This is a genomic window from Pseudomonas kitaguniensis, from assembly GCF_049199985.1.
In the GTDB taxonomy this organism is placed as follows: domain Bacteria; phylum Pseudomonadota; class Gammaproteobacteria; order Pseudomonadales; family Pseudomonadaceae; genus Aquipseudomonas; species Aquipseudomonas kitaguniensis.
The window spans coordinates 228716-279810 of the sequence record NZ_JBLZPT010000005.1 but is presented as its reverse complement, the minus strand read 5'-3'; the positions used below and the strand labels follow the sequence as shown (position 1 = coordinate 279810).

Below are 51095 nucleotides of genomic sequence, written 5' to 3'. Positions count from 1 at the left end.
CGATTGCGGTGTGTCAGTTGAAAAATCTTTATCTGACACACCGCAATCGCGAGCAAGCCCGCTCCCACAGTTGACCGAGTTCGGCTTGTGATTTTGATCTGGCTTTTGATTGTGATCTTGATCTGGGAAGCGCCCCGTTAAACCACGATGGCCGCACGCAGGCTTGAAGCCGTGGGTAAACCGGCAGGACGCCGGGTTAGCCGCGCTGGGCCAGGGATGGCCCATCGCGGCGGCCCACGGATTCAAGCCTGTGTGCGGGCATGCCGAGCCTAAGCGAGGCACCGAGTGGTGGGGCGAGAGCGTTTTGGTTACTTTTGCGCTGTTCAAAAGTGACTCGCTGTAAGAGCGAAACCGATATAAGCCATAACGCAAATACGGGATATGTACGAAAATCCAAAGAACACATCGAACCCGCTTTACCGGTCTTTGAACTCAGGCGGCCGCTTGGCCACAAACGCCGCCATGCCTTCCTTCTGATCCAGCGTCGCAAACGCCGCATGGAACACCCGGCGCTCAAAGCGCACGCCTTCAGACAAGCTCACCTCAAACGCGCGGTTCACGCTTTCCTTGACCATCATGCTGATCGGCACCGATTTGCTTGCAATCACGGCGGCCACTTTCAGCGCTTCTTCAAGCAATTCATCAGCCGCGAAGATGCGCGCCACTATCCCGCTGCGCTCGGCCTCCACCGCATCGATAAACCGCCCGGTCAGGCACATTTCCATGGCCTTGGCCTTACCCACCGCACGCGTCAGCCGTTGGGTGCCGCCCATGCCCGGCAACACGCCGAGATTGATTTCGGGCTGGCCGAACTTGGCCGTGTCACCGGCCAGGATGAAGTCGCACATCAACGCCAGTTCACAGCCGCCGCCCAAGGCGAAGCCGTTGACCGCCGCGATGATCGGTTTACGGCGGTTGGCCACGCGGTCGCTGTCGCTGAACAAGTCGTCCAGGTAGATCTGCGGGTAGGTCAGCTCGGCCATTTCCTTGATGTCGGCTCCGGCGGCGAAGGCTTTTTTCGAGCCGGTCAACACAATGCAGCCGATTTCAGGGTTGGCTTCCAGGCCGTCCAGCGCCTGGTTCAGCTCGCTGACCAGTTGCGCATTCAAGGCATTCAGGGCTTGCGGGCGATTGAGCGTAATCAGACCGACGCGGCCCTGTACGTCGAGCAAAATAGTTTCGTAAGTCATGTTCCGGCTCCTTAAAGATTGCGTGAGATGACCATGCGCTGAATATCGCTGGTGCCTTCGTAAATCTGACAGACCCGCACATCGCGGTAGATCCGCTCCAAGGGGAAGTCGCTCAGGTAACCGTAACCGCCCAAGGTTTGCAAGGCAGCCGAGCAGACTTTTTCGGCCATTTCCGAAGCGAACAGCTTGGCCATCGACGCTTCCACCAAGGCTGGCTTGCCGCTGTCACGCAGTGCGGCGGCGTAATGCACCATTTGCCGGGCGACGGCAATTTGCGTGGCCATGTCGGCCAGGCGGAACGCCACGGCCTGGTGTTCGATCAGGGGTTTGCCGAAGCTTTCACGCTCGCGCGCATAGTCACGCGCCGCTTCAAACGCTGCGCGCGCCATGCCCACCGCTTGCGCGGCAATGCCCACGCGCCCACCTTCAAGGTTGGCCAGGGCGATCTTGTAACCTTCGCCCTCCTCGCCCAAACGGTTGGCCAGCGGCACTCTCAGTTCCTCAAACAGAATCTGACAGGTGTCCGATGCGTGCTGGCCCAACTTGTCTTCTACCCGCGCGACCGTGTAGCCCGGCGAATCGGTGGGCACGATAAACGCGCTGATCCCGCGTTTGCCGGCTGCCGGGTCCGTCACCGCAAACACAATCACCGCCCCGGCGTTCTGCCCCGAGGTGATGAACTGCTTGCAGCCGTTGAGCACGTAATGCTCGCCGTCACGGCGCGCGCGCGTCTTCAGGCTGCTGGCGTCGGAGCCGGCTTGCGGTTCGGTCAACGCAAAAGCACCGAGCATCGCGCCACTCGCCAGCGGCGTGAGGAACTGCTGTTTCTGCTGCTCGTTGCCGAAGGTCAGAATCGGCACGCAGCCCACCGAGTTGTGCACGCTCATGATGGTCGAGCAGGCGCCGTCGCCCGCGGCGATTTCTTCCAGCGCCATGGCGTAAGCCAGGTAACCGGTGTCGCAACCGCCCCACTGTTCCGGCACCAGCATGCCGAAAAAGCCCAGTTCGGCCATTTCAGCGATGGCCTCTTTGGGAAAGCGGTGCTCGCGGTCCCATTGCGCAGCGAACGGCTTGAGGCGCTCTTGCGCGAATTGCCGGGCGGCTTCGCGGATTTGCAGGTGTTCGTCAGTCGGCAGCATTGTGATGAGTCCTTAATACAGGCATTCAACGGCCATGGCAGTGGCTTCACCGCCGCCGATGCAGATGGCGGCAACCCCGCGCTTGAGGCCTTGCTGGCGCAACGCCGAGAGCAAGGTCACGAGGATTCGTGCGCCCGAGGCACCGATCGGGTGGCCCAGCGCGCAGGCGCCGCCGTGAATGTTGACTTTGCTGTGGGGTATTTCCAGCGTGCTCATGGTCACCAGGCTGACCACGGCGAACGCTTCGTTGATCTCAAACAGGTCGACTTCATCGAGTTGCCAGCCGGTCTTGTTCATCAGCTTGCGAATCGCCCCCACCGGCGCCACCGGGAACAGCCCCGGCTCATCAGCGAAGGCGGCGTGCGCATGAATCACGGCTAACGGCTTGAGCCCACGCGCGTGCGCTTGGCTCTGGCGCATCAGCAGCAACGCTGCGGCGCCGTCGGAAATCGAACTGGAGTTGGCCGCCGTCACCGTACCGCCTTCGCGGAACGCCGGTTTAAGGCTGGCAATCTTGTCCAGGCGGGCTTTGGGCGGTTGCTCGTCATGTACGATCGTTGTTGGCTGTTTGCCGAGCATGACCTGCACCGGCACGATCTCGGCGGCAAAGCTGCCGTGGGTAATCGCTTCCTGCGCACGGGTCAGCGAGGCAATCGCGAAGGCATCCTGAGTCTCGCGGGTAAAGCCGTGGTGCTCGGCGCAGTCCTCGGCGAAGGTGCCCATCAGGCGGCCCTTTTCATAGGCGTCTTCGAGGCCGTCAAGGAACATATGGTCGAGCACCTTGCCGTGCCCCATGCGGTAGCCGCTGCGCGCACGGTCGAGCAGGTAGGGCGCGTTGGACATGCTTTCCATGCCGCCAGCGATGATCACCTCGGCACTCCCGGCCAGCAGCGCGTCGTGGGCCAGAATCGTCGCCTGCATGCCCGAGCCGCACATTTTGTTGAGCGTGGTGCAGCGCGTGCCCTTGTCCAGCCCGGCACCCAATGCGGCCTGGCGTGCGGGCGCCTGGCCGAGCCCCGCGGGCAGCACGCAACCAAACAGCACTTCATCCACCGCATCGGCGGCAACGCCGGCACGCTCCACGGCGGCGCGAATCGCCGCCGCGCCAAGTTGCGGCGCGCTCAGCCCTTTGAGGTCGCCTTGAAAACCGCCCATCGGCGTGCGTACGGCGCTGACGATAACGATCGGATCATTCATGAGTTGTCCTCCTTACTTGGCGGCCATGCGCAAGGCGCCGTCGAGACGGATCACCTCGCCATTGAGCATGCTGTTTTCGATGATGTGCCGCACCAGCGCGGCGTATTCGGCGGGTTTGCCCAAACGTGGCGGGAATGGCACGCCGGCGGCCAGCGAATCGCGCACCTGCGGCGTCATGCCGGCCATCATCGGCGTTTCAAAAATGCCGGGCGCAATGGTCATCACCCGAATACCGAAGCGCGCCAGATCACGTGCAGCGGGCAGCGTCAGGCTGGCAATCGCGCCTTTGGAGGCCGCATATGCCGCCTGGCCAACCTGCCCGTCAAAGGCTGCCACCGAGGCGGTGTTGATGATCACGCCGCGCTCGCCATCGGCATTCGCCTCGGTTTCGGCGATTGCCGCCGCTGCCAGGCGCAGCAAGTTGAAGCTGCCGATGAGGTTGATGTTGATCACCTGGGCAAAGCTTGCCAACGCATGTGGGCCGTTTTTGCCGAGGATTTTTTCGCCGCGCACCACACCGGCGCAGTTGACCAGGCCATGCAAACCGCCAAACGCCGTAACGGCGGCTTGCACGGCAGCTTCGGCGGCGGCTTCCTGGCTGATGTCTGCCACCGCGCTGCGCGCGTTATCGCCGAGTTGTTGGGCCTTGGCGGCCACCGCTTCAGCGTTCAGGTCGACCAGCATGACTTTGGCACCGGCCGCGATCAGCATCTCGGCGGTGGCCGCGCCGAGGCCCGAAGCACCGCCGCTGACCAGAAATACCTTGTTTTCAATCTGCATTGTTGTGTCCTTAGAGGTGGGTTACGCCTGTGCGGCCTGAGCCTTGGCGATTTCCTGATTGCGCAAAATAAAGCGTTGCAGCTTGCCGCTCGGGGTCTTCGGCAAGTCGCTGACAAATTCGATTTCTCGGGGGTAAGCGTGAGCGGCCAGGCGCTTGCGCACGTGCAGGCGCAGTTCTTCGGCCAGTTGTGGGCTTGCGCTGTATTGCGGGCTGATCACCACAAAGGCTTTGACCACTTCGGTGCGCTGCGGGCAGGGTTTGCCGACCACCGCGGCCTCGACCACGGCCGGGTGTTCGACCAGCGCGCTTTCCACGTCGAATGGGCCGACACGGTAGCCGGAGGTGGTGATCACATCGTCACTGCGCCCGACAAAGCTGATGCTGCCATCGGGGTTCAGCTCCACGGTGTCGCCGCTCAGGTAGTACGCGCCGACAAAGGCCTTGGTGGCCACGCCGTCATAACCTGCGAACCAGCACATGGGCGAGTGTTCGCGGTCGATGGCGAGAATGCCCGGCTGGCCCGCGGGCAACTCCTGATAGTTGTCATCAAGCACCACGATGCGGTGCCCCGGTGAGGCAAACCCGGCCGAGCCCACATGCACCGGGTGCGCCAGGCCATGGTGGTTGCACAGCACCATGCCCAACTCGGTCTGGCCATAGTGGTCATGGATGGTCACGCCCAGGTGGCTGGCGAACCAGCGAATCACTTCCGGGTTCAGCGGCTCGCCGGCACTGCTGACGATGCGCAGCTTGCCCTTGATCGACTCGGCGAACTGTTCGCCGCCGGCAATCAACAGGCGATACGCCGTGGGCGAACCGGTGAGGTTGGTTATCGCGTATTTGTTGATCACCCGGCAGGTGCTTTCCAGCGTGAACGGGCCATCGTAGAAGGTAATCGGGTGGCCCATCGACAGCGGCCCGGTCACGCCGAAATAGATGCCGTAGGCCCAGCCTGGGTCGGCGACGTTCCAGAACGCATCGTCGGGGCGCAAATCCACCGCGTCGCGGGTGTAGCTCTGGAAGGCGACAATTGCCTTGAGCGGCACCGACAGGGCTTTTGCCGGGCCGGTGGTGCCCGAGGTGAACATCAGCAGGAACGGATCATCCGCGCTCAATAACAGCGGCTCGCAGACGTTTGAGTAGCGCGCCACTTCGGCCCAAAAACTGCAGTCGCCGCGCACGATGCCTTCACCTTTGGCGCCGGCGACCGTGACGATGGTTGGGCAACCTTGCACCTCGGCCAGTTTGGGGCGGTTCACTGCATCGGTGACCACCAAGGCTGCGCCAGCCGCGCTCAGGCGGTGCTCGATGGCCTTGGGGCCAAACGCGGTAAAGAGCGGCTGGTACACCGCGCCGATGCGCCAAGTGGCCAGTACCACCACCAGTAATTCAGCAGTGCGTGGCAACAGCCCCGCGACTTTATCGCCGCGCCTGATGCCTTGGGCCAACAGGAAGTTGGCGAAGCGCGCCGCGTGGTGCTGCAATTGGCTGAAGGTCACGGTGGCACTGGCGCCGTCCTTGCCCTCCCAGAGCAACGCGATGCGCCCTGGCAGCGCGTGGCGGTCGCAGCACTCTACACAGGCATTCAGGGCTTGCAGGTTGCCGGCCAGTGCGGCGTCTGCGGTGTGCTGGTAATCAAACTCGGCGGTGGCAGCCAAATACTCACGCATCGCTTCAAATCCTTGTGTGTTTTTATTTTCAGGACGCTTTGCAGGACAAGATTCCCCGAAATAGTCGCTGCAGAGCGCAACCCGCAGCAATAGTCAAAGCCATCAACATGGCTGACTGCTTTGGCCAATCATTGAGCCGGCTGATCAGCCGGTCAGCCGCAGTGATTGGACGCACCTGCCGCAAGCTTCTACTCTGCAGGCCTGCGCCCGCAAAGAAGCCGCCGATGATCGTTCGCCCCAAACCCAATCTTTTAGGCATCCTGTTTTCGCTCAAGGGCTCGATTGCCAAGCGCATCGCCTTGCGCAGCTTGCTGGTGACCTTGCTGGCGTCAGTGATAGTGCTGATAGAAACCCTGCACCCTGCCTACTTTTCCAAGGTCAACGCCACGCCCTTCACCTTGCTTGGGTTGTCGTTGTCGATCTTCATGAGTTTTCGCAACAACGCCTGCTACGACCGCTGGTGGGAGGGTCGCAAGCAATTGGGGCAAATGCTGATTGAGGTGCGCTCGTTGATCCGCGAAACCCAAGTACTCGGCGACGGCGCAGAGCGCACGCAACTGTTGCGTGGCCTGTGCGGCTTTGCCCACGGGTTGATCGCGCAGTTGCGCCTGGAACACCCCGCGCGGGCTATACAGCCCTGGATGACGGTGAACGCTGCTCACCCGAATCTACCCGACCATGTGCTGCAACAGCTCGGCGCGGGTTTTTCGGCGCTGGCAGAACGTGGCGTGATCAGTGAATGGCGCTACACCCAGCTGGAAACCCGGCTGGTCAGCTTGAGCCAGGTTCAGGCCGCGTGCGAGCGGATCAAACACACACCGCTGCCCTTCCCCTACACGTTGCTGCTGCACCGCACCATTTACCTGTTCTGCATACTTCTGCCGTTTGCCATGGCCGAGCCATTAGGTTGGTTGACGCCGGTGTTTACTGCCATCGTCAGCTACACATTCTTTGGCCTGGATGAAATTGGCGACGACCTTGAAGACCCGTTCGGGTTTGACGAAAACGACCTGCCATGCAATGCGCTTGTGCGCACGTTGGAGCGCGAAATCCTCGCCGCCACCGGCGAAAGCAACCTGCCGCCTGCGCTGGAGCCGGTTGATTACGTGCTGACCTGATACGGGTTTGACACTCGTCGTGGTCTGACCGAAGCTTGTGACTTTGCGATAGCTGCCCCCAGCTTTTGGACGCCTGCATGTCAAAGTCACGCCGTTATTCCATCGTCGGCCTGTGCGCCCTGTTGTTGATTGTGTTGCTCACCTGGTATTTCTCGCGCAGCGCGCCAGTGGCTGTGCCGCCTGCCATTGCGCAGAGTTATTCGAAAGCCTTGAAGCAGGCGCATAACGGTGAACCGGGCGCGGCGCGTGTGCTGTATCAACAGCTCGGCCGACCGGACCTGTCGCCGGAGCGGCGCGTGGCATTGCATGCCGAACTGCCGAATTACCCCAGTCCGCAAGCACTCAAACTCACCGATAAAGACTTGGCCGATACCTCGCCGTTGGTGCGTGAAGCGGCGATCCGCAGCATCGTCGGCCTGGTGCCCACCGGCCAGCGCACCTTGTTATTAGGGCCGGTGCTGGAAGACCCGGAGCAAGAGGTGCGTTTCGCCGCGGCCAACGCCTTGCTTGGGCTGTCACCGGACACTCTGGGCCTGTACTTCGGGCCGTTGCAGCAAGTGCTGGATGAGTTCGTCAAAACGCTTAAAAGCCAGCCCGAAACCGCCGAAGGCTGGATTCAACTGGCGCGCCTGTACATCCACAGTGCCCTGCTGCCGGACGCGCAGCATGCGCTGGAACAGGCCATGCGTTTGCAGCCCGACAACCTGCAGGCGGTAGTCGCGCAAATCGAGCTGCTGGATAAACAGGGCAAGACCGACGAGTCGCGCCAACTGCTGGCGCGCCAGTTGGCGGCGCACCCTGAATCGGCGTACCTGCAACACGCGCTGGGCCTGTGGTTGTTACACCATGGCGAACGCCCTTATGCGCTGCTCGGCCTGTCGAAAGCGGTGGAGCTTGCGCCCGACAATCAGGATTACCGCTACGACCTGGCCACCACGCTGCACGACCAACAAGAGTTGGAAGCGGCGCAGCGCCAGTTGGAGGAAATCATCCAGCGTCATCCGGCCAATCGCAAAGCCCGGGTGTTGTTGGTCAACTACTGGAAAGAGACGGGTCAGTTGCAGAACGTGCAAGTGTTGCTGGCACAGCTTGAGCAACAGAACCCCGACGATCCGGCGTTGCAGCAAGGCCTGTGATCGCGCCGCAAAAACGCGTAAGCCATTAACGCAGCATACAAATATCAGCAAACTTTGAACGGCTACGGGCCACTACGGTCAAGTGAATATGGCGCGCCAGAGGCGGTGCGCCACCTCTACTTGCACGTGACTTGAGGAAACTTCTTGTCTACATCCAATGCGCAGCTCAGTGAAAAGGCGGCCACCGGTATTGAAGGTCTTGACGACATTCTTTCCGGGGGGCTATCGCGTCGCCACCTGTTCCTGTTGGAAGGCGAACCCGGTACCGGTAAAACCACCGTCGCGCTGCATTTTTTGCAAGCGGGCGCAAAAGCCGGCGAAACATCGCTGTACATCACCTTGTCCGAGACCGAGCGCGAACTGCGCCAAGGTGCCAAGTCGCATGGCTGGGACCTGGACGACAATATCCATATCTTCGAGCTGACCCCGCCCGAAAGCCTGCTCAATGCGGACCACCAGCAAAGCCTGCTGTACTCCTCCGACCTGGAGCTGGGTGAAGCCACGCGGCAGATTTTTGAAGTGGTCGAACGCATCAAGCCAACCCGCGTGGTGCTCGACAGCCTCTCCGAAATTCGCCTGTTGGCGCAAAGCTCGCTGCGCTATCGCCGGCAAATCCTCGCGATCAAGCACTACTTTGTGCGCTACGACGCCACGGTGCTGTTGCTCGATGACCTGACCACCGAGTCCCTCGACAAAACCGTGCACAGCGTGGCCCACGGGGTTATCCGCCTGGAAGAGCTGACGCCCAGCTACGGTGCCGAACGCCGCAGAGTGCGGATCGTCAAATACCGTGGCCAGAAATACCGTGGCGGTTTTCACGACTTCACCATCATGGGCGATGGCATCCATGTGTTCCCGCGCCTGGTCGCGGCCGAGCATCGCGGCGGCTATGTACGCCAGACCTTGAGCAGTGGCATTCGCGCACTGGATGCGTTGATGGGCGGCGGTGTCGAAACCGGCTCCAGCAGCTTGATCCTCGGCCCCGCGGGCACCGGTAAATCATTGATCTCGATGATCTTCGCGGCAGCGGCAGTGGCGCGTGGCGAAAAAGCCGCGCTGTTCATCTTTGATGAAGAACTCGGCTTGTTGTTCGAGCGTATGAAAAACATGGGCATCGACCTCGCCGCGCTGCAAGAGACCGGCAACCTGCTGATCGAACAAGTGGATGCCGCCGAATTGTCGCCTGGCGAATTTTCGCACCGGGTGCGCCGTTGCGTTGATGAGCGCGGCATCAAAACCGTGGTGATCGACAGTATCAACGGCTACCAGGCCGCGATGCCGGAAGAAAACGCACTGATCCTGCACATGCACGAACTGCTCCTGTACTTGAACCGCCGTGGTGCGGCGACGTTCATGACGGTTGCCCAGCATGGGCTGGTCGGTGACATGCAGGCGCCGGTCGACATCACCTATTTGGCCGACACCGTGATTTTGCTGCGTTATTTCGAGGCGCTGGGCAAAGTGCGCCGTGCGATCTCGATCATCAAAAAGCGCACCGGCGCGCATGAATCGACTATTCGTGAATACCGCATCAGTGGCCAGGGCATGACCGTCGGCGAACCACTGGATAATTTCCAGGGTGTGTTGCGCGGCATCCCGACCTACATGGGCGCTGGTTCACCTTTGCTCAAGGATGAGGGCTAGTGGCAAGCATCGCTCCCCTCTCCGAGCGCGCGATCGTATTGGCGCCGATGGGCCGCGACGGCTCATTGGCGCTGATGATGCTCAACGAGGCTGGCTACGGCGGCATCATCGCGACGAACCTGACGATGCTTTGCGAAGCGCTTGAGCAAGGCGCCGGCTTGCTGATTATTGCCGCCGAAGCCCTGCGTGGCGTGGATTTGGAACCGCTGCTGGAGCTTTTGCATCAGCAGCCGGCCTGGTCCGACTTGCCGATTGTATTGATGACCCATCATGGCGGCAGCGAACAGAACGGCTCCTCTCACCTGAGCGGTTTGCTCGGTAACGTGACGTTTCTGGAGCGGCCCTTCCATCCTGTCACCCTGATCAGCCTGGTAAGTACCGCCTTGCGCGGCAGGCGCAGGCAATATGAAGCACGCGACCGCTTGATTGACTTGGGCCAGAGCGAACTGCGCCTGCAGCGTACGCTCGAAACCCTTGAGCAACAGGTGGAGGAACGCACCGCGCAACTGCGCAGCAATGAAGAAGCACTGCGCCAGTCGCAAAAAATGGAAGCCGTTGGCCAATTGACTGGCGGCATCGCGCATGACTTCAACAACATGCTCACCGGCATCATCGGCAGCCTGGAGCTGTTACGCCGGCGCATTTCGCGCGGCAAGCTGGATGACCTCGACGGCCTCATCGATCTGGGGGTGACCTCGGCCAACCGTGCGGCGGGCCTGACCCACCGTCTGCTGGCGTTTTCGCGCCGGCAATCGCTCGACTCCAAGCCTGTAGAGCTCAACCAACTGGTGAGTTCCATGGGTGAGCTGCTGCAGCGCAGCATCAATGAAAGTATCCAGCTCGACATGCGCCTCGCCGCGCAGTTATGGACTGCCGAGGCCGACCCGAACCAGTTGGAAAGCGCCCTGCTCAACCTGGTGATCAATGCTCGGGATGCCATGCCCAATGGCGGCCAGTTAGTGGTTGAAACCACCAACCGCCACCTCGACAGCGTCTTCACCGCCGCTTACGGCACCCTGGAGCCCGGTGATTACGTAGAGTTGAGTGTCAGCGACAACGGCTGCGGCATTCCCGAAAACCTGATGGCCAGGGTGTTTGATCCGTTCTTTACTACCAAACCGATTGGCCAGGGCACCGGGCTTGGGCTGTCAATGATTTACGGGTTTGCCCGGCAATCTCACGGCCATGTGACGATTCACAGCGAAGTCGACAAAGGCACCACCGTCAGCCTGTTTTTGCCGCGTTTTATCGGCGAAATGCAGGTCGTAGAATCGATTAATCCCGAGTTGCTGCCCTTCGCCAATGCAGGCGAGACCGTGTTGATCGTCGAGGACGACCCGGCGGTCAGAGTGCTGGTCAGCGCGGTGCTGAAAGAACTGGGTTACGCTTTCGTCGAAGCCGGCGACGCCAGCGGCGCTTTGCCGATCATCGAGTCCGAGCAACGCATTGATCTGTTGATCAGCGACGTCGGCCTGCCCGGCATGAACGGCCGGCAACTGGCGGAAATCGGCCGGCAGATACGGCCCGGGCTCAAGGTGCTGTTCATCACCGGTTACGCCGAGCACGCTGCGGTGCGCGGTGGTTTTCTGGACCCCGGAATGCAACTGATCACCAAGCCGTTCACGTTTGATTTGCTGACCGCCAAAGTGCGCGAAATGATCCACATAGACCGCACTGATTAAGCTGCCTGTTGGGCACCCGACTGAAACACACAGCCTAAAGCAGCCAATGAAAGGGTTTCATTGGCTGCTTTAGGCTGTGGTTTGGTGGAGCGGGTTACGGTTGAGGCGCGCCTTACGCCAGCAGGCGCTGGATATGCTCTTGCAGCGTATCCAGGTCAAACGGCTTGGCCAAAATCGGCGCGTTGCGTGTGATCGGGCTGTTGCAGTCGAGAATCTCCTGCGGGTAACCGCTGATAAAGATCACTTTCAGTTCCGGACGCAACTTGATCGCGGGCTCGGCGATCTGCACCCCGGAAATCCCGCCCGGCAGGCGGTAGTCGGTGACCATCAGGTCCAAGTGCGGCTTGGTGGCGAGAATTTCAAACGCCTGCTCCCCATCGATCGCCTTCAAGACCCGATAGCCCAAGCCTGCCAGGTATTCACCCAACACAAACATAATGGATTCATCGTCCTCGACGATCAAAACGACATCTTGTGCATCTTCACTCATGGGAAGCCTTTGTCCGGTCAATAGCTGCAATTACGACCATGGGGTCACGCAGAGGTTGCGTTGAGGTGACGACTGATTTCATGTCGACGCCTCAAGCGGCAAACACACCCGGAACAACGCGCCTTCGCCTATGCGGCTGTGCACTTCGATGGTTCCGCCATGGGCCTCGACAATCTGCTCGGAAATGAACAACCCCAACCCCAGACCGGCTGCGACGTGACTGGCGGACACGCGCTCGAACTGCTGAAAAATACGCTTCTGGTTGTCTTCGCTGATGCCGATGCCATGGTCGCGCACTTCCACGCGCGCCTCGCCATGCTCAATGTAGACGCGCACCTCCACCGGGCTTTTGGCGCCGTAGCGCAAGGCGTTGGTCAGCAGATTGGAGACGACCTGCTCAATGCGGAACTCATCCCAAAAGCCTTCTACCGGCCCTTCGGCGTCCAACTGCATGGACGACTCGGCAGCCGCCACTTGTGGCGCAAAGTTTTCCACCAGGTTGCGCACCAACTGGGCCAGGTCAAAGTGCGCCGGGCGAATCGACAGTTTGCCGGTGCGGATACGCGACACGTCGAGCATGTCTTCGATCAGCCGGATCAGGCTACGGATCTGGCGTTCATCGCGGTCGACCATCGCGTGCATTTTGTCGAGGGTGAACGCGTCGGCGTTGTCCCGGGCCAAGTGCATTTTGCGCAGTTGGGTCTCCAGGATCAGGCCGTTAAGCGGCGTACGTACTTCATGGGCGACGATCGACATGAAGTCATCGCGCATGCGCACCGCCTGCTCCAGCTCGGTCTGGGTGGTCTGCAAGCGGGTCAGCAGCAGCTCCTGCTCGCGGCGGCTACGCTCCAGCGCTTCAACCTGCTGCTTCATCGCCTTGCTCTGGCGATACAGGTCGACGAACACATTGACCTTGCTCTTGACCGCGTGAATGTCCAGCGGCTTGTGCAGGAAGTCCACGGCACCGCTTTCATAACCCTTGAACGCATAATTGAGTTCGCGGCCGGCGGCGCTGACGAACACAATCGGAATGTTTTTGGTTTTTTCAGTGCCGCGCATCATTTCGGCCAGCTCGAAACCGTTCATGCCGGGCATTTGCACGTCGAGAATCGCCATGGCGAACTCGTGCTCCAGCAACAGTGACAAGGCCTCGTCGGCGTTCAGTGCCTTGAAAACCTGTCGGTCCTCGCGCTTGATCAGCGCTTCGAGGGCCAGCAGGTTTTCCGGCAAATCGTCGACGATCAGCAGTTTGGCCTGGACAGTACTTAACATGGGGAAGATTCCAGGGAAGCCAGCAATGAGCCAATCTCGCTCAAGGTTAGAATATGATCAGGTGTTTGCAACGCCAGGGCTGCCAGGGGCATGACGGCAATCCTTGCTTCTTTGGGGTCTTGTACCACGGTGGTGCCGCCGGACTGTTTGACATAGGCCAGCCCATGCGCGCCGTCCTGGTTGGCACCGGTCATTAAAATGGCCAGCAAGCCCTCGCCATAGGCATCGGCGGCCGACGCGAACAAGTAATCAATGGCCGGCCGCGAATGGTGCACGCGGTCCTCCTGGCTTAACGACAAGCTGCGGTCATGCTCTACCGACAGGTGATAGCCCGGCCCGGCGAAATACACGGTGCCCGCGTCGATCACTTCTTTGTCCCGCGCTTCCTTCACCGGGATCCGCAGGCGCCGTGCAAACACTTCAGCCAACTGGCTGCGGCGCTCATCCGGCAGGTGCAGTACGGTAATGATCGGCAAGCCAAAGTCGTCAGGCAGGTCGCCGAAAATTTTCAGCAGCGCCTCGACGCCACCGGCAGACGCGCCGACGACGATGGCTTCAATCGCGCGATACGGGTTGGCTGCGGCGTCGTTCATGATTTTCGGTAGATCCGTTCCTGCTTGACCAAGGGTTCGAATTGCTTGCTGTAGGCGGAAAAGTCCAGGGTTTCCTTGCTGCCCAGCACCAAAAAGCCACGATGACACAGCGACTCATGAAACAATCCAAACGCTCGGTCCTGCAAATTTTTATTAAAGTAAATCAACACGTTACGACACGAAATTAACTGAGTTTCGGAGAATACGCTATCGGTCGCCAGGCTGTGGTCGGCAAACGTGACGTTCTCGCGCAGGGTCTTGTCGAAAATCGCGTAATCGTACGCGGCGGTGTAGTAGTCGGCAAATGAACGCTGGCCACCGGCCTGCTGGTAATTGGCGGTGTAGGCACGCACGTTCTCAAGCGAAAAAATCCCCTGCTTGGCTTTGTCCAGCGAGGCCGGGTTGATGTCCGTCGCGTAAATAATCGTGCGCTCCAGCAAGCCCTCTTCACGCAGCAGGATCGCCATGGAGTAGACCTCCTCCCCGGTGCTGCACCCAGCTATCCAGATCTTGATCGACGGATAGGTCTTGAGCAGCGGCACCACTTCCTGGCGAATCGCGAGGAAGTGCGACGGGTCGCGGAACATCTCGCTCACCGGAATCGTTAGAAATTGCAGCAACTGCATGAACGCGGCCGGGTCATGCAACACCCGCTCCTGCAGCGCAGAAATGGTTGCGCAGTCGAACTGGCGCAGCGCATGGGCCACGCGCCGCTTGACCGACGCACCGGAGTAGTCGCGAAAATCGTAGCTGTACTTGAGGTAAATCGCCTCGATTAACAGGCGCAGCTCAATGTCACTGCTTTTTTCCAAGAAACTTCGCTCCACTTAAATGCGTTCCATCTTGGGCAGCCATACACGAATCAGTGAGAACAAACGGTCCAGGTCAATCGGCTTGGCCAGGTAATCGTTGGAACCGGCCGCGAGGCAGCGCTCCTGATCGTCCTTCATGGCCTTGGCCGTCACTGCGATGATCGGCAACTTCTTCCAGCGCGGGTCCTGACGAATCAACGCGGTGGCCTCGTAACCGTCCATCTCCGGCATCATCACGTCCATCAGCACCAAGTCGATGTCGTCTACTTCATTGAGCCTGTCGATGGCCTCGCGGCCGTTACGCCCGATCACCACCACCGCACCTTTGTGCTCCAGCGCGCTGGTCAGGGCGAAAATATTGCGCACGTCGTCGTCGACCAACAATATTTTGCGCCCTTCGAAGACTTTGTCACGACTGCGCGCGGTCTTGAGCATCTTCTGGCGGTCATGGGACAGCTGCGATTCGACTTTGTGCAAAAAGAGTGTCACTTCGTCCAGCAGGCGTTCAGGTGAGCGCGCGCCCTTGATGATGATCGAGCGCGAATACTTGCGCAGCTCGGCTTCTTCGTCGCGGGTCAGGTTGCGCCCGGTGTACACGATCACCGGCGGGAACGAGCAAATGTCCTCGGTGGCCATGCGCTTGAGCAGCTCGTTGCCGAGCATGTCGGGTAGCTTGAGGTCGATGATCATGCAGTCATAGACGTTGGTGCGCAGCAGGTCGAGCGCCGCCTGGGCGTAGCCGACATCCGTGATTTCGATGTCGTCGTCGCCGATCAAGCGGGCAATGCTGTCGCGTTGCAAGTCATCGTCTTCCACCAGCAGCACGCGCTTGACCTTTTGCGTCAGTTTGGCTTCGAGCCGCGCAAACACGTCTTTGAGCTCTTCGCGGGTGGTGGGTTTTACCGCATAACCAATGGCGCCCATGTGCATGGCGGCTTCGACGCGGTCTTCCACGGAAATCACATGCACGGGGATGTGGCGGGTACTCGCGTGTTCCTTGAGGCGTTGCAGCACGGTCAGCCCGGAGTGGTCCGGCAAACGCATGTCGAGCAGAATCGCATCAGGGATGAACTCTTCAGCCAGGCTGTAACCTTCATCCGCGCCGTGGGCGACCAGGCAGTTGTAGCCCAGCTCGTGCGCCAGGTCGAAGAGGATGCGCGCAAAGTTCGGCTCATCCTCCACCACCAGGATGCAGCGGGTGGTGAATGGCGCCTTGTCACGGTCGTCGGCAAAGCGCGGAATCTGCTGGGCGTCGGCCACCGGCAGCGGCGAAACCGCAATCGGCTTGGGTGCCGGGGCCGCCACGACCTGGCGTGGCGCCTCGACCGGTGCCGCGCCTTCTTCGCGCTCCACATACTGTTCGGGCAACACCAGGGTAAACACGCTGCCGTTGCCCGGTTCGCTGGTCACGCTGATATAGCCGCCGAGCAACGCCGCCAGATCGCGCGAAATTGACAAGCCCAGGCCGGTGCCGCCGTAGCGGCGGTTAGTGGTGCCATCGGCCTGGCGGAAGGCCTCAAAAATGCTTTCTTGCTGGTCCGGCGCAATGCCGATGCCGGAGTCGCGCACCGTAAAGGCAATGCCCTCACCCAGCGCCCGCGAAACAGACAGGCTGACTTCACCTTGCTCGGTGAATTTGACCGCGTTGGACAGCAGGTTCTTGAGGATTTGCTCCAGGCGCTGGCGGTCGGTAAACAGCAAGGTCGGCGCGCCTTCCTGGATGTCCACCTGGAAACCCAGCTTGCGGTCGGCTGCCAGCGGCTCGAACATGCCGCGCAGGCCGTCCACCAGCCGTGCCACGCTGGAATTTTCCGGGCGCATGTCGAGCTTGCCGGCTTCGACCTTGGAAATATCCAGAATGTCGTTGATCAGGTTGAGCAAGTCATTGCCGGCCGAGTAGATCGACTCGGCAAACTTGACCTGTTCAGCACTGAGGTTGTCCTGAGGGTTTTCGGCCAACAGCTTGGCCAGAATCAACGAGCTGTTCAGCGGTGTGCGCAGCTCGTGGGACATGTTCGCGAGGAATTCGGATTTGTACTTGCTGGAGCGCTGCAATTCGTCAGCACGTTCTTCAAGCTCCAGTTGAACGCGGTTGAGCTCGACGTTCTTGCGGTCCATTGCGTCGCGCTGGTCGGCCAGGGTCTGGGCCTGCTCGGCCAATTGCTCGTTGGTCTGCTCAAGTTCAGCCTGCTGGGTTTCCAAGTGGGCCTGCGATTCCTTGAGAATGCGCGACTGCTCTTCGAGTTCTTCGTTGGCGGTCCTGAGTTCTTCCTGCTGCACCTGCAGCTCTTCGTTAAGTTGCTGGCTCTCGGCGAGCACTTCCTGCAAGCGCTGGCGATACCGCGCGGCTTCAATGGAGGTGCCGATATTACCGGCGATCAGCTCCAGCAGCTCCACATCACGCTCTTCCAGCGGGCGCAGAAAACCCAGTTCAAACACGCCGTTGACGCGGTCATCATCGCTGGTCGGCATCACCAGTACGCTACGGGTAGTGCCCTCGCCCAAGCCGGAACTGACCTTGAAATAATCCACCGGCACATCGTCCAGGCGAATCAGTCGATCAAGCTGAGCGGCTTGGCCAACGATGCCTTCGTCACTGTAAATCGACTGCGCCTGCTGCTCCTGCTCACGCGAGAAGCCATACGTGGCCACGCGTTTGAGGCCGCCGTGTTCTTCGCGCACATACAGCGCGCCCACGGCGGAGCCCATGTACTGGGCAAAAAACTGCAGGATGTTGCGACCGAGCATATTCAGGGTCAGTTGGCCGAGCACCTGTTCAGCCAGCTCGGTCTGGCCATTACGCAGCCAGGCCTGCTGTTCCAGGCGTCGCGCAATCTTTTCTTGTGACGCGAGGTTTGCGCTGTAACTATCTGAAAGAGTTACTAAATTCTTTCGACCGAAATACGCCAGGAAGCCGCTCAGGCCGAGCACAAAGACCAGGTACAGGGTGACGCTGAACACCGTGGTCCTCGTCACCTCTTGATTGCGGTTAATACGCAGCTGCTGCTCCATCGACACAGCGTCCTGGTATTCCTTGCGAATTTCGTCAGTCAGGCGCTTGCCACGGCCAGCTTTGACCGCACCACGGAAGTCACCACTTTCGCGCTGCAAATCAATCATTGACTGCGCGTATTTGTTCCACTCGGCTTGCAGCGCCTCCAGACGTTTGAGGCGGTCCACCTGTTGGGTGTTGTCCGCGACCAACTCCTGCAAATTACGCAACTCCGCAATGATCCTCGGCTTCGCCACCTCGTAGGGGTCCAGAAAATGCTCATCGCCGGTGATCAGGAAACCGCGCATGCCGGTTTCCAGGTCGACCGACAGCTTGGACGATTCATTGAGGTTGTTGATGACACGGTCGGTGTGCTCGACCCACTGAATCACCGACAGCAAATAGGTGATCAGCACCACGAAAAACACCGCGCTGAGCACGCCCACGCTCAACGGCAGCGCAACGTTGCGGCTCAGGAGTTTACGAAAGCTGTGTTCATCGACAGACGACGCGCGAGTCATGGGCATGCCTTGGCCAAGTATGGAAAAACCGGGAGTTTGCCCGAACAACGAGGGCCAAGGCTATGGTTCTTAATTGATTTGGCGCAATCACCTGCGCAGTCGGCGTCAATTTCAGGTTGATTCAGGCCGGGTTCACCGGGATATTCACCGGCCTTAAAACCGTTGCCTGCCACGCGACATTTGCGCCCAACCCCTTCACAATATCGACGCCAACGGAACTTGCCGAGATGGACGCCACTCATTAGAGAATGGTCTTTCATGCGCTAAAGCCCCGTCCCTCCATTATTCCGAGAGTTTTGATTATGTCCGCTAACACCTCCACCATCCTTGTAGTCGAAGACGACGCCATTGTGCGCATGCTGATCGTCGATGTACTCGAAGAACTGGAGTTCGCGGTAGTTGAAGCTGCGGACGCTGAAGAAGCGTTGAAGGTGGTCGAAAAAACCGGCCAGGTGATCGACCTGATGATGACCGATGTCGGCCTGCCCGATATGGACGGCAAGCAGTTGGCAGCCAAAGTGCGTGAGTTGCGCCCTGCTCTGCCAATCCTGTTTGCCAGCGGTTATGCCGACAACATCGACGTGCCCGCCGGCATGCAGGTGATTGCCAAGCCGTTCTCCATTGACCAACTGCGCGACAAGGTTAAGTCGATGTTGCCCGCCGCATAACTCGCGAGCGTGCGAGGCCGCCCGACAAGGGCGGCCGTTTGCCTGCCTCTAAACTCACTCACCTCCCCGCCACGCCTCTCCCTGAGCGTTTTTTACGCGCGCCATTGAACAAAAAACCGTGATCGATCGAACGATCTTTACGTTACTGCGCACGCGCTAAAAGACTTCCAGCGCAACTGCGTGCAAACTCTGCCCGGCAACTACGGCTTCAGCTATTTGCGACGGTATGCGCCGACTGCGCCCTACGTCTATAACCGCTGGAAATTCGACGACATCACTCCAGTTTCTTAAGAGACGCAACAACATGATCAGAAAACCGACGCGCCTGCTGTTGGCGAGCCTCTCGATACTCATGAGTACCGGCGCCTGGGCCGATTTTACCGCAACGCCCAGCGAAGCCCGAGCCATTGCCAGGGAAGCCTACTTGTATGGCTACCCGGTGGTGGAGATGTACAAGACGCTCTACACCCAGGCCGTCGATAAGGGCGGTGCCAACTTCAAGGCGCCGTTCAACCACATCGGCAACACTGCCCAGGTTGTCACCCCCAAGGACACCGCGCTCGTCAACCCGAACCCGGACACACCCTACTCTTTCGTGTGGATGGACTTGCGTAAAGAGCCGTTGGTGCTGACCTTGCCCAAGATCGAAGACAACCGTTATTACTCGGTACAGTTGATCGACCTCTACAGGCAGAACTTCGCCTACTTGGGCACGCGCAGTACCGGCAACAATGGCGGCCACTACATGATCGCCGGGCCAGACTGGAAAGGTCAGCAGCCGGTCGACATCGACCGCGTGGTCTACAGCGAAAGCAATATTGCCTACGCGCTGTACCGCACGCAGTTGTTTGATGATAAAGACTTGAGCAAGGTCAAGCAGATTCAGAGCGGCTACAAAGTGCAGCCGCTGAGCAGCTATGTAAAACAAGCCGCGCCGCCGCCGGTGCCGAAGATCGAATGGCCCAAGCCGATGGCCACGATGACCGAAGGCCCGCAGTTGTTTCGCTACTTGAACTTCATGCTGGCGTTCGCTGCCCCTCAGGACAGCGAGAAAGACCTGCTGGCGCGCTTTGCCAAGATCGGCATTGCGCCGGGGGCGCCGTTCAAAGTCAAACAACTGACCGCCGAACAACGCAAAGCCCTGGAAGACGGCATCTCCGATGCCCGCGCTGAATTTGCGGCGTTCAAGAAAGACAAGCTCGATACGCACCAAGTACCCACGAGTGATCTGTTCGGCAGTCGCGACCACCTGAACAACAACTATCTGTACCGCTATGCCGGTGCCGACATGGGTACGTTTGGTAACTCGGGCGATGAAGCCGTTTACCTGCGCTATGTTGTCGACAGCGAAGGCAAACCCGCCAACGGCGCACGTCACAGCTACACCCTGCACTTTGCCAAGGGCCAACTGCCGCCGGCCGATGCGTTCTGGTCGCTGACCATGTACGACGCCAAGACCAAGCTGCTGGTGCCGAACCTGAAAAAACGCTACTCGATCAACTCGCAGATGCTGCCCAGCCTCAAACTGGACGCGGACGGCGGCTTGACCCTGGCGTTGCAGCACCACGAGCCGCCCAAAGCTGAACAGAGCAATTGGTTGCCCGCCCCGCCCCGCCCGTTTTACGCGGTACTGCGGATTTACCTGCCCAAGCCTGAGGTGGTTAACGGCCAATGGACGTTGCCGCCGTTGACGCCGCTCAAGTAACACGATGTGCCCGGCCACCCGCTTTTGGTCGGGCACTTAACGCGCTTCGCAGCCCGCACTACTGCCGTCGGTTTACGACCCGCTTAGCCGCGTTCGCGAGGGATCAGGCTTTGCAATTGCGACGCCAGGAAGTTCGCGTCGAAAGCGAAGGTGTCCGGGTCTTTCAGGCCGTTGGTCTTCTTCCACAGCCAGTCGTTTTTATCCGCCGGCAGTACCAGCGACACACTGCCGTGGCGCGCGGCCGTCAGGCCCATCACCGACACGGAAATGGAACCGCCCGCGCCCATTACATCCGGCACGAACTCCACGGTCTTGCCGGTGATTTGCACGGTCAGTTTTTCGGTCTTGAAGGTCGATGTTTCGACCGGCAGGCTTGGGCCATGGGCCACGTACGCCTCACGATGGACATCCAGTAAACCCACGGTTTTCACCGGTTCCAGCCATTGCTCAATCTGCCCGAACAACTCGCCGAGCTTTTGCGCCCAGCGCGCCGACTGCACATCGAATTGCTGTTTTTTATGCGCTTCGCTGTCGGCGTAATGACGAAGCATCTCGCCCAGTTGTTGTACATCGTCCATTGCGGATCTCCTCGGGTGAGCCAGGTTGCGAGCGCTGATCATGGCAGATGCGGCGGCTGACCGTGCGGCTTAAAACTGCACGGGTCATTTTGCAGGTAACTGCGTATGACTAATCTGCCGCCACTGGGTAAGGTGAGCCTCTATGCCTTTTCAGGAGCATCGCATGCGTACCATCGGCCTTATCGGCGGCATGAGCTGGGAGTCCAGCGCCGAGTACTACCGCCTTATCAACCAACGTGTACGCGACCAGCTGGGCCCACTGCGTTCGGCGCAACTGTTGATGTACAGCGTCGATTTTGGCCCCGTCGAACGCGCCCAGCATGCGGGCCGCTGGGATGACGCCGCGCTGATTCTCGAAGATGCCGCACGCCGCCTGGAGGCCGGCGGCGCGGACTGCGTGGTGCTGTGTACCAACACCATGCACTTGGTGGCGCCGCGTATTGAGGCGGCGGTGTCGATTGCGTTTTTGCACATTGCCGATGCAGCCGGTGCCGCTGCGGTAGCGCGCGGCACACTGACGGTCGGCTTGCTCGGCACGGCGTTCACCATGGAGCAGGACTTTCTAACCTCGCGCCTGGCTGCCCAGGGTTTAACCGTATTGGTGCCGGACGCAGATGAGCGCCAGGCCGTGCACCGGATTATTTATGAGGAATTGTGTGTCGGCGTGATCAGCGATGCATCGCGCCAAGTGTACCAACGTGTGATCGAGTCGCTGGCCGCGCGTGGCGCCCAGGCGATCATCCTCGGTTGCACGGAAATCGGCCTGCTGATCAAGCCGCAGCACAGTGACCTGCCGCTGCTGGACACCACCGAGCTGCATGCGCAGGCTGCGGTGGCGTTTGCTTTGCAGGCTTAAGCCGAATTGCGCAGGCGCGCCATGCTCAAGGTGTCGACAAATACCCCGTCACGCAGCGCGTAATCGCGCAGCCGGCCTTCGACTTCGAAGCCGAACTTGCGGTAGAGGTTATGCGCCGCCTCGTTGTCGGCGTAAACGGTGAGTTCCACGCGGTGCAGGTTCATCCAGTTGTCGGCCACGTCCAGCGCGGCGGTCAATAAGCGCGAGCCCACGCCTCTGCCCTGCCAGGCCGTCGCCACGCCCATGCCGAACGAACCAACATGGCTCTGGCGCACGCGCAGGTACTGTTCCAGGCCCAGTTGGCCGATCACTTCACCCGCTTGCACGGCGACCAGTTGTAGTCTGCGCTCGTTGTCCATGACCAAGCGTTTACGCCAGGCTTCGACTGACTGAAAAGGCATTTGCAGCACCTGACGGCACACCGCCGGTTCGTTGTAGAGCGCAGTGACGCCCTCAAGGTGCGCCTCGGTGAAGCGCTGGATCACGATAGTGGGTTCAGGTGTGGGCATTGTGCTTCGTCCTTTGAAAGACACGTGGCCCGTCAGTTTAGGCGGCGCACGCGCGCGATGGCTAGCGTGGGGACGATCATTCAACCGACCCCAAACCTTGCAAACCGATGCACCCAACTGTGGGAGCGGGCTTGCTCGCGATTACGGTGTGTCAGATAAGTATTTTCAACGGATACACCGCAATCGCGAGCAAGCCCGCTCCCACAGAAAGCAAACCTGCGGTGTATGCCAGACCTGCGCTTGATCTAACCACTTAGCCACACGTTCTACAGCTGGACGCAGAGCGTGGGAACGATCATTCAGCCGACCTACTCTCGCAAACCTAATGCACTCAACTGTGGGAGCGGGCTTGCTCGCGATTACGGTGTGTCAGATCAGTATTTTCAACGGATACACCGCAATCGCGAGCAAGCCCGCTCCACAGAAAGCAAATCTGCGGTGTTTTAACGACTCAGGACGCTGCGGTTCGCCACAGTCGCGCAATATCCGCAGCGCGCTCACGCAGCAAGCGCGGTGCTTCAGTGCATGCCTGTTGCAGGCTCATCGGGCCGGAGGGCAAGGCAAATGCGGCGTGCACACCGTGCGCGTACATCTGTTCGTAGCCATCGCCCAAGGTGCCGGCAATCACAATCACCGGTACAGCGTGGCGTTGAGCAATGCACGCCACACCAAACGGCGTCTTGCCGCGCAGCGTTTGAGCGTCGAAACGCCCTTCACCGGTGATCACCAGGTCTGCACCGCGTATGGCCTGATCCAGCCCAACCAGTTCGGCAACCACCTCCACACCGGCGCGAAACTGCGCGCCAAGAAATGCCTTGGCAGCAAACCCCAACCCGCCGGCGGCACCACTGCCTGGCTCATCGCGTACCTCTTTGCAGAGCACTTCAGCGCAGTGATCGGCGAAGTGGCCGAGGGCTGCGTCGAGTTGCTCAACCTGCTGCGGATTAGCGCCTTTTTGCGGGCCGAAAATCGCCGATGCACCGTGCGGGCCGCACAGCGGGTTGTTCACATCGGCGGCGATTTCAAAGCGCACGTGGGCCAGGCGTGGGTCCATGTGTTCAAGGCTGATGCGCGCCAAGCCGGTCAACGCCAGCCCGCCGGGTGCCAGACTCTGGTCGTCGGCATCCAATAATTGCACGCCAAGCGCCTGCATCGCCCCCGCGCCGGCGTCATTGGTCGCACTGCCGCCAATCGCCAGGATGATACGTTGAGCGCCAACATCGAGGGCGGCGCGAATCAATTCACCCGTGCCATAGGTGCTACTGGAGCAGGCGTCGCGCTTACCCGGCGCGACCCGTTGCAAGCCACTGGCCTCGGCCATCTCGATGATCGCCGTATGGCTCTCGGCCAACCAGCCCCAGCGCGCCTCCAGCGTGCCGCCCAACGGGCCTTGAACTGTATGGCTCCGCCATTCGCCCTGGCAGGCGGCGAGCACCGATTCCACCGTACCTTCACCGCCGTCCGCCATCGGGCACTCGATCAATTGTGCATCCGGCCACACCTGCGCCAACCCTTCGGCGATAGCCTGGGCGACGCCTTCGGCACTCAGGCTGTCCTTGAACGAGTCGGGGGCGATGATGATTTTCATGGGCTTTCTCCGGTTTTTATAACGCCCATGCTGCCAGTTGGTAGCGGCAATAACGCCGGTCCAATGCACAAGTGCCAGCAAGGTTTGTTGTTCATTCCGACAAAACCTGCGGCAGCAACTGCACACCGAGGTACAGCGCGAGCATGCCGTCGAGGGTCAACGGGTCGACGCCACTCAGCTCGGCAATCCTTTCCATGCGGTAACGCAGGCTGTTGCGGTGGATGCCCAACGCGTCCGCACACGCTTGGCTTTGGCCGTCGTGTTCGCACCAACTGCGCAGCGTCGCTTGCAATTGCCCATTGCTGTCCTTGGCCAACACCTTGCGCAACGGGCTGAGCAACTCATCCAGGGCATCGTCGTTGCGATGACGCCAAAGCATGACGGGCAAGCGGTAGCGAGTGAGCGTGAGCAGGCGTGAGTGGGGCAACACATCGCGCCCGTAGGCCAGCAAGTCGCCGACACGCCGGTAACAGCGGCGTAAGCCTGCCAGGCCGTCGGCCTGCCCACCGACGGCCACGCGCAAGATGTTCCAGCCCAGCCCCTGGAGTTTTTCCAGCAGTTTGGGGTTGTCCACCGCTACCGCAGCGGGCCGGCACCACAACAGCGAGAATTGCGCGGAGCTGACGCACCAGCTGTCCGGGTAACGGCTGGTCAGCCACGCGCTCAACGCCTCTGCCGACTGGCCCACGCCCAGTTCAAACAGATACGGTGTACGCGGCATTTGCGGTTTAAGCCCGAGTTGCTGGGCCTCATCGACCAGGCGCGGTGAATCACCGGTTTCCGCCAGCAACAAGGCCAGCAGGTCATCGCAACGCTGGCGCCGCCATTGTTGTTCGGCTTGCTGATGGCGATGGCTGACGAGCATTTCGGCGGTCATGCGCACCAGCTCAGCGTACGTGCGCAACAGCTCGGGTTCGCCGGTAATGCCGAGCACGCCGATCAGGCGTTGATCGTGCATCAGCGGCAGGTTGATGCCCGGTTGCACACCTTTAAGGTGCTTGGCGGTTTGCCCGTCAATCTCCACCACGCGCCCGTTGGCCAGCACCAATTGCGCGCCTTCATGGCGGGTGTTGATGCGCTCCGGCTCGCCACTGCCGAGAATCAGCCCCTGACTGTCCATGACGTTGACGTTATAGGGCAGGATGGCCATGGTGCGATCGACAATATCCTGCGCCAGGTCATGATCCAGCTCGAACATGGGGCTAACTTCCTTGAAAGGCGTGGTTGGTCATAGGCACAGCGCAAAGCCTGCTTGACTGTGCGCAAGCACAAAGACAGCAGCCCGCCAGGTGGCCGAGACTCGTTAGGCGATCAACGTTACCCCCGCGTCGCAAAAAATCATAATAAAGAGAGAATGCCATGTCACAGAGCGCCGCTGCCCCACTGGCCACCGATGACGATAAAAACGCCATCTACAAGCGCGTTACCCTGCGCCTGATCCCCTTCATTTTCATCTGCTACCTGTTCAACTACCTCGACCGGGTGAACGTTGGCTTCGCCAAGTTGCAGATGCTCGATGCGCTGAAATTCAGTGAAACGGTGTACGGCCTCGGCGCCGGGATCTTCTTTATCGGCTACGTGCTGTGCGGCGTGCCGAGCAACCTGGCGCTGACAAAATTCGGCCCGCGGCGCTGGATCGCGTTGATGATGATCGTGTGGGGCACGCTGTCGACCTGCCTGCTGTTCGTCACCACGCCGACGCATTTCTACACCCTGCGTTTGTTCACCGGTGCCGCTGAAGCCGGCTTCTTCCCTGGCGTGGTGCTGTACCTTTCGCAATGGTTCCCGACCTTTCGCCGTGGGCGGATCATGGCGTTGTTCATGTCGGCGATCCCGGTGTCCGGTTTGCTCGGCAGCCCGTTTTCCGGCTGGATTCTCACCCATTTCGCGGCTGGCCAAGGTGGTTTGGCGGGCTGGCAATGGATGTTTTTGCTGCAAGGCATTCCGACTGTGATCCTCGGCGCGCTTGCGTACTTCCTGCTCAGCGACAGCTTTGCTCACGCCAAGTGGCTCAAACCCCACGAGCGCGCGGTGCTGGAGGCCGACCAGGCGACGGATTTGGCGAACAAACCCAAAACCACCACCGACTCGCTGGCCGAGGTGTTCAAGAACCCGGCGATCTGGGCGTTCGGCCTGATTTACTTCTGTATCCAGAGCGGTGTGTACGCGATCAACTTTTGGCTGCCGTCGATCATCAAGAACCTCGGGTTCAGCGATAACCTGGTGATTGGCTGGCTCAGCGCGATTCCTTATCTGCTGGCGGCGGTGTTTATGTTGCTGGTCGGGCGCTCGGCTGATTTGCGCAAAGAGCGACGCTGGCATTTGGTGGTGCCGATGTTGATGGGCGCTGTCGGTTTGGTGATCGCGGTGAACTTTGCAACGACGCCGGCGATTGCGATTCTGGGTTTGACCATTGCTACGATGGGCGCGCTCACCGGCTTGCCGATGTTCTGGCCGGTGCCGACCGCGATGCTGAGTGCCGGCGCGGCGGCGGGTGGTTTGGCGTTGATTAACTCGATGGGCCAGATGGCGGGTTTTCTCAGCCCGTATATCGTCGGGTTTGTGAAGGATGCCACCGGCTCGACCGACATTGCGTTGTACTTGCTGGCAGCCGTTATCGTCGCCGGCAGCGTGCTCGCGCTGCGCATGACGCGCACCCTTAAAGCCTGACGCGCTGATCGTTCCCACGCTCGTTTAAGCAAGGTGTTGAAATCGCTGGGATATGAGGCGCGTCACCTCGAGCAATTCCTGAGCAGTGTGCTCGGTGCACTGATGTTGGAAAACGGCGACCCGCGGCTTGAAACCTTCAATGAAGCGCTTTTGCTCAAGGGCCAGGCGCACCGAAGCGAAGGTGTGGCCAGATCGGTGGGAAAAGTGTCGCACGGGCTCGCTGCGCTGGAGATTTTGGACTGGCATCTGGCTCGCGCGTGAGCAATCTGGGGTTAGCTCCCCTGTTGATTGGAGCCTGTCGACCTGCGCCGCGTATATTGCAGCGGTTGATCGAATGACCGTCGGTGAATGGGCTCTGGCGTCGGGGCGTGGAACCACGCTCAGGAGGCTTGGCCTACCGATCGCGGCCAATTCAAAAGGTTGATTTTTAGGCGCCATGCGCCGCTATCATTTTGTATACTCGGTGGCCGCAGAAACTGAGTACAACACCGGACCTTTCAATACGGTGTTGCCCCTATGTCTTGTAACGGTTTTCTAAAAAACGCCTTAAAAACGTTGTATCTAATGCTTTTTCACTACTCATAAAGACGCTAAGTACCTCGTCATAGCTACCACGGCTCCAGATATGTTCCTTTAACCAGTCAAACGCAGGGCGTATGTTGCCACTGCAGAAATCGCTTGAATAGTCTTGGTGAGTGGCGGTGAACTGGTGAAATAGATGTGCAGCGTAGACTTGGCCTAAGACATAACAAGGAAAATACCCAAAAAGACCGAGAGACCAATGAATATCTTGCATGCAACCAAGCCGAAAATCGTTGCCCGGAGATAGCCCCAAATAATCAATACTTAATATGTTCCAACATTCTGGGAGATCAGATACTTCAATTTCGCCGTTTAGTAGTTTTAGTTCCAGCTCAAAGCGTAAAATTATATGGAGAATATAAGATACCTCATCCGCCTCAATTCTTATAAGTCCAAGGCGAGTTTGGTTGTAGTAGAAGTTAAGTTTATCAGCTGAAATCGGAAATTGGTGCTTGTCCGATAAAGTTCTCGATAAGTAAGTCAAGAATGCGGGATGCCGGCCGATCATATTTTCGAAAAAAAGGCTTTGAGACTCATGCACGCCTACTGAGCGAGGCAGGCTGATCGGGTGCCCACGGGGGGAGGTCGGCAGGTTCTGTTCATAACATGCATGCCCCGTTTCATGGATGACCTCAAGCAGCCCATCAAGAATCGAAGAGTCTTTTTTTAGTATGAGCCGTGTATCCTCAGGCACGCCGGCACAAAACGGATGCTCTCCAAAATCTATCCGACCTCTTGTGAGGTCAAACCCAAAAACACATGAAATATTTAAGAAAAGCTTTTCCTTGTCATCGATCGTAAAAAGTCGGCGCTGAGCGGCTGCTGTCGAAGCTGGTTTAGAGTTGGCGAGAATATCAATTGCCCATACCTTCAACTCCTCAAAGGCAGGCTTTAGTTGAGCTATGCGAAGGCCAGGCTCATGAATATCCAGCAAACTGTCGTAAAGCTCCAAGCCAGTAGCCTCTGCGCGATGCTGGGCTTCTAATCGGATGACCTCAACAACAGCTGATAAAGCTGGAGCATAACTCTCCCAATCATTCCTCGATCTACAATCAGCCCACAGACTCTCAGCTCTGGACGTTGCTCGGGTCTTGCGGTCCTGCAGTTCAGCGGGTACCGTAAGATGACAGCGGAGGTACCGATCTACCTCCCTAAGGCACGACTGGTCGCGTGTTGCCGCACATCGAAGTGCAGCAGGCAAATCGCACGACTCCATCAACTCGACCAGATTATCTCGACGCAAAGCGTTTAGGGTTGCCACCGACTGAGTTCGCGCAGCTAGTGACGCAGCTTTCACATGAAGTGATTGATCCCACTCGGCTAGCCTCACCGCATGGCGTAACTGGTAATCTTTCTCAAAGTGCTGGTTGATTCGTCCAATGACTTCATCAGAATTAGTCATGTTGTCTCCCGATGGGTCCGTGAAACCCATGCAGGCCGCAAGATATTCACGATTAATGCACTTATAAGAATGAAAACAAAACCTATAATTGTACTGGCTGAAGGTTTTTCGCCAAAGTAGGTCATGGCTAATACAACAGAAATGATAGGTGAAAATAAAGTAGCGTAGCTTGCGTATTCGGCACTTTGAAGCTTGATTAGATAGAACCAGATATAAAAAACGACCGCACCGCCAAAAACCCCCATAAATAAAATCGACGCAGCAGCAGGCAATGACAAGTTTCCAGAAAACTCCATAATTTCGGTGGGCCAATCTAAAAATAGCGGAGACACCAAGAAGACGCAAAAGCAACCGAAGGTTACCTGCCAAAATACTTTCACCCGGAAATCTATATCAGTCTCTAATCTCTGTGCGATTATGGAGCCGATCGACCAAGAGACGGCGCTTGACAGGATGATTAAGTGGCTTGAAGAAAATTGAAAGCTTCCGATAATCAACCAGACTCCTATTGAGCAGAACGTCAGCGAAGCAATAGAGAAACTATTGAATTTCCGATTGAGTATCATCACAAAAAAAGATGTAAAGCAAGGCATTGTATAGATTAGAGAAGTTGAATCGGAAATACTTAGGCGCTCCAATGCTATATTGTTTAAAATTGGGACAAGGAAAACATTTGGAACTGCGATAATGAAGAGCTTTAGATAAAGCATAGCGTCTAAAGTTATGCTGAGATCATTCACGGGCTTCCAAAATATTGCGTAGAGGAAAAGAACACTGATAAAAGCGCATGCTAATCGGAATGGCCAAGCGCCCAGAGTCTGAACACCTATTTTGGATACCGGCAAGCCAGCGCCCCAAATTAGGGCCATGACTGCTATAAGAAGCAAACTTTTTTGAAATGGCGACATTATCAAATTAACCATAACGAGCAATGAGGGCGATCCGGTTTTGAGCTGGAGGCGCCGTTACCATCGATACAAAATGCGGGACTTTTCGCTGCGAAGTATCGAATACAAATAGCCGACCATAAGAAGGCGTTAAGGTGTCATGAACTGAGGATCGTGTTTCGTTCAAAATAAAAGTTAACCCGCCGAAATTCAGGTTCCACTGCGACGTGAGGTTTAATGCTATTCCGAGATTTGAGCCTGGATCACAATGAGTTGTTAAGAAATCACCTTGATCAAAACGATTAATGTAGCGAACTTCCATCGCTCCGATTGATCGCCCCGAGAGCGTCGACAATAAGCTCAGGAAGTCTTCTCTCATAAGATAATCGTCGAAGAGTTTCATAGCTGGATGAATCGGCATACCCTCTAACTCTGTCAATCGCCGAAAACTAAAAGCAAAACCTCCTTCGTGGTAAACTTTAAGTGCGTCGGCTTTAACGTGTTTTAAGCGTAAAGCGGGCACATTGTACGGCAGATCAACTTCTTCAGTAGAATTGCGGATGATGTAGGTCCAATCTTGTTCCTCGATACCATCGCACGCGTTTTTACACCCGCGCACAAGATCCGGGAAACATGAAGACAGGTCGATTGAACAATAACCGTATTCTCTAAAAGACCTTGATGCTTTATTCATGTTCGAAAACGGTCTCTTCTCGTTTATTTAGAGTTTGCATTGATAGATAAATCCTCTTTCCTACTACCGCTGGTCGATCGTAGCCAGTAATACACTTAACGATTTGATCACATGCCAACCCAGCCATTGCTGACAAAGAGGGCGCACTTTGCCAAGCGTTAACAGTCCGATCTCCATCCAAAAAATCGTGTTTCAGCCGAGCCCGCTGGAATTTCTCAATATTGGCTTTTTTACTGTAATAAGTTTGTCGCGCAGATTGCTTTACATCTGCGAAAGATTTGTGCGACCCATCATTTAGGAATAATGGCCCAATGGATATTTCAAGCGGGTCTCCTCCTAGTTCCATTACCGGAATTCCACGCTCCTTAGCCAGGGTGTGGATCATTTCCTCCGGTGTGTGCTTTCGGTAATAACCCAAGCTTGCCCATGCAAGTACGATGAAATCCACACCCTCTAACAGCTTGCTAATTTGCTTTGGATCTGGGGCAGCAAACTCACAAAATGTTTCTACTTTTACATTAGGGTTATACTCGTAAATTCTTTCTTTGGCCGCTATAACTTTTTCCTTTCCAACATCTGAAGTTGTGTAAAGTACTTGTCGATTTATGTTGGATAATTCGACATCATCACCGTCAACCAAGCGCAGCTTTCCAATACCGGCCAGTGCGAGCAACAGAGAGCACCACGTTCCCCAGCCTCCCATGCCAAACATAACGACAGTGCTGGACTTTAGGCGCTCCTGATAAACTTGAGAATGGACATGCCCCTTATCTATGAGCGAGAATTGCAGCATTTGCCGATCGTATCGCTCGACTTCTTCGCTGGTCAATGCACTGGAAAAATACGCGTTATCCTCCAGCAGATTCATCTCATGAAGCGTTGCAATAAAACCAGTGAGATCATCCTCTGTCACCTCAACACCCTGGTGCCCTAATTCTTTGGCAATACGCGGTACTGTGCGGGTGCCATCCAATTTCTCAAGAACCTCTTTCACCCAATCTGGCGGTGCAACAATGATCTTGGATACCCCCGGGATCTCTCCGATGCAAATATCACCGTCCTCAGCCCGAATGATGTGATGTGATCGCTTAATGAGAGGCTTGGTGTTGGTATTCATATTAGGCTCGCAGTTATGTTTGCCACAAAGAAAGGGGCTGCAGTAAGCAACCCCTCACCGAGAACCGTAACTGAATTAATTTTCCAGCTCGACCTCTTCGCCTTCAGAATACATAGCCTTCTCCTCAGAGATGGCCGATACGCGCTCTTCAAGTTCTTCGAATTGTACGTTTTGCATGATTCACCTCAATGTTTTTTAGGTTAATTTCATTCAAAAAACGTTCAAATGCTGCGTTTTGTAACGCGTTAATATTTATAGAGTAGGGGCCGGTGCTTCGCGCCTCTATTTTGCTTCATATTATTTCTATGGCCTCTAGGGCCTGTTGCCGTTTTGCGCTAACCGATTGATTTGTCGGTGCAAGCTCGTATCGTTGAAGCTCTGACCGGGCCAACAGCACCTGGTAATTTCGCCAGGGCGCGCTGTTGCAGGAAGTCGAGGTGACGGGCGATTACCTCAGCGACGACGGCGAAATTGTTCGGCGCTGGGCGCTGGCGGGCCACGGTATCGCCTACAAAGCCAACCTGGATGTCGCCCGTGATATTCAGGCTGGGCGGCTGGTGCCGCTGTTGCCCGATTGGCAAGGCGAGCCCACGCCGTTCAACCTTATGTGCCCTCACCGCCTGCAAGTGTCGGAACGGGTGAAAGTGCTGCATCGCTTCCTGCAGCAGCGTTGTCAGAGCTTGCTGAACACATGAAGAAACGCGCGCAGGGCTTGTTCCAGAGCCCTTGAGTCTGGTATTGCATGACTCACGTTTGCCTGCCTTAAGGAGCTTTGCATGATTTACCGCACATTGGGCCAGTCCGGCTTGCAGGTCAGCGCGCTGACCTTGGGCACGATGATGTTTGGCGAACAGACCAGCACTGAAGACTCGCTGCGCATCATCGACAAGGCCTGGGACCAGGGCATCAATTTTATCGACACCGCCGACGTGTACACCGGCGGGCGCTCCGAGGAAATCGTCGGCGAGGCCATCGCCCGCCACCGCGAGGATTGGGTGCTGGCGTCCAAAGTGGCGATTGGCCCTACCGACGGCTTGCCCAACCGCAGCGGCCTGAGCCGCAAGCGCTTGTTCAATGCGCTGGAAGCCAGCCTTGCGCGCCTCGACACTGACTACCTGGACATCTACTACCTGCACCGTGAAGACCACAACACGCCGCTGGAAGTCACGGTGTCGGCGATTGGCGACCTGATCCGCCAAGGCAAGATTCGCTACTGGGGCTTGTCCAACTATCGCGGCTGGCGCATCGCCGAAGTGATTCGCGTGGCTGAACACTTGGGCGTAGACAAACCGATTATCAGCCAGCCGCTGTACAACATCGTCAACCGTCAGGCGGAGGTCGAGCAAATCACCGCAGCCGCTGCCTACGGTTTGGGCGTGGTGCCGTATAGCCCGCTGGCGCGAGGCGTACTCAGCGGTAAATATGCGCCCGACGTCGCACCCGAGCCTGGCAGCCGTGCGGCGCGCCAGGACAAACGCATTCTGGAAACCGAATGGCGCATGGAATCGCTGCGCATCGCCCAGCAGATTCAGCAGTACACGCAAGGGCGTGGCGTGGGGATTGTCGAGTTTGCGATTGCCTGGGTGCTGAATAATTCGGCGGTGAGCTCGGCGATTGTCGGGCCGCGTACCGAGGCGCAGTGGGACGCGTACACCGGGGCGCTGGAGGTGAACATCAGCGCTGAGGATGAAGCGTTTATCGACTCGCTGGTCACGCCGGGCCATTCCTCCACACCGGGCTTTAATGACGTCAGCCATTTTGTCTCGGGGCGTACACGTCGCGTGTAAGCCCCGGCCGCTATTCAGTACGGGCGAGCGTGCTCGCCCTGTGCTTAAGATTTGAGCCCTAACGCTTCAGCGCCATCCTTCACTTCCTGATCTGAAAGCGGTTCGTTTTTTATGCCCTTGCCTATCAGTGCAGCTAAAGACCTGATCTGGCCATAAGCCGGCACCAGGCCTTGAATTTTGTCGCCAGTCGCCGTAATTATCTTGTCCATCTCGGCCTTGGTCTTACCAAACGACCTGCCGAGGTCATTGTATTTATTGGCAAACGTCAGCAAAAAGGTGATGGGATTGTCGATGAATCGCTCTGCATCTCCCGAGGTGGATTTGCTCACGCCAAACGCTTCCAGAAGTCTTGAAACCCAGTCAAATGGATGTTCCAGAAAGTTTCCAATCGCCTTAAGCGCCCCGGCAGCACCTTCATCACGAATAACGTTAAGCGCTTCCTCAACCACACTGGTATTTAACGCGTCAGGTGTAATTTGCAGCAGTGGCTTGTTACCGATGCTGTCTTTTTTCAAATAGTAAATATTCCCGGTGTCCCCTGCCCCCATCAAATTGCCGAGCATGTCATATCGAAACTGTACGGATTCACCCGTGGGGCGCCAGCCGATATAAGTAATAACACCTTGGTCGTTTACCTCTTTAGTCTGTATGTCGGTGAGGCCGTTAACAATCGGCGTATTGGCTGATTCATTACTCCACTCATCGAGGACTTCAAAGATATTCCTGGCGATGTAACTTGCTTCCCCAAGCACCCACGCGGGTTTGCTATTTTCCGGCGCAGACGCCCACTCCAACATGAGTTGCCTGACCGTTTCGACAGATTCGAGCCGTGCATCGCGGCCAAAGTGTTTTAGAAACGCCGGGAACGCCACGGGGTTATCGGGAAGCGCCTTGAGGAACTTGTGCATGTCTTTTCGAGCAGGGAATTCGTGGAATGATTTTTGATTTTGCTCCGGCATGTACATCATCACATTGATTTTGTCCGGCATCGGTGGCTTGCGCCGGATGATGAACATGTCATTGGAGGGAACGCCATGCACCGCAAAACTTCGGACGTGCACTTGGGTAGGGTTGGACGGGTCAGGGTTTAAAAAAGCATCAAGCAGTTCTTTGCCGTCTGCACTCACTGCGCCTCGGGCTGTGTCTTTCGCCAACAACTGCGCGAACTGCTGATAACTTTCGGCGTTTTTCCAGGTGGGTACTACCTCTTGAGGCGCTACGGGGTCGCTGCTTTTGCTATTCAACAGGTTTGGCAAAGTAAAAACGCCGGACGGCGAAAGACCACTTGGGGCCGGGAGGATGTGCATGGACTAACCTCACTGTCTGATTTTTAGTGTGGCTTCCCCCGAGCTCTCTCTCGCCAGAGTCGTGGTGATCATCACGCGGTGACGATGCCCATCAAGGTCGCTATTAATAACGTTGCTCGATTAGTTCAGCCTTTTACCGGGTACTCATCAACCCTGCGAAACTTTCCGTGCAAACCACGCCTGTTCAAGCTAGTCGAGGGTAGTTGTACTTGTGTGGACGCAGCGTTGAAATCTGTTCCATTAAAACGGCTTAATCGACGTGACAAAGAATGTCGCTAACCTTATTCTCCCTTCCTAATTCTCCCACTCTTTTTGTGGCAATCGGTTTTCGCGAGGACAGTGTGTCTAAAGGTGTTGTTTTATCGGTGTTGGCCTCGGTGTTGTTTGCCGTGATGTATTACTTCACCTCGTTGCTCACGCCCTTGAGCGGTCTGGAGATTTTCGGTTGGCGCATGCTGCTCACCGTGCCGTGCATGAGCGTATTTATGCTGGTCAGCGGCGAATGGCGGCGCGTGTGGGAGCTGCTGCGGCTGTTGGCGACCAAGCCGCGGTTGATCGGCGGCGTGCTGCTGTCGTCAGCCTTGGTCGGCACGCAGTTGTGGTTGTTTATGTGGGCGCCGCTGAATGGGCGCAGCCTTGAGGTGTCGTTGGGCTACTTTCTGTTGCCATTGACCATGGTGCTGACGGGCCGCCTGGTGTACGGCGAGCGCCTGTCGCGCTTGCAGCAGATAGCCGTATTTTTTGCAGCGCTCGGCGTATTGAATGAGCTGTACCAGGCTGGCGGATTCTCTTGGGCGACGCTGGTGGTGATCATTGGTTACCCGGTTTATTTTGTGGTGCGCAAATACTTGACCACCGATCACTTGGGCGGCCTGTGGCTGGACATGGCGTTGATGCTGCCGGTGGCGTGGTGGTTTGTGCAGAGCGGTGAACAGGGCTATGCGGTATTTGATGCCCACGCGAAGTTGTATGCGCTGATTCCGTTGTTGGGTTTGATCAGTGCCTCGGCGTTGGTGAGCTACATCGTTGCCAGCCGGTTGTTGCCCTTCAGCCTGTTCGGGTTGCTGAGCTATGTGGAGCCGGTGTTGCTGCTGGGGGTGGCGCTATTGCTGGGCGAAGGCATCAAGCCTGGGCAATGGCTGACCTACATCCCGATCTGGCTGGCGGTGTTGGTACTGGTGTATGAAGGCTTCAAGCACCTGATGCGCCAACGCAGGGCCTGATGCGCAGGCGATAAAAAGCCCGGCCGCAATGATGCGCGGCCGGGCTGTTTTGGGTCAGTCGGCGGTCAATACACCGCGACGTACCTGGTCACGCTCGATCGACTCGAACAGTGCCTTGAAGTTGCCCTCGCCGAACCCGTCATCGCCCTTGCGCTGGATAAATTCGAAGAACACCGGGCCCATCAGGGTTTCCGAGAAAATCTGCAGCAGCAGGCGCCTGTCGCCTTCGATCGAAGAACCGTCGAGCAGAATGCCCCGCGCTTGCAGTTGGTCCACCGGCTCAGCGTGATTCGGCAGGCGGCCTTCGAGCATTTCGTAGTAAGTCGCAGGCGGCGCGGTCATGAAGCGCATGCCGATGTTTTTCAGTGCGTCCCAGGTTTTGATCAGGTCGTCGGTGAGGAACGCCACGTGCTGGATGCCCTCGCCGTTGAACTGCATCAGGAACTCTTCGATTTGGCCTGCGCCCTTGGACGATTCTTCGTTCAGCGGGATACGGATCATGCCATCCGGCGCGCTCATGGCCTTGGAGGTCAGGCCGGTGTACTCGCCCTTGATGTCGAAGTAACGCGCTTCACGGAAGTTGAACAGCTTCTCGTAGAAGTTGGCCCAGTAAGCCATGCGCCCGCGATACACGTTGTGGGTCAGGTGGTCGATAACCTTGAGGCCCGCACCGACCGGGTTGCGCTCCACGCCTTCGACGAACACGAAGTCGATGTCATAGATCGAGCTGCCTTCACCGAAACGGTCGATCAGGTACAACGGCGCGCCGCCGATGCCCTTGATCGCCGGCAGGTTGAGTTCCATCGGCCCGGTTTCGATATGAATCGGCTGGGCGCCGAGTTCCAAGGCACGGTTGTAGGCCTGTTGCGAGTCTTTGACGCGGAACGCCATGCCACACACCGAAGGGCCGTGTTCGGCGGCAAAGTAGGCCGCGAGGCTGCCGGGCTGGTTGTTGAGGATCAGGTTGATCTCGCCCTGGCGGTACAGGTGCACGTTCTTGGAGCGGTGGCTGGCAACTTTGGTGAAGCCCATGATCTCGAAGATCGGCTCCAGAATGCCTGGGGTTGGCGATGCGAATTCGATAAATTCAAAGCCCATCAGGCCCATTGGGTTTGCGTATTGGTCGGCCATTTTTGGCACCTCATCATTCTTGTCATTAACAGATCGTTATGTGCGAGCAAGGATGAAGTCGCAGGGCGGTGCACACGAGAGCCCGCGCACGCTGCGGGCGAGGAAGTCACCGAAGATAAGGGGGGAGCCGAGTAGCTTCATGGTTACATCAGTCTCTGACGGCCGAGGCTTGCGTGAGCGCAAGTCATATTCTTTTATGCGTAAACCGATTCTACACAGCGTAACCGTGTTTGTAAGCCCTCTTATCAAAGCCCCAATGGCTTGGGCTGCGCAAGGGGTTTGTTGCACAGATAAATGCCGAGCAGGATCACCGCCCCGCCCAGCAGCATGGGCAGGCTGAGGTGCTCGCCGAGCAGTAGCGCGCCACAGACCACCGCCGTCAGCGGGTTAAGCGCGATGAATACGCCGGCACGGGTGGCGCCGATCCGGCGAATGCCGTCGTACCAGGCGATATAGGCCAGTGCCGAGCCCACCACGCCGAGGTAGAGCAAGCTCAGCAGTTGCGGCCAGTGCAGCGCACTCACAGCGCTCACGCTGAGTTTGCCGGTGACGAACGTGGTGGCCGTCAGCATCGCCGTGCCCAGGATTATCGACCAGGTTACCGTCTGCAATGGCCCCAAGCTGTGGTTCAGACCACGCGAACACACGGAGTACACGCCCCACCCCAGCACACAGCCGAGAATCAGCAGGTCGCCGACCCAGGCAGTGTCGGCGCCCTGCAACAACTGCGGGTTACGGCTCACAATCACCGCCCCCGCGCCGCCGAGGCATAAGGCAATGCCCAGGCATTTGGCTGCGCCGAGACGCTCCTTGAACAACAGCCACGACGCCAGGCCGATGACCGCCGGGTTCAAGGCCACAATCAGCGAAGCTCGCGACGCATTGATGTAATGCAGGCCGTAAAAGAAGCACACGTTGTAAAAAAAGATGCCGAAAAAACCCAGGATTGCCAATTGCAAACATTGGCCTGCGCGGGGACGAACCAGGCGCACGCGTGTAAAAGCCATGAACATCAGCAGCGCCACGCTTGCCAGTACAAAGCGCATTGTTGCCGCCAGCAGCGGGTCAACGTCAGCGGCCAGGTAGCGGCCAGCCACGAAGGTGGTGCCCCAAATCATGCTGACAACGGCGAGCTTCAGGTAGGTCAGGCGGTCGGAGGAAGGCATCATCAGTGGCGCTCTGTGCGGATCAGGATTGGGGTATCCTGCGAGTAATGACCCATCATCGTAAAATGAGTAAATACTCATGACCCTCACACAGCTTGAAATCTTCTCGCGTGTCGCCGAGCTGCAAGGCTTCACCAGCGCTGCCCACCGTTTGGGTATCAGCCAGTCGGCGGTGTCGCATGCAATCAAGGCGCTTGAACAGGAATTGGGCGTCGAGTTGTTTCGGCGCCATCAGTCACAGGTCGAACTGAGTGACATCGGCCGGCAACTGCTGATGCGCGCACGCACGGTGCTCGGCGTGGTCAACACGCTGCAGCAAGAAGCTTCTGATGCCCGAGGCATGAAGCGTGGCACGTTGCGCGTCGGCTCTTTCGGCCCCACGTCGTCCAATCGTTTGCTGCCGCGCATTCTCAAACAGTTTCGGCTGGAGCACCCAGGCATTGAGGTGCATGTTGACGAAGGCCCCGACCGTCAAGTGATTCAATGGCTGGACGAACGACGGATCGACGTCGGGTTTGTGGTGCTGGAACAGGAACGCTTTGATACGTTTGCGCTGTTTAAAGACCAGATGGTCGCCCTGCTACCGGCGGCGCACCCGCTGGCGAACCAGCCTTGCGTGGCGTTGCAGGCGCTGTGTGATGACCCGTTCATACTCACCGAAGCGGGGTCGCTGGAGCTGGTTTCACGGTTATTCAGTGCCGCGCGGCTGACGCCGAATGTGCGCTACCGCTGCTCGCAACTGCTCAGCACCGTGGAGGCGGTGAGCCGGGGCGATGGCGTCAGCGTGGTGGCACAGGCCTCGTTGCCACAGACGCCGGACCCACGCTACCAAGTGCGCGCCCTCTCACCGCCCGTGGTCCGCAATATAGGCTTGGCCGTGCTGGACAAACGCCAGTCGACACCGGCCACGTTGGCGTTTATTCAATTGGCGCAAGGTCTCGACTTTTAGCGATGCCGTACTGGCCAAACGGCCAGGTACAGCGAGATTATTTCGCCCTGGCCCTCTATCATCAGCATTAACCGAGTCGCCCTTCCACCTTGCAACAGGCCGTTCCATCTATGCCCTTGACCGTCAACGGCCCGCGAAAGCGCGCGACCCGCTATGTGATCACTGCACTCAGCGGCCTGCTGCCGATTGTATTGGGCGTGGTCAGCCTGCATTGGCAAGCCGAACGCACCCTGCAACAAAGCACCGCGCACACCGCCCAAGAGGCGGTGCGCCAGTTTGACCTGATGCTCGACAATACCGCCCTCGCCGCTCAGGCCTTGCTGCCGTTGGCCGGCCAGCCGTGTGACGACGCTGCGCAACTGGCACTGCGCGAGCACGTCACGCGTCGACCTTTTGTGCGCGCAACCACGTTGTCCTGGCAAAAAAACATCTATTGCACCTCGCTGTTCGGTGATAGCCATCTCTCGGCGGTCAACCCGAATGACTACGTTGACGGCAGGCTGTGGTTAATGAATGGCAACCCGGTGACCCCGGACACTGCGCTGCTGGTTTACCGCTTGGTCGACGGCGACAAGGCCGCGTTTGCATCGGTTGACGGCTACCACCTGACCAATACGTTGCGCCTGATCAGCCGTTACGCGCAGTTGACCTTGCAAGTAGGGCCAAACTGGCTGGACGCCGACGGCAAAGTGCATACCTCAGCGGTGCCGGCGTTTGCCGTGGCGCATCATCACCTTAAGTCCGGGCACTATCCTTACAGCGTGGATGCCGGTATGCCAGCCGGTGAAGTGTGGCGGTATATGGCGGCGCGTTACCCGGCACTGTTCGGCCTGGTGCTGTTTTTCGGCGTACTCGCCGGCGTCCTTGCGTGGTGGCTGCAAAAGCGTTCCAGCGCGCCGACGCATGAATTGCAGCGCGCGCTGGGCGCCAACGAATTCATCGCGTATTACCAGCCCGTGGTGCGCGGCGATAGCCTTGAATGGGCGGGCTGTGAAGTGCTGATGCGCTGGCAGCACCCGAAGGAAGGCCTGGTGCGCCCGGACCTGTTTATTCCACTGGCCGAGCATTGCGGTTTGATCGTGCCGATGACCCGTGCCTTGATGCGCCAAACCGCGGCGCACCTCGCCCCCCACGTCGGGCACTTGCGCCCTGGTTTTCATGTTGCGGTGAATATCACTGCCCGCCACTGCCTGGACCTGGACCTGGTGCAAGACTGTCGGGAATTTCTCGCCGCCTTCGCGCCTGGCCAAGTCACGTTGGTGCTGGAGTTAACCGAGCGCGAACTGATTGAGCCTACCGACGTCACCCGTCGGCTGTTCGACGCCCTGCATCAACTGGGTGTAATGATTGCCCTCGACGACTTCGGCACCGGCCATTCCAGCCTGGGTTACTTGCGTAACTTTAATGTGGATTACTTGAAAATCGATCAAAGCTTTGTCGCCATGATCGGCGCCGATGCACTCTCGCGGCATATTCTGGACAGCATCATCGAACTCTCCGGCAAGCTGGCGCTGCGCACCGTGGCCGAGGGCGTGGAAACAGCCGAGCAGTGCGAATACCTCGCCGCACAGGGTGTGGACTTCCTGCAGGGTTACCTGTTCGGTCGACCGTTACCCGCCGACGAGTTTATTAAGTCTCTGGCCAGCCACTGAATAGCCCTGTACCACGCCCGATGAAATATTATTATTTAGGCCGACGACGTGATTTACTCGTGAGGCATTAACTACTACAATTTTTCCAGCCGGTGCTTAACTCGCAGAAGGGCCACTTTCTTTGAGTTGCCTTACAGCCCTTGGCTTATCGCTTTATCTGCAGTTGATACCAGCAAACTACACTATTGGAGTAAAGATTTTGTCCAGACTCGCCGAATTTCGCGCAGCAGAAAAAGCCCTTCAAGAGCAGCTGGCCCAGCTGGAATCCCTGAAGAACGACGCTGGCCTGAAGAAAGAAATCGAATTTGAAGAAAAGCTGCAAGGCTTGATGAAGCACTACGGTAAAGGCCTGCGCGAGATCATCTCGATCCTTGACCCTAACCACGGCAAGGCCGGCACCGCTGTTGCCGCTGCACCTAAACAGCGCCGCGCGCGCGTGGTCAAGGTTTACCACAACCCGCACACCGGCGAATTGATCGAGACCAAAGGCGGCAACCACCGCGGCCTGAAAGCCTGGAAAGAACAGCACGGCGCCGCCACTGTCGAATCCTGGCTGCGCGGCTGATCAGCACGCACTAACAAAAAAGCCCCGCAGGTCGGGGCTTTTTGTTAAGCGAATTTAAACCTGACTTAACTAATATTTCACACGCTGAAACATCCAGCCGCGTAACACCTTCAAAGTTTCAGGCTGTTGCGCACCGAACTCACTTCATCCTTGCTCGCGTCGTACGCTTGCGCTTGGCCAGCGTATGAAAAAACATACGCTTTATCGGCATCAACCGCGCCCACCAATGTTTGTGACAATACGTGTCTTCCGCTCTCGGTAATCACACACGTAGTTTCCAACGCCTCAAGACGGCTCAATGTTGCGGGGTGCATTTTGCTGCACACGCTTTGATAACCGCCTTGCGCAAAATCCTTCTGGATGGACTTGCGCATTTCCAGCAATACACCTTGAAGATTAACGGTGTGCCCGGCTTCAATCGGTGTGCCGGTCAACTCCATGACCATCAAGGTGTTGCCGTTTTCATCATTCTTGATCGCGCGTTGCCGCGACACGGCCTTGGCTGTTTCGGGCGCCTCGCCATCGGGTTGCACTGCTTCGACTTGCCAGCCGTTGGGCCAATGAATTTCCGGGTCGGCAGCCAGCACCAACGGGCTGCCCAACAGTAAACACAACGCGCTCAACAGCGGTGTACGCAATTTGGTCATGACAAAAAACACCCAAGGTTCAAGCGCCAAAGTTTGCGGCCAGCCGCACGCACCTCGCAAGTGCGGCGCGCCCTTTTTCGTTTGGCGCAACAGGCGGGCCTTGCGTATCATGGTTTGGCTGCATGGATGCTTGCCGCACGCCAATGGAACGCTCTTATCACTGCACGCGGCATTTGCCCGATTTTTTCTGGAGGGCCCATGAGCCTGCACGATCTCAACACTTTTCCGGGCGTTACCGCCCAACCTGACACCGCCACCGCCAACTTTGTGTTCAACCACACGATGCTGCGGGTCAAGGACATCACCAAATCGCTGGATTTCTACACCCGCGTGCTGGGTTTTTCTCTGGTTGAAAAGCGCGACTTCCCTGAAGCCGAGTTCAGCCTGTACTTCCTGGCCCTGGTAGACAAAGCCCAGATCCCGGCCGACGCCGCCGAGCGCACCCAGTGGATGAAGTCGATCCCGGGCATCCTCGAATTGACCCACAACCACGGCACCGAAAACGATGCCGACTTTGCCTATCACAATGGCAACACCGACCCGCGTGGCTTTGGCCATATCTGCATTTCGGTGCCGGATATTGTGGCGGCGTGCGAACGCTTCGAAGCCTTGGGTTGTGATTTCCAGAAGCGCCTGACCGATGGCCGCATGAAAAGCCTGGCGTTCATCAAAGACCCGGACGCGTACTGGGTTGAGATCATTCAGCCGGCGCCGATGTAAACGTCGCGCTTACAAAAAAACCCCATGATCACTCATGGGGTTTTTTCATTTACGCAGCAATGTTTACGCTGGTGCAGACGTGCGGATCAGGTGATCGAACGCACTCAGCGAAGCTTTGGCGCCCTCGCCGATCGCGATGACGATCTGCTTGTACGGCACGGTGGTCACGTCACCGGCCGCGAATACACCTGGCAGCGACGTCTCGCCACGCGCATCGACAATGATCTCGCCACGCGGCGTCAGTTCTACAGTGCCTTTGAGCCAGTCGGTATTGGGCAGCAAACCAATCTGCACAAAGATACCTTCCAGGTCGATGGTCTTGAACTCGCCGCTGTCGCGGTCCTTGTACGCCAGGCCGGTGACTTTTTGGCCATCGCCTTTGACTTCACTGGTCAACGCACTGGTGATCACGTCAACGTTAGGCAGGCTGTGAAGCTTGCGTTGCAGCACGGCGTCGGCGCGCAACTTGCTGTCGAACTCGAGCAAGGTCACATGGCTGACGATACCGGCCAAGTCGATGGCGGCTTCAGCGCCGGAGTTACCGCCGCCGATCACCGCTACGCGCTTGCCTTTGAACAGCGGGCCATCACAGTGCGGGCAGAAGCACACGCCTTTGGCTTTGTATTCCTGCTCGCCCGGCACACCCATTTCGCGCCAGCGTGCGCCGGTCGCCAAAATCAACGTCTTGGACTTGAGGGTCGCACCGCTTTCAAAACGAATCTCGTGCAGCTCACCGGGATTTTTTGCCGGCACCAGGCTGCTCGCACGCTGCAGGTTCATGATGTCGACGTCGTACTGACGCACGTGGGCTTCCAGCGCGCTGACCAGTTTCGGCCCTTCGGTTTCCTGCACGGAAATGAAGTTTTCGATGGACATGGTGTCCAGCACTTGCCCGCCAAAACGCTCTGCGGCCACACCGGTGCGGATGCCTTTACGTGCCGCGTAGATCGCAGCTGTAGCGCCGGCTGGGCCACCGCCGACGACCAACACATCAAACGCGTCTTTGGCGCTGATTTTCTCTGCGGCTTTTTCGATGCCGCTGGTGTCGAGCTTGGCGAGGATTTCTTCCAGGCCCATGCGGCCCTGGCCAAAATTCACACCGTTGAGGTAAACGCTCGGCACCGCCATGACTTGGCGTTCATCAACTTCGGCCTGGAACAGCGCGCCGTCGATAGCGACGTGGCGAATGTTCGGGTTAAGCACGGCCATCAGGTTGAGTGCCTGGACCACGTCCGGGCAGTTCTGGCAGGACAGCGAGAAGTAAGTCTCGAAGCTGAACTCGCCTTTGAGTGCGCGGATCTGTTCAATCACCTCGACACTGGCCTTCGACGGGTGGCCACCGACTTGCAGCAGGGCCAACACCAGCGACGTAAATTCATGGCCCATCGGGATGCCGGCAAAACGCAGGTTGATAGCGCCACCTGGGCGGTTGATGGAGAACGAAGGCTTGCGCGCATCATCACCATCGCTGTTCAGGGTAATCAGCGTGGAGAGGCTGGCTACATCTTGCAACAGGGCCAGCATTTCCTGGGATTTCGCACCGTCGTCGAGGGACGCGATGATCTCGATCGGCTGGGTGACCCGTTCCAGGTATGACTTCAACTGAGCTTTAAGATTGGCGTCCAACATACGGGCGATTTCCTATTAATTCGATTTATTGCAGACAAAAAAACGCCCGAGCGAAACTCGCCCGGGCGTTTTGAGGGCGGTGCAGCTTACTTAAGGTGCGGCAAAATCCGCCCTGAGCGCGTTCACAGACTTAGATCTTGCCGACCAGGTCCAGGGACGGAGCCAAGGTGGCCTCGCCTTCTTTCCACTTGGCAGGGCAGACTTCGCCTGGGTGAGCAGCAACGTACTGGGCCGCTTTGATTTTGCGCAGCAGCTCGGAAGCGTCACGGCCAACACCACCGTCGTTCAGTTCAACGATCTTGATCTGACCTTCTGGGTTGATCACGAAAGTACCGCGGTCTGCCAGGCCAGCTTCTTCGATCAGTACGTCGAAGTTGCGGGAGATGGTCAGGGTTGGGTCGCCGATCATGGTGTACTGGATTTTGCCGATGGCTGGCGAAGTGTTGTGCCAGGCAGCGTGAGCAAAGTGGGTGTCGGTGGAAACGCTGTAGATTTCGACGCCCAGTTTCTGGAATTCGGCGTAGTTGTCAGCCAGGTCTTCCAGTTCGGTTGGGCAAACGAAGGTGAAGTCAGCCGGGTAGAAAAATACTACGGACCATTTGCCTTTCAGATCAGCTTCCGACACGTCTACGAAGTTGCCGTTTTTGTAGGCGGTAGCTTTGAACGGTTTTACTTGGCTGTTGATGATAGGCATCGTTGAATCTCCGTCAGGGTTAAGAAGTTGATGGGAGGAATCCTACGCACTCTTTCGGCCGGTGGCTCATTGGCAAACCTGATGCTAACGATTGGTTTTCCCTATCAAGTGACGGTATTAATAGAAGAAAACTCAAATCAGCGCCGGGGTGGCCAAGGTCATGCCGAGAAAGGGCGCGGCTTCAACATAGCGCATCGCAGATTTGATGTCGCTCCAGCCGACGTAACTCATCAGTGACTTGAGGTCCCAGCCACTGCGATGCGCCCAGCTCGCAAAGCCGCGCCGCAGCGAGTGGCTGGTGTATTGATCGGCAGGAATGCCGGCGCGCTCCAACGCCTGGCGCAGCAGCGGGATCACGCTGTTGGGGTGCAAGCCCTCCTCGCCCAGGTTGCCCCAACGGTCCACCGCGCGGAACACCGGGCCACGCACCAAGGCCGAAGCGCTGAGCCATTCACTGTACGCCTGCACCGGGCACAGGCGCAGCAGCGCCGGGGTTTGATAGGTTTTGCCGATATTCTCGCGATCACTTTTGCTGCGCGGCAAGTACAGGCTGATGCCAGCGCCGGGCGTGGCCTGCACGTGCTCAATCGCCAAGCGGCAGAGTTCGTCACTGCGAAAGCCGCGCCAGAAGCCCAGCAGAATTAACGCAGTGTCGCGCTTGGCGCGTAGCAAACGCGGTTGGTCATCAGCCTCGCGCGCAGTGTTTGCATCCTCTTGCAGAAACCCGACGACCTGCTCCAGATGCCTGAGCTGCAAAGGCTCGGCTTGTTTTTCGCGCGCCGGGTGCACGGCGCGAATGCCCTTGAGCACTTTGCGCACCACCGGCGCCTTGGTCGGGTCGGGAAAACCCTGGCTGGTGTGCCACTGCGCGAGTGCCGAGAGCCGCAGCTTCAAAGTGTTCACCGCCAACACGCCCGCATGCGCGACCAGGTAGCGCGCGACGCTGTCACTGGTTGCCGGCAGAAACCCGCCCCAACTGACTTCGAAGTGTTCGATCGCCGCACGGTAACTGCGCCGCGTGTTATCGCGGGTTGCGGCGTTGAGGTAACGGTCCAAGTCGCTCATGAGGGGCCTATTCGTACTGCCAGCGGGTGTGTCGGCGGTTAAAACGGTGGTGAGACGGGATAATACGCCAATATCCCATCTGATAAATCCTCAATTTAAACGTTTTTACAATCGTGATACAGTACGTAAATACATACTACGTACCACAGTACTAAATCGACGGAGACTTCATGGCACGCGGCGGCATAAACAAAGCAGTGGTTCAAACGGCGCGCCTGGCACTCATTGCCCGTGGCGAAAACCCCAGCATCGACGCGGTACGCATCGAAATGGGCAATACCGGCTCGAAAACCACGATTCACCGCTATTTGAAGGAACTGGACGACAGCGAAAACCGGCTGACGATCACCGAAGCGCCGATTGACGACGAACTCGGTGAGCTGGTGGCGCGGCTATCGCAGCGCTTGAAAGAAAAGGCGCAGGAGCCCATTGACCTGGCCTTGGCGCAATTCGAACAGCAAAAAGCCGCCCTGCTCGCCCAGGTAGAAACGCTGGAAGACGCGCACAGCCAGCTCAAGCAGCAATTTGATATTCAAGCCGCGGCGCTGGCCGAAGAAAGCGCGGCCCTGCTCACCACCAGTGCCAGCTTGCAGACCGAGCAAACCCGTAACGCCGGGCTCAGCCAGGCGTGCAGCGATTACGAATTAAGGATGAACGACAAGGACGAGCAAATCCGCTCGCTGGAAGAAAAGCACCTGCACGCCCGCGATGCGCTGGAGCATTACCGCAACGCGATCAAAGAACAGCGTGAGCAGGAGCAACGTCGCCACGAAGGCCAACTGCAACAAGTACAGGCAGAACTCCGCCAGGCCCAGCAAAGTGCGATGGTGCGTCAGGATGAAATCACCCAGCTGCACCGCGACAATGAGCGGCTATTGATCGAGCATCGGGTGACATCCAAGGAATTGGCCGCGCTGCAGGAGCAAACCCGCAAAGACCAAGCGGTGCAGCTCACGTTGAGCCAGCAGGTCAGCCTGATTGAAAGTGAACGCACGCTGCTTCAAGAACGTTTGCGAGTGGCGGTACTGGAGAGCCAATCACGCCAGCAAGCCATGACGGAACAGCAAAATGCCCACAAAGCCCTGGAGCTGGACCTTATCAAGGCCCAGGCCAGCATAGAGGCATTGCGCCTGGCGGCCGCCGTTGCAACGGCGCCAGCGGCAACGCCCGACACCTGATCAGTCGTCGACAGGCGTGCGCATAGTGACGAACTCTTCCGCCGACGTCGGGTGCACGCCGATGGTTTCGTCGAACTGCTGCTTGGTCGCGCCGGCCTTGAGCGCGATCGCCAAGCCCTGGATGATTTCGCCAGCCTCGGGGCCGACCATGTGGCAACCGAGCACCTTGTCGGTGTCGGCGTCGACCACCAGCTTCATCAAGGTTTTCTCCTGGCAGTCGGTCAGCGTCAGCTTCATCGGCCTGAAGCGGCTTTCGAAGAGTTGCACACGGTGGCCGTTCTTCTTCGCCTCTTCTTCGGTCAGGCCGACTGTGCCGATATTCGGCAGGCTGAACACCGCCGTCGGGATCATCGCGTAATCGACCGGGCGGTATTGCTCAGGCTTGAACAACCGCCGCGCCACCGCCATGCCTTCGGCCAACGCCACCGGGGTCAATTGCACGCGCCCAATCACATCGCCAATCGCCAGGATCGAAGCGTCGGCGGTCTGGTACTGGTCATCCACTTCGACAAAACCGCGCTCGTCCAACTTCACGCCAGTGTTTTCCAGGCCGAGGTTGTCGAGCATTGGTCGGCGACCCGTGGCGTAGAACACGCAATCGGCTTCCAGCACACGGCCGTCTTTCAGCGTGGCCTTGAGGCTGCCGTCCGCCTGCTTGTCGATACGCTGGATGTCGGCATTAAACTGCAGGTCCAGGCCGCGCTTGGTCAATTCCTCTTGCAGGTGCTTGCGCACCGAGCCGTCGAAGCCGCGCAAGAACAGATCGCCGCGGTACAGCAGCGTGGTGCGCGCGCCCAAGCCATGGAAGATGCCGGCGAATTCAACCGCAATGTAACCACCACCCACCACCAGCACGCGTTTGGGCAGCTCTTTGAGGAAGAACGCTTCATTGGAGCCGATGGCGTGTTCGCGCCCTGGAATGTCCGGAATCTGCGGCCAGCCGCCCGTAGCGATCAAGATGTGCTTGGCGGTAAAGCGTTCGCCATTAATCTCTACCTGGTGCGCATCAACCAAGCGCGCATGGCCCTCATGCAGGGTTACGCCGCTGTTGACCAGCAGGTTGCGGTAAATGCCATTAAGGCGATTGATTTCGCGATCTTTGTTGGCGATCAAGGTCGCCCAATCAAATTTTGCTTCGCCCAACGACCAGCCGAAACCGCTGGCTTGCTCGAAGTCTTCGGCGAAATGTGCACCGTAGACCAACAATTTTTTTGGCACGCAGCCGACGTTGACGCAGGTGCCGCCCAAGTAGCGGCTTTCCGCCACGGCTACCTTGGCGCCAAAGCCTGCGGCAAAACGCGCCGCGCGAACACCGCCGGAACCGGCGCCAATTACATACAGATCAAAATCGTAGGCCATTTCACTCTCCTCGGCAGGTCATCAGCATACCGACTTAGATGGGGCCGAAAAACCAAAAAGCCACCCGAAGGTGGCTTTTTACTTACATCGGCATAGCAGTCAGGCAAGCCTGAATCAGTAAGCCTTGCCCGTCTTGTAGAAGTGCTCGAAGCAGAAGTTGGTTGCCTCGATGTAGCCTTCAGCACCGCCGCAGTCGAAACGCTGGCCTTTAAATTTGTAGGCGATTACGCAGCCGTCTTTGGCTTGCTTCAACAGGGCGTCGGTGATCTGGATTTCGCCGCCCTTGCCTGGCTCGGTTTCTTCGATCAGCTTGAAGATGTCCGGGGTCAGGATGTAACGGCCGATGATCGCCAGGTTCGACGGCGCGTCTTCCGGGTTTGGCTTCTCTACCATGTCGCGAACGCGGATCAGGCCATCACCAATTTCGTCGCCGGCGATCACGCCGTACTTGTTGGTTTGCGATGGGTCTACTTCCATTACCGCAACGATGGTGCAACGGTATTTCTTGAACAGATCAACCATCTGTTCCAAAACGCCTTTGCCGTCGAGGTTTACACACAGGTCATCCGCCAGCACCACGGCGAACGGTTCGTCACCGATCAGTGGGCGGCCGGTCAGAATCGCGTGGCCAAGGCCTTTCATCTGGGTTTGACGGGTGTAGGAGAACGAGCACTCGTCGAGCAGTTTACGGATACCGACCAGGTACTTTTCCTTGTCGGTGCCCTTGATCTGGTTTTCCAGCTCGTAGCTGATGTCGAAGTGGTCTTCGAGTGCGCGCTTACCACGGCCGGTGACGATGGAGATTTCGTTCAAACCGGCATCCAGTGCCTCTTCGACGCCGTACTGAATCAGTGGCTTGTTCACCACCGGCAGCATCTCTTTGGGCATGGCCTTGGTCGCTGGCAAGAAGCGAGTGCCGTAACCGGCTGCTGGGAACAAGCATTTCTTGATCATATGAGTCCTTACAAAGGGCTGTGCGTACGGAATTCGGCGCAGTCTAATGAGGCCGCAGTCACCTTACAATGGCTCCTGCTGGCGTTGCGATGTCAACATAGAGAAAAAATGTCGGCGTAAGTTCCACCAATCATACAAAGAGCCTTACCAACGGTTAGACAAAACCGGCCTGAGCGCCTTTGTTTAAAAGGGCTCTGACTGTTTTAGCACGCTTTTGGGCGTTGAACACTGCGCTGCAACAACTTGCGCGCGTTCGGGGCATTTGGCGCTATCATTGCGCCCTTGAACCAGACCACGAGATTGTTAATAGATGTCAGAACCAAAAGGTGTAAACGGCTACCTGATCACCCAGCGCGCAGATGGCTGGCACTTGATCAACTTCCACGGTGACAGCGTTGCCGGCGCATTCGCGACCGAGAGCCAGGCGGTTGCAGTTGCCGAAGTCTTTGTGGATGAAGCTGGCCACGCGTCGAGCGCAAGACCGAAGAAGAAGTAAGCGTTCAAAAGCTTGCGCACAAAGCCCCGTTGAACGGGGCTTTGTAGTGTTTGTCTGTACCTTGATGGCAGTTAGCTATAATCTGCTGCGAACGCCCCACGACAGTGTCAGCGCCCCTCCAACACCACCAACGACGACCTTACACATGAACAAGATTCTGGCACTGACTGCGGCACTGACGCTGATCACCGGCTGCACCACCACCTCTGATACCTACCTGAAAAACGGCGAGCAAGGTTTGACCATCGACTGTTCAGGCGAGGCGAACTCGTGGGCCAGTTGCTACGAGAAAGCTGACGCCTCGTGCGCAGGCACCGGCTACCGCATTGTCGGAACCGAAGGCACGCCGTCGCTGAAAGAAGACGACAAGACACTCGGCAAAGACGTCGGCAACTTCAAGGGCCGCAGTGTGGTTGTGGTCTGCAAGTAAGCCACAGGGCTACAGGTGAATTTCGGCGAACTTGATCCCGAGTTCGCGTAGCAGCTCGATCAAATCGTCCAGCTTCGCAAATGACTCAACCTCATCCTGCTCATCCACCAGAAAATAACTGCGCCCGCCGCTTTTCTTGAAAAATACGATCCACTCGCCAAGATCGGCAGGGTTCTGGATGACATGGGTGGCCGAGATCTGACCCTCGGCGTGGCGGGCTCTGACGTGTTCACGTTTCATGGCGGGCTTCCAAAAAAAGACAAGTGCCGTGCAATCTCAACCGTTGCGCGGCATTTTTTGCATTGAATAACCGACAGTTTAACGGCGCCTTCGCCACAGCGCCGACAGCAGCACAAAAAAAGCCTGACGCTGCAACCGCAGCGCCAGGCTTTTTTATCGGACTCAAGTGTGTGCGGGATAAACCTGTGGAGGCTCATCCAGAGATACAGTCTTCCCCGGCTTTTTTAACGTCACCCGGGCGAATAGGCACATTTGACATACTCTCATAGAGCTTGATGCTGCTGCCGCTGGAGCGGTCCTCGATTTCGAAGATCGCCGACGGGTCAGACGAGAATTTCTGCGGCACAATTACCTGCACACCGTCCTTGTGCGGTTCGATCTGCGGCGGGCGGCGAGTCGCGGCCAACTTG

General features: G+C 57.9%; 48 protein-coding genes and 1 pseudogene (1 of these 49 cut by a window edge). 19 read left to right on the top strand and 30 right to left on the bottom strand.

Going from position 1 to position 51095, the window contains the following annotated elements:
* Nucleotides 1–416: 416 nt before the first annotated feature.
* Genes ACOZK9_RS10250 through ACOZK9_RS10230 form a run of 5 tightly spaced genes read right to left on the bottom strand, consistent with a single transcriptional unit; the run spans nt 417 to nt 5977 of the window.
* On the bottom strand, nt 417–1190 hold the full coding sequence (locus ACOZK9_RS10250; RefSeq protein ID WP_122252076.1) for an enoyl-CoA hydratase: 774 nt from the start codon (nt 1188–1190) through the stop codon (nt 417–419).
* Nucleotides 1191–1201: 11 nt separating this feature from the next.
* Nucleotides 1202–2329, bottom strand: a complete 1128-nt coding sequence (locus ACOZK9_RS10245) for an acyl-CoA dehydrogenase (RefSeq protein WP_421555770.1) — start codon at nt 2327–2329, stop codon at nt 1202–1204.
* Between the two features lie 12 nt (nt 2330–2341).
* Entirely contained in the window at nt 2342–3526 is a 1185-nt protein-coding gene (locus ACOZK9_RS10240) for an acetyl-CoA C-acyltransferase (protein WP_421555769.1), read from the bottom strand.
* Nucleotides 3527–3538: 12 nt separating this feature from the next.
* The gene (locus ACOZK9_RS10235; protein WP_421555768.1) at nt 3539–4306 is read right to left on the bottom strand and encodes an SDR family NAD(P)-dependent oxidoreductase; all 768 of its coding nucleotides are present in this window, start codon (nt 4304–4306) and stop codon (nt 3539–3541) included.
* Between the two features lie 21 nt (nt 4307–4327).
* Complete coding sequence (locus tag ACOZK9_RS10230) at nt 4328–5977, bottom strand: AMP-binding protein (RefSeq protein WP_421555767.1); 1650 nt, start codon at nt 5975–5977, stop codon at nt 4328–4330.
* 224 nt (nt 5978–6201) lie between these two features.
* Here ACOZK9_RS10230 and ACOZK9_RS10225 point away from each other — a divergent pair, with 224 nt between their 5' ends.
* From ACOZK9_RS10225 to ACOZK9_RS10210, 4 genes are all read left to right on the top strand, one after another.
* Nucleotides 6202–7095 (top strand): bestrophin family protein, encoded by an 894-nt coding sequence (locus ACOZK9_RS10225; RefSeq protein WP_421555766.1) that lies wholly within the window; start codon nt 6202–6204, stop codon nt 7093–7095.
* A 77-nt stretch (nt 7096–7172) separates the two neighbouring features.
* Nucleotides 7173–8231, top strand: a complete 1059-nt coding sequence (locus ACOZK9_RS10220) for a tetratricopeptide repeat protein (protein ID WP_421555765.1) — start codon at nt 7173–7175, stop codon at nt 8229–8231.
* Between the two features lie 144 nt (nt 8232–8375).
* Nucleotides 8376–9875 (top strand): ATPase domain-containing protein, encoded by a 1500-nt coding sequence (locus tag ACOZK9_RS10215; protein ID WP_058415303.1) that lies wholly within the window; start codon nt 8376–8378, stop codon nt 9873–9875.
* Nucleotides 9876–9922: 47 nt separating this feature from the next.
* Nucleotides 9923–11557 carry an ATP-binding protein gene (locus ACOZK9_RS10210; protein ID WP_152749083.1) on the top strand — a complete coding sequence of 545 codons (1635 nt, stop codon included), beginning with the start codon at nt 9923–9925 and terminating at the stop codon, nt 11555–11557.
* A gap of 112 nt (nt 11558–11669) precedes the next feature.
* Here ACOZK9_RS10210 and ACOZK9_RS10205 read toward each other — a convergent pair whose 3' ends face one another.
* From ACOZK9_RS10205 to ACOZK9_RS10185, 5 genes are all read right to left on the bottom strand, one after another.
* A complete protein-coding gene (locus tag ACOZK9_RS10205; protein ID WP_003217591.1) occupies nt 11670–12047 on the bottom strand; it encodes a response regulator in 378 nt (125 codons plus the stop codon).
* A gap of 78 nt (nt 12048–12125) precedes the next feature.
* Nucleotides 12126–13319 carry a hybrid sensor histidine kinase/response regulator gene (locus tag ACOZK9_RS10200; RefSeq protein ID WP_058415305.1) on the bottom strand — a complete coding sequence of 398 codons (1194 nt, stop codon included), beginning with the start codon at nt 13317–13319 and terminating at the stop codon, nt 12126–12128.
* The gene (locus ACOZK9_RS10195) at nt 13313–13912 is read right to left on the bottom strand and encodes a chemotaxis protein CheB (protein WP_058415306.1); all 600 of its coding nucleotides are present in this window, start codon (nt 13910–13912) and stop codon (nt 13313–13315) included. The genes ACOZK9_RS10200 and ACOZK9_RS10195 overlap by 7 nt, the downstream gene beginning before the upstream one ends.
* Nucleotides 13909–14739, bottom strand: coding sequence for a CheR family methyltransferase (locus tag ACOZK9_RS10190; RefSeq protein WP_371918586.1), 831 nt, complete (start codon nt 14737–14739; stop codon nt 13909–13911). The genes ACOZK9_RS10195 and ACOZK9_RS10190 overlap by 4 nt, the downstream gene beginning before the upstream one ends.
* Nucleotides 14740–18237, bottom strand: coding sequence for a response regulator (locus tag ACOZK9_RS10185; protein ID WP_421555764.1), 3498 nt, complete (start codon nt 18235–18237; stop codon nt 14740–14742).
* A 302-nt stretch (nt 18238–18539) separates the two neighbouring features.
* Here ACOZK9_RS10185 and ACOZK9_RS10180 point away from each other — a divergent pair, with 302 nt between their 5' ends.
* Together ACOZK9_RS10180 and ACOZK9_RS10175 are read left to right on the top strand one after the other, a co-directional pair.
* Nucleotides 18540–18905, top strand: coding sequence for a response regulator (locus ACOZK9_RS10180; RefSeq protein WP_152749077.1), 366 nt, complete (start codon nt 18540–18542; stop codon nt 18903–18905).
* A gap of 304 nt (nt 18906–19209) precedes the next feature.
* Nucleotides 19210–20610, top strand: a complete 1401-nt coding sequence (locus ACOZK9_RS10175) for a DUF1254 domain-containing protein (RefSeq protein ID WP_058415309.1) — start codon at nt 19210–19212, stop codon at nt 20608–20610.
* Between the two features lie 83 nt (nt 20611–20693).
* On the opposite strand, the gene ACOZK9_RS10170 is transcribed toward ACOZK9_RS10175, so the two are convergent.
* Nucleotides 20694–21188, bottom strand: coding sequence for a hypothetical protein (locus ACOZK9_RS10170; RefSeq protein ID WP_058415310.1), 495 nt, complete (start codon nt 21186–21188; stop codon nt 20694–20696).
* A gap of 163 nt (nt 21189–21351) precedes the next feature.
* On the opposite strand from ACOZK9_RS10170, the gene ACOZK9_RS10165 reads away from it, so the two are divergent.
* Nucleotides 21352–22044 (top strand): aspartate/glutamate racemase family protein, encoded by a 693-nt coding sequence (locus tag ACOZK9_RS10165; protein ID WP_152749076.1) that lies wholly within the window; start codon nt 21352–21354, stop codon nt 22042–22044.
* Here the strand turns inward: ACOZK9_RS10165 and ACOZK9_RS10160 are convergent.
* From ACOZK9_RS10160 to ACOZK9_RS10150, 3 genes are all read right to left on the bottom strand, one after another.
* Entirely contained in the window at nt 22041–22553 is a 513-nt protein-coding gene (locus ACOZK9_RS10160) for a GNAT family N-acetyltransferase (protein ID WP_058415312.1), read from the bottom strand. The genes ACOZK9_RS10165 and ACOZK9_RS10160 overlap by 4 nt on opposite strands.
* Before the next feature lie 451 nt (nt 22554–23004).
* Complete coding sequence (locus ACOZK9_RS10155; RefSeq protein WP_152749075.1) at nt 23005–24141, bottom strand: glycerate kinase; 1137 nt, start codon at nt 24139–24141, stop codon at nt 23005–23007.
* Nucleotides 24142–24232: 91 nt separating this feature from the next.
* Nucleotides 24233–25339, bottom strand: coding sequence for a sugar diacid recognition domain-containing protein (locus tag ACOZK9_RS10150; protein WP_152749074.1), 1107 nt, complete (start codon nt 25337–25339; stop codon nt 24233–24235).
* Between the two features lie 161 nt (nt 25340–25500).
* Between ACOZK9_RS10150 and ACOZK9_RS10145 the strand changes: the two genes are divergently transcribed.
* Both ACOZK9_RS10145 and ACOZK9_RS27465 read left to right on the top strand, forming a co-directional pair.
* A complete protein-coding gene (locus ACOZK9_RS10145; protein ID WP_122251321.1) occupies nt 25501–26811 on the top strand; it encodes an MFS transporter in 1311 nt (436 codons plus the stop codon).
* A gap of 33 nt (nt 26812–26844) precedes the next feature.
* Complete coding sequence (locus ACOZK9_RS27465) at nt 26845–27072, top strand: hypothetical protein (RefSeq protein ID WP_478372199.1); 228 nt, start codon at nt 26845–26847, stop codon at nt 27070–27072.
* A 253-nt stretch (nt 27073–27325) separates the two neighbouring features.
* Here the strand turns inward: ACOZK9_RS27465 and ACOZK9_RS10135 are convergent, their stop codons facing one another.
* From ACOZK9_RS10135 to ACOZK9_RS10115, 5 genes are all read right to left on the bottom strand, one after another.
* Nucleotides 27326–28795 carry a carboxypeptidase M32 gene (locus ACOZK9_RS10135; protein WP_421555763.1) on the bottom strand — a complete coding sequence of 490 codons (1470 nt, stop codon included), beginning with the start codon at nt 28793–28795 and terminating at the stop codon, nt 27326–27328.
* Nucleotides 28792–29703, bottom strand: a complete 912-nt coding sequence (locus ACOZK9_RS10130) for a DMT family transporter (RefSeq protein WP_063613636.1) — start codon at nt 29701–29703, stop codon at nt 28792–28794. Before ACOZK9_RS10130 ends, ACOZK9_RS10135 begins: the two co-directional genes overlap by 4 nt.
* A gap of 7 nt (nt 29704–29710) precedes the next feature.
* Complete coding sequence (locus ACOZK9_RS10125) at nt 29711–30376, bottom strand: 2OG-Fe(II) oxygenase (protein ID WP_421555762.1); 666 nt, start codon at nt 30374–30376, stop codon at nt 29711–29713.
* Entirely contained in the window at nt 30369–31493 is a 1125-nt protein-coding gene (locus tag ACOZK9_RS10120) for a ThiF family adenylyltransferase (protein ID WP_152749071.1), read from the bottom strand. Before ACOZK9_RS10120 ends, ACOZK9_RS10125 begins: the two co-directional genes overlap by 8 nt.
* 75 nt (nt 31494–31568) lie before the next feature.
* Nucleotides 31569–31670 (bottom strand): pantocin A family RiPP, encoded by a 102-nt coding sequence (locus ACOZK9_RS10115; RefSeq protein ID WP_082649064.1) that lies wholly within the window; start codon nt 31668–31670, stop codon nt 31569–31571.
* A 206-nt stretch (nt 31671–31876) separates the two neighbouring features.
* Between ACOZK9_RS10115 and ACOZK9_RS10110 the strand changes: the two are divergent.
* Both ACOZK9_RS10110 and ACOZK9_RS10105 read left to right on the top strand, forming a co-directional pair.
* A pseudogene (locus ACOZK9_RS10110) lies at nt 31877–32188 on the top strand (LysR substrate-binding domain-containing protein); the annotation flags it as partial.
* Between the two features lie 81 nt (nt 32189–32269).
* A complete protein-coding gene (locus ACOZK9_RS10105; RefSeq protein WP_421555761.1) occupies nt 32270–33280 on the top strand; it encodes an aldo/keto reductase in 1011 nt (336 codons plus the stop codon).
* A 44-nt stretch (nt 33281–33324) separates the two neighbouring features.
* Here the strand turns inward: ACOZK9_RS10105 and ACOZK9_RS10100 are convergent, their stop codons facing one another.
* The gene (locus tag ACOZK9_RS10100) at nt 33325–34587 is read right to left on the bottom strand and encodes a dermonecrotic toxin domain-containing protein (RefSeq protein ID WP_421555760.1); all 1263 of its coding nucleotides are present in this window, start codon (nt 34585–34587) and stop codon (nt 33325–33327) included.
* Nucleotides 34588–34928: 341 nt separating this feature from the next.
* Between ACOZK9_RS10100 and rarD the strand changes: the two genes are divergently transcribed.
* Nucleotides 34929–35810, top strand: a complete 882-nt coding sequence (gene rarD, locus ACOZK9_RS10095) for an EamA family transporter RarD (protein ID WP_058413984.1) — start codon at nt 34929–34931, stop codon at nt 35808–35810.
* A 54-nt stretch (nt 35811–35864) separates the two neighbouring features.
* On the opposite strand, the gene hppD is transcribed toward rarD, so the two are convergent.
* Nucleotides 35865–36941: a 4-hydroxyphenylpyruvate dioxygenase gene (gene hppD / locus ACOZK9_RS10090; RefSeq protein ID WP_058413985.1), complete on the bottom strand. Its 1077-nt coding sequence runs from the start codon at nt 36939–36941 to the stop codon at nt 35865–35867.
* A 245-nt stretch (nt 36942–37186) separates the two neighbouring features.
* Nucleotides 37187–38110: a DMT family transporter gene (locus tag ACOZK9_RS10085; protein WP_421555759.1), complete on the bottom strand. Its 924-nt coding sequence runs from the start codon at nt 38108–38110 to the stop codon at nt 37187–37189.
* Between the two features lie 76 nt (nt 38111–38186).
* On the opposite strand from ACOZK9_RS10085, the gene ACOZK9_RS10080 reads away from it, so the two are divergent.
* From ACOZK9_RS10080 to ACOZK9_RS10070, 3 genes are all read left to right on the top strand, one after another.
* Nucleotides 38187–39056, top strand: coding sequence for a LysR family transcriptional regulator (locus ACOZK9_RS10080; protein ID WP_058413987.1), 870 nt, complete (start codon nt 38187–38189; stop codon nt 39054–39056).
* Nucleotides 39057–39166: 110 nt separating this feature from the next.
* Nucleotides 39167–40708 (top strand): EAL domain-containing protein, encoded by a 1542-nt coding sequence (locus ACOZK9_RS10075; protein ID WP_152749068.1) that lies wholly within the window; start codon nt 39167–39169, stop codon nt 40706–40708.
* Nucleotides 40709–40907: 199 nt separating this feature from the next.
* Entirely contained in the window at nt 40908–41273 is a 366-nt protein-coding gene (locus tag ACOZK9_RS10070; RefSeq protein WP_058413989.1) for a histone-like nucleoid-structuring protein, MvaT/MvaU family, read from the top strand.
* A 110-nt stretch (nt 41274–41383) separates the two neighbouring features.
* On the opposite strand, the gene ACOZK9_RS10065 is transcribed toward ACOZK9_RS10070, so the two are convergent.
* Nucleotides 41384–41920 (bottom strand): DUF4946 domain-containing protein, encoded by a 537-nt coding sequence (locus tag ACOZK9_RS10065; protein ID WP_421555758.1) that lies wholly within the window; start codon nt 41918–41920, stop codon nt 41384–41386.
* Nucleotides 41921–42118: 198 nt separating this feature from the next.
* Between ACOZK9_RS10065 and gloA the strand changes: the two genes are divergently transcribed.
* Nucleotides 42119–42640, top strand: a complete 522-nt coding sequence (gene gloA / locus ACOZK9_RS10060) for a lactoylglutathione lyase (protein WP_122251312.1) — start codon at nt 42119–42121, stop codon at nt 42638–42640.
* Between the two features lie 63 nt (nt 42641–42703).
* Here the strand turns inward: gloA and ahpF are convergent, their stop codons facing one another.
* The 3 genes from ahpF to ACOZK9_RS10045 form a co-directional block, all read right to left on the bottom strand.
* Nucleotides 42704–44269 (bottom strand): alkyl hydroperoxide reductase subunit F, encoded by a 1566-nt coding sequence (ahpF, locus tag ACOZK9_RS10055; RefSeq protein WP_421555757.1) that lies wholly within the window; start codon nt 44267–44269, stop codon nt 42704–42706.
* Nucleotides 44270–44399: 130 nt separating this feature from the next.
* Nucleotides 44400–44963, bottom strand: coding sequence for an alkyl hydroperoxide reductase subunit C (ahpC, locus tag ACOZK9_RS10050; RefSeq protein WP_056839222.1), 564 nt, complete (start codon nt 44961–44963; stop codon nt 44400–44402).
* A gap of 132 nt (nt 44964–45095) precedes the next feature.
* On the bottom strand, nt 45096–46028 hold the full coding sequence (locus ACOZK9_RS10045; protein ID WP_421555756.1) for a site-specific integrase: 933 nt from the start codon (nt 46026–46028) through the stop codon (nt 45096–45098).
* 170 nt (nt 46029–46198) lie between these two features.
* Between ACOZK9_RS10045 and ACOZK9_RS10040 the strand changes: the two genes are divergently transcribed.
* Nucleotides 46199–47206 carry a DNA-binding protein gene (locus tag ACOZK9_RS10040; protein WP_421555755.1) on the top strand — a complete coding sequence of 336 codons (1008 nt, stop codon included), beginning with the start codon at nt 46199–46201 and terminating at the stop codon, nt 47204–47206.
* Here ACOZK9_RS10040 and gorA read toward each other — a convergent pair whose 3' ends face one another.
* Both gorA and galU read right to left on the bottom strand, forming a co-directional pair.
* Nucleotides 47207–48565, bottom strand: a complete 1359-nt coding sequence (gorA, locus tag ACOZK9_RS10035; protein ID WP_058413994.1) for a glutathione-disulfide reductase — start codon at nt 48563–48565, stop codon at nt 47207–47209. It abuts the gene before it with no gap.
* Nucleotides 48566–48679: 114 nt separating this feature from the next.
* Nucleotides 48680–49519, bottom strand: a complete 840-nt coding sequence (gene galU / locus ACOZK9_RS10030) for a UTP--glucose-1-phosphate uridylyltransferase GalU (RefSeq protein WP_058413995.1) — start codon at nt 49517–49519, stop codon at nt 48680–48682.
* Between the two features lie 310 nt (nt 49520–49829).
* Here galU and ACOZK9_RS10025 point away from each other — a divergent pair, with 310 nt between their 5' ends.
* Entirely contained in the window at nt 49830–50015 is a 186-nt protein-coding gene (locus ACOZK9_RS10025) for a hypothetical protein (RefSeq protein WP_082649065.1), read from the top strand.
* Nucleotides 50016–50160: 145 nt separating this feature from the next.
* Nucleotides 50161–50445, top strand: a complete 285-nt coding sequence (locus ACOZK9_RS10020; protein ID WP_058413996.1) for a hypothetical protein — start codon at nt 50161–50163, stop codon at nt 50443–50445.
* Between the two features lie 9 nt (nt 50446–50454).
* Here the strand turns inward: ACOZK9_RS10020 and ACOZK9_RS10015 are convergent, their stop codons facing one another.
* Nucleotides 50455–50685, bottom strand: coding sequence for a hypothetical protein (locus ACOZK9_RS10015; RefSeq protein ID WP_058413997.1), 231 nt, complete (start codon nt 50683–50685; stop codon nt 50455–50457).
* Between the two features lie 193 nt (nt 50686–50878).
* Nucleotides 50879–51095, bottom strand: the 3' portion of a protein-coding gene (locus ACOZK9_RS10010) for a hypothetical protein (RefSeq protein ID WP_058413998.1). 134 nt of this gene lie beyond the right edge of the window; the window shows 217 of its 351 coding nt (coding positions 135–351); its start codon lies off the right edge, out of view — the gene reads right to left on this strand; its stop codon occupies nt 50879–50881.

Coding starts and splice junctions, on each gene's coding strand:
- ACOZK9_RS10250 (WP_122252076.1), bottom strand. CDS start 1,190: ATGACTTACGAAACTATTTTGCTCGACGTACAGGGCCGCGTCGGTCTG.
- ACOZK9_RS10245 (WP_421555770.1), bottom strand. CDS start 2,329: ATGCTGCCGACTGACGAACACCTGCAAATCCGCGAAGCCGCCCGGCAA.
- ACOZK9_RS10240 (WP_421555769.1), bottom strand. CDS start 3,526: ATGAATGATCCGATCGTTATCGTCAGCGCCGTACGCACGCCGATGGGC.
- ACOZK9_RS10235 (WP_421555768.1), bottom strand. CDS start 4,306: ATGCAGATTGAAAACAAGGTATTTCTGGTCAGCGGCGGTGCTTCGGGC.
- ACOZK9_RS10230 (WP_421555767.1), bottom strand. CDS start 5,977: ATGCGTGAGTATTTGGCTGCCACCGCCGAGTTTGATTACCAGCACACC.
- ACOZK9_RS10225 (WP_421555766.1), top strand. CDS start 6,202: ATGATCGTTCGCCCCAAACCCAATCTTTTAGGCATCCTGTTTTCGCTC.
- ACOZK9_RS10220 (WP_421555765.1), top strand. CDS start 7,173: ATGTCAAAGTCACGCCGTTATTCCATCGTCGGCCTGTGCGCCCTGTTG.
- ACOZK9_RS10210 (WP_152749083.1), top strand. CDS start 9,923: ATGGGCCGCGACGGCTCATTGGCGCTGATGATGCTCAACGAGGCTGGC.
- ACOZK9_RS10205 (WP_003217591.1), bottom strand. CDS start 12,047: ATGAGTGAAGATGCACAAGATGTCGTTTTGATCGTCGAGGACGATGAA.
- ACOZK9_RS10200 (WP_058415305.1), bottom strand. CDS start 13,319: ATGTTAAGTACTGTCCAGGCCAAACTGCTGATCGTCGACGATTTGCCG.
- ACOZK9_RS10195 (WP_058415306.1), bottom strand. CDS start 13,912: ATGAACGACGCCGCAGCCAACCCGTATCGCGCGATTGAAGCCATCGTC.
- ACOZK9_RS10185 (WP_421555764.1), bottom strand. CDS start 18,237: ATGACTCGCGCGTCGTCTGTCGATGAACACAGCTTTCGTAAACTCCTG.
- ACOZK9_RS10180 (WP_152749077.1), top strand. CDS start 18,540: ATGTCCGCTAACACCTCCACCATCCTTGTAGTCGAAGACGACGCCATT.
- ACOZK9_RS10175 (WP_058415309.1), top strand. CDS start 19,210: ATGATCAGAAAACCGACGCGCCTGCTGTTGGCGAGCCTCTCGATACTC.
- ACOZK9_RS10170 (WP_058415310.1), bottom strand. CDS start 21,188: ATGGACGATGTACAACAACTGGGCGAGATGCTTCGTCATTACGCCGAC.
- ACOZK9_RS10165 (WP_152749076.1), top strand. CDS start 21,352: ATGCGTACCATCGGCCTTATCGGCGGCATGAGCTGGGAGTCCAGCGCC.
- ACOZK9_RS10160 (WP_058415312.1), bottom strand. CDS start 22,553: ATGCCCACACCTGAACCCACTATCGTGATCCAGCGCTTCACCGAGGCG.
- ACOZK9_RS10155 (WP_152749075.1), bottom strand. CDS start 24,141: ATGAAAATCATCATCGCCCCCGACTCGTTCAAGGACAGCCTGAGTGCC.
- ACOZK9_RS10150 (WP_152749074.1), bottom strand. CDS start 25,339: ATGTTCGAGCTGGATCATGACCTGGCGCAGGATATTGTCGATCGCACC.
- ACOZK9_RS10145 (WP_122251321.1), top strand. CDS start 25,501: ATGTCACAGAGCGCCGCTGCCCCACTGGCCACCGATGACGATAAAAAC.
- ACOZK9_RS10135 (WP_421555763.1), bottom strand. CDS start 28,795: ATGACTAATTCTGATGAAGTCATTGGACGAATCAACCAGCACTTTGAG.
- ACOZK9_RS10130 (WP_063613636.1), bottom strand. CDS start 29,703: ATGTCGCCATTTCAAAAAAGTTTGCTTCTTATAGCAGTCATGGCCCTA.
- ACOZK9_RS10125 (WP_421555762.1), bottom strand. CDS start 30,376: ATGAATAAAGCATCAAGGTCTTTTAGAGAATACGGTTATTGTTCAATC.
- ACOZK9_RS10120 (WP_152749071.1), bottom strand. CDS start 31,493: ATGAATACCAACACCAAGCCTCTCATTAAGCGATCACATCACATCATT.
- ACOZK9_RS10115 (WP_082649064.1), bottom strand. CDS start 31,670: ATGCAAAACGTACAATTCGAAGAACTTGAAGAGCGCGTATCGGCCATC.
- ACOZK9_RS10105 (WP_421555761.1), top strand. CDS start 32,270: ATGATTTACCGCACATTGGGCCAGTCCGGCTTGCAGGTCAGCGCGCTG.
- ACOZK9_RS10100 (WP_421555760.1), bottom strand. CDS start 34,587: ATGCACATCCTCCCGGCCCCAAGTGGTCTTTCGCCGTCCGGCGTTTTT.
- hppD (WP_058413985.1), bottom strand. CDS start 36,941: ATGGCCGACCAATACGCAAACCCAATGGGCCTGATGGGCTTTGAATTT.
- ACOZK9_RS10085 (WP_421555759.1), bottom strand. CDS start 38,110: ATGATGCCTTCCTCCGACCGCCTGACCTACCTGAAGCTCGCCGTTGTC.
- ACOZK9_RS10080 (WP_058413987.1), top strand. CDS start 38,187: ATGACCCTCACACAGCTTGAAATCTTCTCGCGTGTCGCCGAGCTGCAA.
- ACOZK9_RS10075 (WP_152749068.1), top strand. CDS start 39,167: ATGCCCTTGACCGTCAACGGCCCGCGAAAGCGCGCGACCCGCTATGTG.
- ACOZK9_RS10065 (WP_421555758.1), bottom strand. CDS start 41,920: ATGACCAAATTGCGTACACCGCTGTTGAGCGCGTTGTGTTTACTGTTG.
- gloA (WP_122251312.1), top strand. CDS start 42,119: ATGAGCCTGCACGATCTCAACACTTTTCCGGGCGTTACCGCCCAACCT.
- ahpF (WP_421555757.1), bottom strand. CDS start 44,269: ATGTTGGACGCCAATCTTAAAGCTCAGTTGAAGTCATACCTGGAACGG.
- ahpC (WP_056839222.1), bottom strand. CDS start 44,963: ATGCCTATCATCAACAGCCAAGTAAAACCGTTCAAAGCTACCGCCTAC.
- ACOZK9_RS10045 (WP_421555756.1), bottom strand. CDS start 46,028: ATGAGCGACTTGGACCGTTACCTCAACGCCGCAACCCGCGATAACACG.
- ACOZK9_RS10040 (WP_421555755.1), top strand. CDS start 46,199: ATGGCACGCGGCGGCATAAACAAAGCAGTGGTTCAAACGGCGCGCCTG.
- gorA (WP_058413994.1), bottom strand. CDS start 48,565: ATGGCCTACGATTTTGATCTGTATGTAATTGGCGCCGGTTCCGGCGGT.
- galU (WP_058413995.1), bottom strand. CDS start 49,519: ATGATCAAGAAATGCTTGTTCCCAGCAGCCGGTTACGGCACTCGCTTC.
- ACOZK9_RS10025 (WP_082649065.1), top strand. CDS start 49,830: ATGTCAGAACCAAAAGGTGTAAACGGCTACCTGATCACCCAGCGCGCA.
- ACOZK9_RS10020 (WP_058413996.1), top strand. CDS start 50,161: ATGAACAAGATTCTGGCACTGACTGCGGCACTGACGCTGATCACCGGC.
- ACOZK9_RS10015 (WP_058413997.1), bottom strand. CDS start 50,685: ATGAAACGTGAACACGTCAGAGCCCGCCACGCCGAGGGTCAGATCTCG.